Source organism: Paenibacillus sp. MAEPY2, from assembly GCF_000499205.1.
Classification (GTDB): Bacteria; Bacillota; Bacilli; order Paenibacillales; family Paenibacillaceae; genus Paenibacillus; species Paenibacillus vandeheii.
This window is the reverse complement of record NZ_AWUK01000068.1, coordinates 1-48,694: the sequence shown is the minus strand read 5'-3', so window position 1 is coordinate 48,694 and position 48,694 is coordinate 1. Positions and strand designations below refer to the sequence as shown.

The 48,694-nt window shown below is 46.0% G+C and carries 33 protein-coding genes, 3 pseudogenes and 1 riboswitch; of the genes and pseudogenes, 26 read left to right on the top strand and 10 right to left on the bottom strand.

Features of this window, described 5'->3' with window-relative positions; translation table 11 throughout:
• Nucleotides 1-1,403: serine hydrolase domain-containing protein (locus P364_RS0133570; protein ID WP_024634345.1), on the bottom strand; the 1,403-nt coding region annotated here is incomplete at its 3' end.
• A gap of 215 nt (nucleotides 1,404-1,618) precedes the next feature.
• Here P364_RS0133570 and P364_RS38400 point away from each other — a divergent pair.
• The 4 genes from P364_RS38400 (at nucleotide 1,619) to P364_RS0133550 (ending at nucleotide 5,427) form a co-directional block, all read left to right on the top strand.
• Nucleotides 1,619-1,987 carry a hypothetical protein gene (locus P364_RS38400; RefSeq protein ID WP_024634344.1) on the top strand — a complete coding sequence of 123 codons (369 nt, stop codon included), beginning with the start codon at nucleotides 1,619-1,621 and terminating at the stop codon, nucleotides 1,985-1,987.
• Between the two features lie 2 nt (nucleotides 1,988-1,989).
• A complete protein-coding gene (locus P364_RS0133560; protein WP_024634343.1) occupies nucleotides 1,990-3,708 on the top strand; it encodes an ABC transporter ATP-binding protein in 1,719 nt (572 codons plus the stop codon).
• A gap of 229 nt (nucleotides 3,709-3,937) precedes the next feature.
• Nucleotides 3,938-4,372 carry a MarR family winged helix-turn-helix transcriptional regulator gene (locus P364_RS0133555; RefSeq protein WP_236642121.1) on the top strand — a complete coding sequence of 145 codons (435 nt, stop codon included), beginning with the start codon at nucleotides 3,938-3,940 and terminating at the stop codon, nucleotides 4,370-4,372.
• Nucleotides 4,369-5,427, top strand: a complete 1,059-nt coding sequence (locus P364_RS0133550; RefSeq protein ID WP_024634341.1) for a threonine aldolase family protein — start codon at nucleotides 4,369-4,371, stop codon at nucleotides 5,425-5,427. The genes P364_RS0133555 and P364_RS0133550 overlap by 4 nt, the downstream gene beginning before the upstream one ends.
• A 114-nt stretch (nucleotides 5,428-5,541) precedes the next feature.
• Here the strand turns inward: P364_RS0133550 and P364_RS0133545 are convergent, their stop codons facing one another.
• Nucleotides 5,542-7,521, bottom strand: a complete 1,980-nt coding sequence (locus P364_RS0133545) for an alpha-amylase family protein (protein WP_024634340.1) — start codon at nucleotides 7,519-7,521, stop codon at nucleotides 5,542-5,544.
• Between the two features lie 137 nt (nucleotides 7,522-7,658).
• Here P364_RS0133545 and P364_RS0133540 point away from each other — a divergent pair, with 137 nt between their 5' ends.
• Complete coding sequence (locus P364_RS0133540) at nucleotides 7,659-8,537, top strand: helix-turn-helix domain-containing protein (RefSeq protein ID WP_024634339.1); 879 nt, start codon at nucleotides 7,659-7,661, stop codon at nucleotides 8,535-8,537.
• Between the two features lie 572 nt (nucleotides 8,538-9,109).
• On the opposite strand, the gene P364_RS0133535 is transcribed toward P364_RS0133540, so the two are convergent.
• Nucleotides 9,110-10,885: a glycoside hydrolase family 36 protein gene (locus tag P364_RS0133535; protein ID WP_024634338.1), complete on the bottom strand. Its 1,776-nt coding sequence runs from the start codon at nucleotides 10,883-10,885 to the stop codon at nucleotides 9,110-9,112.
• Nucleotides 10,886-11,202: 317 nt separating this feature from the next.
• Between P364_RS0133535 and P364_RS0133530 the strand changes: the two genes are divergently transcribed.
• From P364_RS0133530 to P364_RS0133510, 5 genes are read left to right on the top strand one after another with little or no spacing between them, the layout of a single operon-like run.
• Nucleotides 11,203-12,258, top strand: coding sequence for a LacI family DNA-binding transcriptional regulator (locus tag P364_RS0133530; RefSeq protein ID WP_024634337.1), 1,056 nt, complete (start codon nucleotides 11,203-11,205; stop codon nucleotides 12,256-12,258).
• A 39-nt stretch (nucleotides 12,259-12,297) separates the two neighbouring features.
• A complete protein-coding gene (locus P364_RS0133525) occupies nucleotides 12,298-13,548 on the top strand; it encodes an ABC transporter substrate-binding protein (protein WP_024634336.1) in 1,251 nt (416 codons plus the stop codon).
• A 12-nt stretch (nucleotides 13,549-13,560) separates the two neighbouring features.
• Nucleotides 13,561-14,619, top strand: coding sequence for a carbohydrate ABC transporter permease (locus P364_RS0133520; protein ID WP_029881506.1), 1,059 nt, complete (start codon nucleotides 13,561-13,563; stop codon nucleotides 14,617-14,619).
• Complete coding sequence (locus P364_RS0133515; RefSeq protein ID WP_024634334.1) at nucleotides 14,597-15,448, top strand: carbohydrate ABC transporter permease; 852 nt, start codon at nucleotides 14,597-14,599, stop codon at nucleotides 15,446-15,448. Before P364_RS0133520 ends, P364_RS0133515 begins: the two co-directional genes overlap by 23 nt.
• 26 nt (nucleotides 15,449-15,474) lie before the next feature.
• Entirely contained in the window at nucleotides 15,475-16,863 is a 1,389-nt protein-coding gene (locus P364_RS0133510; RefSeq protein ID WP_024634333.1) for an MGH1-like glycoside hydrolase domain-containing protein, read from the top strand.
• Nucleotides 16,864-17,010: 147 nt separating this feature from the next.
• Here the strand turns inward: P364_RS0133510 and P364_RS38840 are convergent.
• Nucleotides 17,011-17,163 (bottom strand): annotated as a pseudogene (locus P364_RS38840) (multicopper oxidase domain-containing protein); the annotation flags it as partial.
• Nucleotides 17,164-17,622: 459 nt separating this feature from the next.
• Nucleotides 17,623-18,054 (bottom strand): annotated as a pseudogene (locus tag P364_RS38835) (multicopper oxidase domain-containing protein); the annotation flags it as partial.
• Between the two features lie 361 nt (nucleotides 18,055-18,415).
• On the opposite strand from P364_RS38835, the gene P364_RS37155 reads away from it, so the two are divergent.
• From P364_RS37155 to P364_RS0133460, 8 genes are all read left to right on the top strand, one after another.
• On the top strand, nucleotides 18,416-18,538 hold the full coding sequence (locus P364_RS37155) for a sporulation protein YjcZ (protein ID WP_081718275.1): 123 nt from the start codon (nucleotides 18,416-18,418) through the stop codon (nucleotides 18,536-18,538).
• A gap of 203 nt (nucleotides 18,539-18,741) precedes the next feature.
• Nucleotides 18,742-20,454, top strand: coding sequence for a sensor histidine kinase (locus P364_RS0133490; protein WP_024634331.1), 1,713 nt, complete (start codon nucleotides 18,742-18,744; stop codon nucleotides 20,452-20,454).
• Nucleotides 20,451-21,857 carry a response regulator transcription factor gene (locus tag P364_RS0133485; protein WP_024634330.1) on the top strand — a complete coding sequence of 469 codons (1,407 nt, stop codon included), beginning with the start codon at nucleotides 20,451-20,453 and terminating at the stop codon, nucleotides 21,855-21,857. The genes P364_RS0133490 and P364_RS0133485 overlap by 4 nt, the downstream gene beginning before the upstream one ends.
• 50 nt (nucleotides 21,858-21,907) lie before the next feature.
• Complete coding sequence (locus P364_RS0133480) at nucleotides 21,908-23,581, top strand: extracellular solute-binding protein (RefSeq protein ID WP_063870675.1); 1,674 nt, start codon at nucleotides 21,908-21,910, stop codon at nucleotides 23,579-23,581.
• A 318-nt stretch (nucleotides 23,582-23,899) separates the two neighbouring features.
• Complete coding sequence (locus tag P364_RS0133475) at nucleotides 23,900-25,636, top strand: extracellular solute-binding protein (protein ID WP_024634328.1); 1,737 nt, start codon at nucleotides 23,900-23,902, stop codon at nucleotides 25,634-25,636.
• A gap of 61 nt (nucleotides 25,637-25,697) precedes the next feature.
• The gene (locus tag P364_RS0133470) at nucleotides 25,698-26,612 is read left to right on the top strand and encodes an ABC transporter permease (RefSeq protein ID WP_024634327.1); all 915 of its coding nucleotides are present in this window, start codon (nucleotides 25,698-25,700) and stop codon (nucleotides 26,610-26,612) included.
• 13 nt (nucleotides 26,613-26,625) lie between these two features.
• Nucleotides 26,626-27,519, top strand: a complete 894-nt coding sequence (locus P364_RS0133465) for a carbohydrate ABC transporter permease (protein ID WP_079344428.1) — start codon at nucleotides 26,626-26,628, stop codon at nucleotides 27,517-27,519.
• A 63-nt stretch (nucleotides 27,520-27,582) separates the two neighbouring features.
• Nucleotides 27,583-29,205 carry a glycoside hydrolase family 13 protein gene (locus P364_RS0133460; RefSeq protein WP_024634325.1) on the top strand — a complete coding sequence of 541 codons (1,623 nt, stop codon included), beginning with the start codon at nucleotides 27,583-27,585 and terminating at the stop codon, nucleotides 29,203-29,205.
• Between the two features lie 40 nt (nucleotides 29,206-29,245).
• On the opposite strand, the gene P364_RS0133455 is transcribed toward P364_RS0133460, so the two are convergent.
• Nucleotides 29,246-30,133, bottom strand: a complete 888-nt coding sequence (locus P364_RS0133455) for a LysR substrate-binding domain-containing protein (RefSeq protein WP_024634324.1) — start codon at nucleotides 30,131-30,133, stop codon at nucleotides 29,246-29,248.
• Nucleotides 30,134-30,315: 182 nt separating this feature from the next.
• Between P364_RS0133455 and P364_RS0133450 the strand changes: the two genes are divergently transcribed.
• Both P364_RS0133450 and P364_RS0133445 read left to right on the top strand, forming a co-directional pair.
• A complete protein-coding gene (locus P364_RS0133450; RefSeq protein WP_024634323.1) occupies nucleotides 30,316-31,371 on the top strand; it encodes a YeiH family protein in 1,056 nt (351 codons plus the stop codon).
• Nucleotides 31,372-31,895: 524 nt separating this feature from the next.
• Nucleotides 31,896-35,276 (top strand): discoidin domain-containing protein, encoded by a 3,381-nt coding sequence (locus P364_RS0133445; RefSeq protein WP_024634322.1) that lies wholly within the window; start codon nucleotides 31,896-31,898, stop codon nucleotides 35,274-35,276.
• Between the two features lie 123 nt (nucleotides 35,277-35,399).
• Here P364_RS0133445 and shc read toward each other — a convergent pair whose 3' ends face one another.
• Entirely contained in the window at nucleotides 35,400-37,295 is a 1,896-nt protein-coding gene (shc, locus tag P364_RS0133440) for a squalene--hopene cyclase (RefSeq protein ID WP_024634321.1), read from the bottom strand.
• Between the two features lie 356 nt (nucleotides 37,296-37,651).
• On the opposite strand from shc, the gene P364_RS0133430 reads away from it, so the two are divergent.
• Together P364_RS0133430 and P364_RS0133425 are read left to right on the top strand one after the other, a co-directional pair.
• Complete coding sequence (locus P364_RS0133430) at nucleotides 37,652-39,154, top strand: glycoside hydrolase family 30 protein (RefSeq protein ID WP_024634320.1); 1,503 nt, start codon at nucleotides 37,652-37,654, stop codon at nucleotides 39,152-39,154.
• 226 nt (nucleotides 39,155-39,380) lie between these two features.
• Nucleotides 39,381-43,433 carry an S-layer homology domain-containing protein gene (locus P364_RS0133425; protein ID WP_024634319.1) on the top strand — a complete coding sequence of 1,351 codons (4,053 nt, stop codon included), beginning with the start codon at nucleotides 39,381-39,383 and terminating at the stop codon, nucleotides 43,431-43,433.
• A 90-nt stretch (nucleotides 43,434-43,523) separates the two neighbouring features.
• Here the strand turns inward: P364_RS0133425 and P364_RS0133420 are convergent, their stop codons facing one another.
• Together P364_RS0133420 and P364_RS0133415 are read right to left on the bottom strand one after the other, a co-directional pair.
• Nucleotides 43,524-43,982, bottom strand: a complete 459-nt coding sequence (locus P364_RS0133420; protein ID WP_024634318.1) for an OsmC family protein — start codon at nucleotides 43,980-43,982, stop codon at nucleotides 43,524-43,526.
• A gap of 177 nt (nucleotides 43,983-44,159) precedes the next feature.
• Nucleotides 44,160-45,077 carry an AraC family transcriptional regulator gene (locus P364_RS0133415; RefSeq protein WP_024634317.1) on the bottom strand — a complete coding sequence of 306 codons (918 nt, stop codon included), beginning with the start codon at nucleotides 45,075-45,077 and terminating at the stop codon, nucleotides 44,160-44,162.
• A gap of 236 nt (nucleotides 45,078-45,313) precedes the next feature.
• Between P364_RS0133415 and P364_RS0133410 the strand changes: the two genes are divergently transcribed.
• The 4 genes from P364_RS0133410 to P364_RS0133390 all read left to right on the top strand — a co-directional run bounded on the left by P364_RS0133410 (nucleotide 45,314) and on the right by P364_RS0133390 (nucleotide 48,400).
• Complete coding sequence (locus P364_RS0133410) at nucleotides 45,314-46,300, top strand: aldo/keto reductase (RefSeq protein WP_024634316.1); 987 nt, start codon at nucleotides 45,314-45,316, stop codon at nucleotides 46,298-46,300.
• A 195-nt stretch (nucleotides 46,301-46,495) separates the two neighbouring features.
• Nucleotides 46,496-47,473: an aldo/keto reductase gene (locus P364_RS0133400; protein WP_024634314.1), complete on the top strand. Its 978-nt coding sequence runs from the start codon at nucleotides 46,496-46,498 to the stop codon at nucleotides 47,471-47,473.
• A 77-nt stretch (nucleotides 47,474-47,550) separates the two neighbouring features.
• Nucleotides 47,551-47,651, top strand: a riboswitch (guanidine-I (ykkC/yxkD leader).
• A gap of 96 nt (nucleotides 47,652-47,747) precedes the next feature.
• A complete protein-coding gene (locus P364_RS0133395; RefSeq protein ID WP_024634313.1) occupies nucleotides 47,748-48,089 on the top strand; it encodes a DMT family transporter in 342 nt (113 codons plus the stop codon).
• Nucleotides 48,086-48,400, top strand: a complete 315-nt coding sequence (locus P364_RS0133390) for a DMT family transporter (protein WP_024634312.1) — start codon at nucleotides 48,086-48,088, stop codon at nucleotides 48,398-48,400. Before P364_RS0133395 ends, P364_RS0133390 begins: the two co-directional genes overlap by 4 nt.
• Before the next feature lie 87 nt (nucleotides 48,401-48,487).
• Here the strand turns inward: P364_RS0133390 and P364_RS38395 are convergent.
• Nucleotides 48,488-48,694 (bottom strand): annotated as a pseudogene (locus P364_RS38395) (hypothetical protein); the annotation flags it as partial.

The following is a 48,694-nucleotide window of genomic DNA, read 5'->3' as shown; positions in this document are numbered from 1 at the left end:
AATTTCAACTTTTCTGTACCTTGCTCGTTAACAAAAGAACCATCTGCGGTATACGTATACTTTTGTTCTGTACTATTCGGCGACAATAGCAGGGACGTCGTTAATTGCCCTTCATCATTCACTTCCACTTTCAGTAACGAGCTGCCGACAGCCCCATAAATGCCTGCATACTGCGTTAGTTTCTTCGGCATGGATGCTTTTACAGGTACGCCAAACGATTTTTCCGCTTTCCGTTCTTTAATAATATCTTTTTCCTCAAGTGCGCTAAGCAACAGTTCGCTCGCAATCAATTGGTCGGTTGTACTTGACCCACCTGAGGAGGTAACAGCAGCTGCCATGTTGTATTCCGGAAGAACAATTAATGAAGAATGATACGCAATCGTATTCCCGCCTTTGGTAACTGCCTTGATGCCGTATTCGCTAAATGGGAACAAGTTCACACTATCCCACCCTAACCCGTACGAAATAGAGGAATCGCTGTCCTCTGGCCACATGCCACTTTTGTATTCTTCTTGCGTCATGGCTTTTGCCGACTCACTAGAAAGAATGCCTTTGACCTCTCCCGTAAAGATTTGTGAAAATGTGACCAGGTCTTCAGCGGTAGAGTAAATACCTCCAGAGCCAATCATGTTTGTATTCTCTACTGGAAGTTCTTCCTTGTGCAACTGAGAATAGGTTACTGCCATTTGGTCAGGGTCAACCAGATCCTGGGGCGTTTTGGTGTGGTTCATGCCCAAGGGCTCGGTGAAATTCTGATGGATGAAATGGCTAAAGCTCATACCGCTGACCTTCTCGACCAGAATTTCGGCTAACGTAAAGCCATCGTTGCTGTAGACCGAATAGGCTCCTGGATCAGCCTTCAGGTTTTGCTCTGCCAATTGATCCAATAACGTATCATGTGCATAGGTGTCATTGTCTCCATACAGTATTGCACTACTGCTTGAGGTTCCGAGAATCCCGGATGAATGGTTCAGCAGCATGCGTGGTGTGATTTGGGTGTAACGTTTGTCCTTCATTTTGAACACCGGGATATAGTGTACAACCGGCAGATCCATATTAATCTTGCCTTCGTCAACCAGTTTCATTACTGCGGCTGTAAGTATTACTTTACTGGTTGAACCGATTCCATACATCGTATTAGAAGAAAGGGGCATATGGTCCTCCGGGTCGTTTTTGCCTGCTTGTCCGGAGATCACGATCTTTCCCTCGTCCATGAGTGCGTACTGCACACTTGTTGTACCGTAAGTTTCGGTAAGGATCTTGGCCTTGTCCATTACTGCTTTTTTCGTTGTCTCATACGTAAGATTACTGCTGCTCAAGGTTGCCGGTGCGGCGAAAGCAGACATTGGGACCAACATCGTTAACACCAGGCTTACGGCGGCAAATGAAGTTCGTTTTTTCATTGTCAATCTAATCTTCTCCTGTCTTATCTGTGAATTGGGAATCTCTGTGGTGGTACGTAAGTTAGTGTACTCTAGGACGGTGAACTGAATATGAATTGACCCGGAATGAACTGGAAAAATACGGGTTGACAGAATGATTTTGCACGTATACAATCGTATACATGAGGAGATTGTATACATATGTATACAATCAAAAAAATGGAGGTGCTTCACAAATGAGAGAAAGACATATCAATGAGAATGAGAAAACGGAGCGTCATGGAGAGCGTTCCATACGCGGCCGCGGGGAAGATGAGCAACAGGGTGAACGTTCCAGACGTGGGAGAGGACATGGAGAGCATCACGGAAAACGGGGGAATGGGGCACAAACGTTTCGTCGTGGGAGAATTCTAGTCTTTTTGGAACAAATGCAGAATCGCAGAGCTACGTTGGCCAGACAGCTTGGTCAGGAGGAGTTCCGGAATATTCACCAAATGATTAGTGGTGAGCTGAAAGCCATAGATCAGGTTATTGATGAGTACATCCAACTATTTGAATTGCAAAATGAAGAAGATAGCCCTAATCAGGATCTGGAGAGTGAATAAGAATGGTTCGTCGTTTTTTCTCGTATTATCGTCCTTACAAAAAACTGTTTCTAATTGATTTTGGTTGTGCAGTCATCGCCGGTTTACTGGAGCTGGCATTTCCACTTGCTGTAAGCAAGTTCATTAATGATTTGCTGCCAGGTCAAGATTGGCCGCTCATTATTCTCGCTTGTGTTGTACTGTTATCGATCTACGCGCTGAATACCGTCCTGAATTATGTCGTGACCTACTGGGGACATATGCTTGGTATTAATATTGAGACCAATATGCGTTCGAAGATGTTTGCTCATTTGCAGAAGCTTTCCTTCCGGTTCTTCGATAATCGCAAGACGGGTCATCTGATCGGTCATCTGACCAATGACCTTAACGATATTGGCGAGGTGGCTCACCATGGACCGGAGGATGTATTCATCGCAGTGATGACATTAATCGGATCTTTCTGGCTCATGGCGAACATTAACTTGGAGCTTGCACTAATCACCTTTATCATTATCCCGATCATGGCTTGGGTAATTATCGTGTTTGGTGGACGCATGACGAAGACCTATCGTCGTCTCTTCGGTGATGTGGGGAATTTCAATTCCCGTATTGAAGACAACGTAGGCGGAATTCGTGTCGTTCAATCCTTTGCTAACGAAGAGCATGAGAAAAAACTTTTTTCCGTAGACAACGAGAACTTCCGCAAAACAAAGCTGCTTGCTTATAAAACGATGGCGAAGAGTATATCGGTCAGCTACATGATGATGCGTCTGGTTACCGTGTTCGTTATGATCAGCGGTGCCTGGTTCTTTATCGATGGCAGAATTGATATGGGTGATTTCATGGCGTTCCTGCTGTTATCCAACATCTTCTTCCGTCCGATCGAGAAAATAAATGCTGTAATCGAGAGTTACCCGAAGGGCATCGCCGGATTCAAGCGTTATCTGGAAATCATTGATACCGAGCCGGAAATCGCGGATGCGAAAAATGCCGTTGAACTAAAAAGCGTGCGTGGGGATATTCGCTTCGAAAATGTCTCGTTCGGTTATGAAGAGAATCGACGTATTCTGAATAATATCAGTCTGTCCATCAATCCAGGGGAAACCGTTGCTTTTGTTGGTCCTTCCGGTGCAGGTAAAACGACGATCTGCAGTCTGCTTCCACGATTCTATGAAGTAGAAGAAGGCCGGATCACCGTTGACGGGATGGATATTCGCGAGGTGCAGCTGGAATCATTGCGCAGACATATCGGTATTGTTCAACAGGATGTCTTTCTCTTCTCAGGCACAATTAAGGAAAATATCGCTTATGGCGATTTAACGGCAACGGACGAGCAGATCTGGGATGCAGCCCGTCGCGCTTCTTTGGAAGAGCTGCTTCTTAGTTTGCCAGAAGGAATCGATACGATCATTGGTGAACGTGGTGTAAAACTTTCCGGAGGTCAGAAACAGCGCTTGTCTATTGCTCGGATGTTCCTGAAAAATCCACCGATTCTCATCTTGGACGAAGCTACGTCCGCTCTGGATACGGAGACCGAAGCGCTGATCCAGAAGTCCTTGGCAGAACTGTCTGTGGGTAGAACAACGCTTGTTATTGCACACCGACTGACCACGATCAAGAATGCAGATCGGATAATCGTTGTGAACGCTGATGGCATTGCAGAGCAGGGTAACCATGAGGAACTGGTTGCTGCCGGAGGCATATACAGCCGACTTCATCAGGTGCAATACAGCCATTCATAATGTTGTAACGCCAAAACCGCGCATATTGCGCGGTTTTTTATTATGAGCATTTAGACAGTTAATCCGTGTGTTACAAATACGGCTTTTGCTAAGCTTCTCGTTCAAGTGCATTAACTTGCTCATTACGATTTATATTGTTGACAACGTCCACTAAACTGATTATTATAATGTTGACAATGTCCACTAAAAAGGAGGGTTTGACATCGACTCTCAGCAAATAAATGCAGATATGTTGACTGAAATGCGGCGTTTTAACCGTTTTTATACCAATATACTCGGTGTACTTGATAAGCATATCCTGGGAACGGGATACTCCTTTGCCGAAGCAAGGGTCATTATTGAGATTGGCATTCAAGGAGAGAGCATTGCGAACAATTTGGTGGATACGCTGACGATTGATCGCAGCTACATGAGCCGAATAGTGAGCAAACTGACCAAAGAAGGGCTGTTGATGAAAGTGGATTCAGCCGCTGACAGCCGGGTGAGTTTGATTCGTCTGACTGAGAAAGGCCAGGAGCTTTACAGTGAATTGAATGAGCGTTCGGATCAGCAGTTTGTAAAATTAATGCATGGTTTGGATGAGGAAGAGATCAGAGAAGTGTACGCTTCAATGATGAATATTCAGGATAAGTTGAACAAGAGAGCAGGAGAGACAAGACGATGATACGATTTGAATGTGATTATAACGAAGGCGCGCATGAGCGTATTTTGCAAAGACTCATTTCAACGAACATGGAACAAACGAGCGGTTACGGTACAGATCCCCATTGCGATCGGGCGAGAAGCCTTATTCGACAGGCTTGTGAAAATGAACAGGCGGATGTGCATTTTTTGGTTGGCGGTACACAAACGAATACAACGGTGATTGCCTCTACTTTACGTCCATACCAAGGTGTGATTGCAGCGACTTCGGGCCACATTGCGGTCCATGAGACGGGAGCGATCGAAGCCACAGGTCACAAAGTGATCACGGTGCCAAGCGATGACGGGAAAATTACCCCGGATCAGGTCAAAGCGGTCTATGATGCCCATGTCAATGATGGATCTCCGGAACATTGTGTCCAGCCCGGAATGGTTTACATATCTCAGCCTACTGAGAATGGTACGATGTACAGCAAGGCAGAGCTGCAAGCATTATTTGACGTAAGCAGCCAGTGTGGTCTCCCTTTCTTTATTGATGGGGCGCGCCTAGGGTATGCTCTTGCTTCCCGAAATTGTGATATGACTCTCGCTGATCTCGCCCGCCTATGTGACGTATTCTATATTGGCGGAACCAAGATCGGAGCATTGATGGGGGAAGCGGTAGTCATCCTGAATGACAAGCTGAAGCCAGATTTTCGTTATATGATCAAACAAAAAGGTGGCCTGCTCGCGAAAGGCAGATTGCTGGGTATTCAGTTTGAAACGCTGTTTGAAGATGGTCTTTATCTTGAAATATCCCAGCATGCTGTGGACATGGCCATGTTGATTCATGATTCGCTCGTGGAGCAAGGTATTTCTTTCCTATATGATTCACCAACCAATCAGCAATTTCCGATTCTGCCAGATGACCTGCTTCAGGACTTACGCCACCGTTACTCGTTCACATTCTGGGAAAAGGTGGACGATACACACAGCGTCGTTCGTTTTTGCACCAGTTGGGCAACTCAGCGGGAAAATGTGGATTCATTGATTCGTGGTATTTCCCAGGGCCTAAACAAATTAAAAGCTTGTGTGTAATCATTAATCACTAAAGGATAGTACATTGGCGGAGTAAACCGCCAATGAAGAAGTCGCCATGCTGATGGCGACTTCTTTTTTTGTTTGCTGATATATGATCGATAAATGTGCTTACTAAAATTGAATTACGACCATTTGATGACAGGACCATAGAGGTATGGTGTAGGTCACAAGGCCGTTCGCCTGACTGAATGGAAGACTAAGGCGCTGTGGTGCCAAGTACACGTCCTGTACTTCTTTTTCAGCCGCCGCAATGGTCACCTCTGTATTTATGAGTGGAGGAAGATCCTCGATCACTTCCACACCTAATCCTCTGCGCACAGGAGAAGCATACAGCAGATGATTCACCCAGCGTTTCGAGTTCGCTTGTGCCTGTAACGTGGTAACCCCTTGTGCAGGGAGATTGGTTATTAGGGATTTATTGTTGTCGAGTAAGCGATCCAGCGCATAACAGATGATTTCCTTGATAGGCAGGCTGCCCTTCGTTGCGTAATCTTCAAAAACATTCCACGCGATGTAGATCCCGTCTCGTCCTTCGGCCATGCCCGTTCCCGATTCCTGCAGATCAGAAGGGGTGTGCTGGTGAGAGCAGAACGTGAACAAGTCACGGTTGAAATATGAATTTTCTTTACTGCCAAGGACGATGCCGTCTGTCGTCGGTACTGTATTCTGTCCTTCGGTATAGATGACGAAAGAAGCTGTACGCAGTGAAGGGAGCTCGAAATGTGGACGGAAATAGGAGGGGCGGAATGGGGATACCTCCTGAAATTCAACACCCAAATCGAATTCAAAGCCCGTTCCATCCAGTGAAAGTCCGGAACGGCCGGTGGCGAGCATTTTGCCGCCCTCCGCAAGAAAGCCTTTCAGCTTGGTCTTAATGGACTCTGTGATGAGGATGTCATCCGGCAAAATAACGACTTTATATTTGGATAGATCAGCCTGCAAATCCACGACATCAAAGAGATAGTGGCCTTCCAGCAAAACTCTTACAGCTCCGGTATCATAGTGGTTGTGCTGATCATGTGGATTACCTCCCGCTTCCCATCGCGTTGCCTCCACCGAAAGCAAAGCGATATCGGCTATCGCTGTAGTATCTCGGCACCATTCCTCCTTAGCTTCAACCTCGCGGTAGGCTTCACCGATCAGTGAATACGTGGCGAGATCCATTTGACCAGCCGGATGCAGCTGATCCCCGATGGAGCAGCGTGCCCCGTTCGCAAGGCTCAGCGCAGTTTCATAACGCAGCGCGTTTGGATGTTTGTATCCGCCGAATTCACCCCAGGAGGTATGGAATTTCCCGGTCATGCCCAGAAAATCCATCCCTAGTGACTGTGCATAACGCGCGGAGAGTGGGAAGTGGTCGTACCCCCAGCCGCCCGTTGGCAGCGATTCCAACTCCAGATGGGTATTCACATGGGCGAGATCCCGCCGCCCGCGGTCGACGTGACTGCTGTTGTGGAACACGGGTAGTCCGGGCTTCAATGTATGTACTGTCTCATTCATTCGAAGGGTATAACGAGCATAAGTCTGTTCCCACAGTGTTCTCATGTCTTGAATGTTTCGTGGATCGGAGCCCTGCGTGCGAATTTCGGCAACACAATATTGACAATAACATTCCCGGACGCCAACGATATCAAGGAAGATGCCGTCCGCATCATAGTGCTTTACGACTTCCTCGACCTGTTGGGCGAGAATATCAAGATACGGGGTGTTCATGCAAAATTGATGATATCCTGGCGTCATGAAGTCTGCTGTCCAGCTGATTTGCTCTTGCTGATTGCGGATGAGCCATTGTGGATGTTTGCGGGCGAGTCGCTCATCCAGGCCGGCGGAGAGATAGACCGGTGTCTTCACGCCTATCTCATGAGCAGCCTCAATCTGGGCACCCATTAGGTCGAAATTCAGATGTGGATGCATTTGATTGGCGGTTGTCGGGTGATAGGCCCAGCCATGATGGCACTTGGAGAATACGGTGATGGAATCGACATGCCCCGTTTTGAGCATCTCCTGAAATTGCTGCTTCGAAAAATCACGGCCAATGCCTTCAATGGCCTCTGACGTATGAAAATCGAGATGAACCTGACGAAATTTCATGCTTGCATCCCCCTGGTCATTAAGTGATAGAATCATATTATATCTACTACTCTAAGGGATCACGTGCTTCGATAACAGCTGACAATTACGACTTTATATAGCACATTCTCTACATTTTGAATGAAGGGAGCTCTTTCATGCTTGTACTTGAACTTCAAGTTCCGCCGTTTCCGTTATTAGCAGCAATTGGGCACACCGAATGGCAGCCGGGTATGCAACATGCCCAGCGTTGCTTTGATGTGTTCGACCTGATTATTTGCGCCAATGGAGCCATATTTATGGAGGAAGATGGGATTCGTTACGAGGTAGCGGAAGGCATGATGCTGGTTCTTGAACCTGGCAAAGAACATCGTGGGTATAAACCAACGGAGGTGAAGACGGAGGTATACTGGATTCATTTTCAGCTTCCCTCTGTCCAAAAGCTGATTTTAAAAGAAAAGACGACATGGGAGCAGCCCCTGCTTCAGCAAACAGACCAGGACATTGAGGCTCCCCCTGGAGTCATTGAAATTCCCAAATTCTCGGGAGTGGATCTACATACCCTGGAGCCGATAATGAAAGAAATGCTTGAGCTGCATCGTGTGCTTACCCGTCAGCGTTCATTCGAGCTGCATGTTCTGTTAGGCCAATTCCTTCTGCAATTACAGAAGGGAATGAGACAAAACAGCCCGCAGGCTCGTTCCTATTTACTAAGTGAGAAGGTGGCGGCTTATCTTGGTCAGCACCTGGAGCAGCCGTTTGATTCCGGACAGATGGAGCGGGATTTGCTCTATCATTTTGATTATCTGGCCCGCTGCCTGAAGCAGTATACAGGTATGAGCCCACTTCAATACAGACATCACCTGCAGATGGAGAAGGCCAAGCGGTTATTGGCACATTCTGAGCTCCCCCTGAAACGCATCGGCGAATTGTGCGGACTGCAGGACAACAACTATTTTACGCGCTTGTTCAAGCGTCAAACTTCCCTCACGCCTGGAGAGTACCGCAGGAAACATCAGCTGTATTTTATGGAATAGAAGTTCGAACAGATCCCAATAGGCAGTTTGTCCACCCAAAACAAATAAAAAAACCGTCCGAAAGGACGGGGGAATTTTGTTCCAACTTATATATTTGTAAGCGTTCAATCGCTTTCTAAGCGTAGAGCAAAATATCAAAATAGTTCTTCTTGCGACAACAAGCTTTAAAGTCCTCGCTTCGTACAGGGCTAGGATTCGATAAGGCCTGCCGACTACATTATTCAGGAATCCAAGAGTCTTGGGATCAATACCTGAGATGAACATGAAGTGTATCGAGGATATTTAAAATTTTTATAAGTGTATAAAGTAATTCGTAAAGGTGACTTTTGTCATCTTCCCGCCAAAACAGCGTGTACTTTGTGTGGGGCTTCTCGTCGAAAAACAAGAACATGATCCGATTGCTGAAATGGACAAGGGCATGGAACGTTCTCAAAACAAACTGGGCGACCTCTCACCGGTTGAAATCCGGGGAAAAGTCGCCGCTTAATAAAATTTCTTATGATTATTGTCTACTTGACGGACTATGATATGACCATGGAAGGCCCCTGTGAATAACCTGCTTATATCCCTCCTCAATTATCTATACGTTGTAAAATGACTACACCAGCTCTCGCGATGGGGAGCTCGTACAAACCGTCCTGAAGGTCGATTTGGCGAAGTAGAACAACTTGACCACAGCAATTTTTTACAGTTAAGTCATAACGACCCTGATGGTGGCAACGGACAACTACTTGTTCATTATAAGTTCCGTTGACTACAATGAATCGGTCATAGGTAGCGTCCATTGGGACAACAATATCAGCGTAAACGGCGACAATTTTCGTACCTGCTCTTTGGGCACTGACAAGTGGGTAAAGTAACTCGGGTTGTACCGGAGCTATCTTACCTTTCAGCAGAATGTCACTGTTCTCCTTGAAGAAGGAGAGCCAGAAGCGGAGCATTCCAGCATACACTTCTCCAATCTCATCGAGACGAACAGAGATTTGAGGCACTGAGAAAAGAACATTGATCAGCTGCATGGCTGCGCTTTCGACCGGTTCTTCAGGGTTGAACATGATCATGTCGGAATGGACGGCTGTATTTCCCGACAATAGTCGCAGGTCGAGCGTGCGGACCCGATTTTGGATAGAGTCGTTCGGGCAATCGTTGGCCCGGAATATGTTACCGTATTTTCGCATTAGCGGACCGATGTACGTTTGGCGGAATTCGATAAGAATATCCGGCTTGATGGCTCTCAGTCGCTCCATAACATCGGAGAGCAGGCGGTCCACCGCTTCAGGCACTGATTTATAATCCCGTCCTTCCGCTGTTCCTTCCTTCTGATCCGGACTCAGTCTGAAGCTATCCACAAAATCCAGCTTCAGACCGTCGATATCCCACCTGGATACGGCCTGTTCATAGGTGCTGATCAGGTATTCCCGGACATCCGGGTACCGGGGGTCCATCACTCCCGCATTCAGCTTCTCATCTACCCGCAATAGTTTATTCTCGAACTTGCTCCATACCTTGCTGCACTTACCTACAAATGGCACGGAGTACCATAGCATATATTTCATACCCAGCCGATGTACGGTATCCACATGAGTTTTCATGTTCGGTATTTTGCCCGCATAGACTTCCCAGTCCCCGGTAAAGGCATAACCCCGGTTGTTGTCGTCCGTCTGCCAGCCATCATCAACGATAATGGTTTCACAACCAAGTTCCATAGCAAGTCTGCATTGTTCCTCCAATTCGGAAGCGGTCAGCTTCTGATGATAGGAATACCACGTGGAGTACATGGGGGCGAGGGCTATATCAGGAACTGCGGCGGGTTCATACCCGGGAAGGCTCTCCCACCACTCGGTTACCTCTTCCAACGCATTATAGAAGGGAATATCCCTGCGGTCGATTCGGAGCGTAGCTTCGTAATGATCCAGTTTCGGCATAGCTTCTTCAAACAGAGTAACAGAGCATAGGAAGGTGGAATCCTCTTCATGGATACCGGCTTTTATCGACACGCTGTTCAATGCATCGCTAAAAGCGAAGGTCATTCGATTCCGCCCCTCTAGATTGTATAGGGAGGCTACAGGTGCGAGAGAAGTGCTTTTGGACTGGAAACCGTCACCCCAATCCACTTGAAAGGCTTTATTGCGGTCTGTTCCCGGATGCCATAAAGAGTGGATGTCTACGGCGGGAATAGACCACTCGATTCGGCACACTGGCGGCTGTTCTTTGTTCACAGCTGTTAACCGGATATGGACCAGAAAAAGGTTCTCCGTTATGGTTTCAATGTTGGTAAAGCTGTTAAATAGGGTGCTGTTACTGTTAATAATTACAGTGGGACAATCGTAGTTGATTAAAGTTTTCATAATACCTCCTGCTCGTATAAAAAGATAAGGGACTAACAATACCTTGTTTAGAGTATATCGTTTACAAAATATTTAGTAAACAAATAATATGAATAAACAAAAATTGAAATGTAAATACCATTTTAGGGTGAAAAAAATACATGTAAGCGATGACAATAAGTTATTGTCAAACGATTTGAACTCTGTTATATTGAATTCACGCATTAGTTTGCTAATGTTTAGTAAACAAAATACAATGTGATTGGCAATTGCTTGGCAAAACTATAAAATGATTGTGAGGGGTGTTTCCCAAATATGAAGTGAAAAGGTGATTAGTAGTGTCAACTATTCGTGATATTGCAAGTCTGGCCGGTGTTTCTCCATCTACAGTTTCCCGTGTACTGAACGGCGATCCTTCCTTATCGGTATTGGAGGAAACAAGACGAAAAATTCTTTCAGCTGCAGAACAGCTGCAATATAAAGTAACCCAACGTCGTCATACCAATCAAGCGGCGCAGTTGAAGGATTATAAAATTGGACTGGTGACCTTCTGTTCGGAGCAATTTGAGTCGGAGGATCCGTATTACCTGACGATAAGGCTGCAAATCGAGAAAGAATTCAATCTGCTGGGGCTTCACATTACTCGGACTATTCGCTGGGTGAACCATGATTCGTATGAAAGCCTGTCAGGGCTTGATGGCCTTATCGTGATCGGCAAGTTCGAATTCGATCCATACAATTTGTACTTCAGCCGGATACATAACATTGTTTTTGTCGACTATTCGCCGGATGAGGACCGCTTTGATTCCGTCGTCGTCGATTTTGACAAGGTAACCCGGATGGCTTTGGATCATCTTACCGGACTTGGTTATGAAAGGATCGGCCTGATCAGCTCACGCGATTTTATTAATCGTTTCGGTTCCAACTCTGGTATAGATTCAGTGGATCAGCGGCAAAGCAGTTTTGAAGCTTATATGAAGCAGAAAAATCTGTACCTGCCCGAGCATGTGCATATCGGTAATAATTTCTCCATGTCCACCGGGTATCAGCTCATGAAGGAAGCTATTGAGAAGCAGGATTTACCGGAAGCTTTCCTGATTGGTTCTGACCCCATGGCCATAGCTGCCGGAAGGGCGTTGAAGGAGGCCGGCTTAAAGGTGCCGAGTGATATCGCAATTGTCGGCATCGATGATATTGAAATGGCTTCTTATGCCAATCCGCCGTTAACCACGGTGAAAATCTACACTGAACAAATGGGCCAGAGCGCGGTAAAAATGCTGCTTGAACGAATCGGTGGCAGAGAAGTGCCGTTAAAGATCGTGATTCCGTCGAAGCTGATTATTAGAAGCAGCTGTGGTGCGGAAATCAGGTCCGTAGGGGACACAGAAGGTTGACTTGACGTCATTTAAATATTCAATTCAATAGGGGGAAAAATGGTGAAAAAATGGTCTTTGATTATTTTATCTCTACTTGTTGTAATTGCGTTGTCGGCGTGTTCCGGAAATGGAGGGAACTCGTCGGAAAGTCAGAGCGGGACGAAAGACAAGGGGAAAATAACGTTTGCATTCTGGGGAGCTCAGTCAGAAGCTGATGCGATCAAGCAGGCCATTGATAACTTCGAGACCAATTACCCCGACATTCAGGTTGAGAGCCAATGGATACAGAAGGATTATCTTACCAAGCTACAGACGATGATTGCAGGAGGAACGACTCCTGATGTCATGCTGATCTCAGGAGGGGATCTGCCTGGTTTTGCAAACGCTTTCCAAGAGTTGAAAATAGATAAGTCACTCTTCAGTTCTCCTTCCCTTGTCGATTCCATGAGTGTAGATGGCATAGCATATGCAGCACCATTTATTATCAAGCCTAAAGTCATGGCGATTAACGTCGATCTTTTCGAGAAAAATAACATTCCGCTTCCAAGCAAGACTGAACCGATGACGGTTGAACAATTCAATGACATCGCTAAGAATCTCACTTCTGGAGAAGGGGCAACAAAGATTTTTGGTTCAGAACCACTGTGGCTCGGTAACTGGATTTATGCGTTTGGCGGTCAATTTTACAGTGATGATCTGAGCAAGTCGGCACTTGATTCGCCGGAAGCCATAGCAGCTGCGGAGTATATTGTCTCTAGCAAACAAGCGGGAATCGTGCCGAACGATAGTGAGAAGCAGGGACAAAGCATGATGAACTGGTATCTGGGAGGAAGGATCGGCATGTTCACCGACTTTGGTCCTTGGTATTTACCGCAAATGGCTGATGTACAGAAATTCAAATGGGACATTGTTCCTTTCCCAGGGAACGGCGGTTCCAAAGAAGTTAACGGGCTGGCTCTAAGCAAAGACAGCAAGAATTCTGAAGCCGCCGAAACTTTCATTAATCACCTTACACAAAACGAAGAGGTGCAAAAAATCATCGGAGGGAACAAGAATGCTTATGGGGTGCCGGTTATTTCCAGTGCAACAAGTGCGTTTGAAGCTGTTTCCCCAGACAAGAACCTGAAAGCCTTCGTCCTTGCCGCCGAGAAGCAGCATACACAGGAAGCCCAGAAGGGTACGAATGAAATCAACAACGTGATGAAAGCTATCGATGATACGACACCAATCGGAATTGGAAACAAGGATGTAAAGGAAGTATTCCCGCAGGTAGCAGAGAAGATAAATCAGATTTTACAACAAAACTAACGGGAGCAAACTATGAATGGAATAATAGAAGGGATCTACAATTTCTATGAAGGAATAGGGGCACCAGCAGCTTTGCTGCCTCTTCTCCCTTTTCTGACCGTTATCGTGCTAGTATTCGCTATCATCTTTACCATTACCAGCGCTCTTGTGAAAAAGAAGATTATCCATACCAAAGCAGCGAGTTTTTATTTGTTCGTCTCGGTCTGGATCATTGGTTTTCTGTTATTTACCGTAGGTCCGATGATTTTTTCTTTCTATATCAGTTTCAACAAATGGGAGGTCGTCAGCGACCCGAAATGGATCGGTTTGGACAACTACCGCATGCTGTTCAAGGATACCATGTTTTATAAATCGCTGTCCGTGACCTTCTATTACACGCTTGTAAGTGTACCCCTGCAGGTCATTCTCTCTCTTGCGATTGCCTTGCTAATGAATTTAAAGCTACGCGGAATTTATTTTTTCCGTACAATATATTATTTGCCAACGCTCGTGCAGGGTGTTGCACAAATGGTGCTGTTTATCTGGATCTTTAACCCGAATGTCGGTCTGGTCAATTCGTTATTGCGTAGGATAGGTATCGAAGGCCCCGGCTGGTTCTCCAGTCCAGAATGGTCAATGCCTGCAGTCATTATCATGAGCCTGTGGACGGTCGGAGGCAATATGATTATCTATCTGGCCGGTCTTTCGGATATTCCACAAAGCTTGTATGAGGCAGCCGAGATTGATGGAGCAACGGCAGCAAGAAAAGCCTGGCATGTGACGCTGCCGCAGATTTCACCAATTTTATTCTTCAATACAGTTACAAGTATGATCGGGGCATTCCAGACCTTTACCCAAGGCTTCATGGTAAACGGTGGACCGGATAATTCATTGTTGTTCTACGCCTACTATCTATATCAAAATGCCTTTATGTGGTTCAAAATGGGCTACGGTTCGGCACTGGCCTGGGTACTCTTTGTAATTATCCTTCTGTTCACTGCGCTCGTATTCCGCAGCAGTGCATTATGGGTGTATTACGAAACAGAGCAAACCGGAAGGAGGAAGCGTCGTGTCCGTAAAAAAAGAGCGTAACTCTGCGCACAAAAAGGTGCATTGGCTGGCCTATATATTGCTGCTGATCGGGAGCGTTATGTTCCTGTATCCCTTTCTCTGGATGGTTTCTGCATCTCTAAGGAGTCTGGAGGAGGTCGCAGTATCCGGGATGAGCATCTGGCCTGATAACTGGCGCTGGGATAATTATGCGAAGGCGCTTGCGGCGTTCCCGTTCGGTCGTTATCTGGTCAATACCGTAATTACAACGGTGTTACCTATCATTGGTACGGTTCTTTCTTCATCCATTGTGGGCTATGCCTTTGCCCGTTTGAAGGTGAGGGGAAGTGGGATATTGTTCGTTCTGGTCCTGTCAACCATGCTGTTGCCGGGCGAGGTTACGATGATTCCGCAATTCATTCTGTTTAAGAATCTGGGCATGCTGGATACGCTGTACCCCCTGATCGTTCCAGCCTTCTTTGGATCGGCGTTCTATATCTTTTTACTGCGTCAGTTCTATTCCCGACTACCCGTCGCATTGGAGGAAGCAGCGATTATCGACGGCTGCGGTTACTTTAAAATTTGGTGGAAGATTTTCCTGCCGCTGTCCAAACCGGCTCTGATGGCGGTTGGCGTCATGGTCTTCATGGGCTCCTGGAACAATTTCATGGGACCGCTTATTTATATCAACAGTGATAAATGGAAGACGCTCACGCTCGGTCTGGCAGGGTTCCAGGGGACTTATGCCACAGATACTAATTTGCTAATGGCAGCGGCTATTGTAATCACTTTGCCGTGTATCCTATTATTCTTCACCTCGCAAAAAGCATTTATGGAAGGTCTGACCTTCTCAGGTTCGAAGGAAAGTTAACCGAAAAGGACAGGAGTGACTTTGACATGTCTTATGAGAGAGAAATAGAATCCCAAGCTGGTGCAGTAACTTTTCAATCATCCGATCAGGATTTGAATGAAGGTTTTGTTTGGGCCAAACGCCAGGCACTGGAGTATGCCCACTTTGGCGAAGATCCCGTCGGGCTATGGTACGAAGCTGCTCTTCCAGCCAGAGAGGCATTCTGCATCCGTGATGTCATGCACCACAGTACCGGAGCTGCTGTACTCGGGCTTCGTCTCCATACCAAGAATATGATCATGCATTTTGCCGAAAATATTGCCGAGTCGCGTGACTGGTGTACTTACTGGGAGATCAATAAGGACAATGTTCCTGCCCCAGTCGATTATGAAAGCGATGAGGATTTTTGGTATAATCTCCCCGCCAATTTTGACATTATTGATGCCAGCTTGCGTCAGTACCTGTGGACAGGCGATATTTATTATTTGAATGATAGTAAGCTATTGGAATTTTTTGAGTTAACCTTAAATGAATATACCAGTGCTTGGGACAAAGATGGGGACGGAATATTGGAATATTACCCCGAATACGGACGCAGGGGGCTGGCTACATTCAACGAAGCTGGACATCAGCCTTTGATGGGTGGTGATATGATCGCTGCACAAATTGCCGGTTACCGTGCATTTGTCCATCTTGCCAGTCTCAGAGGCCAAACGGAGACAGCGGAAGTGTACGCCGCCAAGGCGCAAGACCTGGAACAGCGTTATCAGCAGGAATGGTGGAACGAGGAGAACGGGCGCTTCTTCGGCGCCAAGCTTCAGGACCATTCTTTCGTAACAGGCTATAATGCTGAAGGGACCTTTCTCCCGCTCTATTACGGGGCAGTCAGTGACCCGGAGAAACTGCATAAGGCGCTTGAGGATGTCAAGATTAATCGTGTTGCCAACGTTGAAGGAAAGACTTATCTGCCTGATATTTTTTATCGGTACGGCCAAAATGAAGAAGCCTTTAATGAATTGAAAGAGCTGGTAAATCCATCTTTGGAGCGACGGGATTACCCGGAGGTATCTTATTGCGTGATAGGCTCCATGGCTGCTGGATTGATGGGAGTTACGGCAAACGGAGCATCGGTAATCAGCACCTTGCCAAGACTTGCACATTCACTAAAATGGGCGGAAATGGGGAATATCCCTATCCTTGATCGGAACATTACGATTAAACATACTGAGAACACAGAGAGTACATTGACGCTGCAATCTGGAAAACCCTTTGTCTGGAAGGCTACTTTTCCTGTAAATGCCGAAACGTTATACCACAATGGCATAGCCGCCCTGACCCAACTGGAAACAACCGAAGGGGGAGAACAGATCTGCTTTATTTCTGTAGAGGTGTCAGAAGGAGAGACACATCATGTGTCTACTGTGCCGGAAGATTAACATTCATGAGATATAATCTATTTGTTCCAAGTGATTGTGAGTCATAAATCCTTCAAAAGAGACATGTACCTTATGTTTAGCAGGACATGTCTCTTTTTTATTAATTTTTTTGGGGATATGTCAACTTTTTGTTGCAGCGCTGGAGCGCTAAAAAATATCAAAAGGTCGCATCATTTCGTAATCTTCATGCTCAAGCATGTGACAATGCCATACATAACGCCCGGTAAAGGGTCCGAAACGAGCAATAATCGTGGTAACGTAACCAAAAGGAGTTGCTACAGTATCTTTTAATCCCGTTTCATATGGATTAGGAGGAGATTTACTTCAATTCTTTCAGAAATGCGATCTATCCACATTTTTCCATACAATAGGTTTAAGGAGCGACCATATTGATCCTTCACTCTGACAAGTGTTAAATATCTTGTTCTCTTTGCCATACTTTGCGGGAGTCGTTCGAATGCTTCTAGATAAAAAGGAATTGAGCTGGTATCTGTACTTTTTAAGGGAACACCTACTCTGAATTGCATGATATCTATTGTTTCAGGGGACGCACTTTTCGTGACATTTTTGAGAATAATAGTTTGACCATAGTATTGAGAAAAATCAATGATCACATCTACTCGCTCGGCACTTAAAAGTACAAATTCGTTTATTCTTACTGTTGTCTCAAGAAAGCCACTATCGGTCCCAATTTGATAAAATGGTTGATTTGGATTCCATTCTTAATGTAAGGATTCGGCTATTGGATGCGTTCAAAATTCGAAATCGGTTTGGATACGTATAAACCTCTCGTTCAAACAAAGGCCCCGTTTGCTCGAAATTTCTCGTAAACCAAGCTTCAGGGTAGCCATCACTATGAGCCGGCGTTCTTCCTCCGTGTAAATGCACAACGCTTCTACCTTCTGGAAGAGTTATTTCCGAACCATGAACCGTAGTATCAATGGGAAGAAAGTACTTATTGGGCAGGTCGTTCATCCATTTAACAAACACGGTTTCATTCTTCAACACTTCAAACTTAGGACCTGGAAATGTTCCGTCATAACCCCATAAACGGGTTGGCCCGAGGTCTCTATGCAGCTTCTGAGAAAACTCTTTCATAGTCACTTCGTAATATGAACTATGACTACTTCGTTTCTTGGGAGACTACGTATTTGGAATAGGCAGTTCATCCACGAATTTTTGCAGTTTTATCTTTTCAGGCATAAGAATTGGGAGCCTCCCTATGGTTAGAATCAGTATGTAATTTTATGATCTTGAACTTGTTCATTATGTTAGCTATTTAGAGGAATAAAGGAGAAGCAAACATTTTCTTACCTTCGTGCTATGACCCAGCAATTAAAACAGTAACGATTGAGGATGCATGCTATTGGTGTGTCAGCATCAGGAATAAAAAGGAATGTTGAAGGCAGATCTAGTCAGCAACTGGTTCATGTACGTTTGCAGGTGAGAGTATTGCGGATGGAGCCCTTTTTTTGATGATGACGTAAATAGCCTTGTCAATACACAAAGAGTTGAATACCTTATGACATAACACAAAAGAGGAGGAGATTACATGAGCGAAGTAGGATATGGAAATGTTGGAGGTCAGGGTGGATACGGTGGCTTCACATCCATCGGCGCAATCCTTGTTCTGTTCATCTTGTTGGTCATCATCTCTAAAGCTTTCCTGGTTTAATTCTTTCGCTCTATGGAGGACTCTACCGGCGTTATGCTGGTAGAGTCTTTTTGTCATGATGATATAACCTTCGAAGGCTTAATCAGAAATTCAGTTAACACACAATACGACTTGAAAGCGTTTGACTTATTGAATTATCAATCTATAATTATGGAGTTATGCATTCAACATAGAATGGATGAAGTGAAGGAGAATAGGTTGGAATGACACTCAAAAAAAGAATCTTTTTGCTGTTTTTTCTCAGTGCGTTTATCCCCTTCATTAGTATATTTGCAATTTCCTACTACACCATTGATTCCATTTTTGCGAACAAGATCGATGATGGCATTCGGAGCAATTTACAGCAGGTGACTTCCTCACTGGAGAATTCGATCACCAACCTGAATCATGTTACTCAGCAATTGTCCTACAGTGGTACATTAGGCAAGAAGCTGGATGAGGTGTTGAAACCGTCCTCCAATATATTTGAATTGATTGAAACGCGGGATGAATTAAAGAGCGAATTAAATGTCGTGACGTTTACCAATCCGAATATCGGTTTGACGTTGTATTATTTTCAGGAGGACGGCACGACACAGTTCGGCAACTTCCCCATAAAGGATCGCTTTTCACCGGAATCTTTGCCTGTGCTATCCAAAGCATATGGGATTACCTACTATGGTCCTCATGTCAGTATGAACCGGTTTGATGATCAGCTCGTTCTATCCGCTATGCGGAAGGTAAAATTGCCCCAGAGGGACGATGTTTATATTTACGTTGAATCCGGATTTCACCTTGCGCAGGATATATTGGGTTACAATCAGTACAAAGGGGATTTATCCCATCTGATTCTCGATGGAGAGGGAAACATTGTGTATAGTGAGATTCCGGAAGCGATGAAAGTCGGGGAGAATTTCTCCAGCTTATCCAAAGATGCGGCATCGGACGGAATAGCTCGCGGTCACCATTGGTTCAGGCAGGATTCCACTCAGAACTGGAGTGTTGTGTCGGTGATCTCGCAGGCCAAGTATCAACAGGAAAAAAACCAGTGGTTGCTTCAAATATTCCTGGTCGCTTTATTTTTCCTGGGCTTTACCGTATTTCTGGCTTGGCTGCTGTGGAAGATGGTCTATAAACCCCTCGGTCTGTTCCATTCGGAAATCAACGGAATGTCTCAAAATCCACAAACGGCAGGTAGTCAGACCCGAACGCAAATTCCCGAATTCGATTTTCTGCTGGGCGAATTCTCCAATATGCAGCATCAAATCGGTGACCTTTTCAAAGAGGTACAGCAGAAGGAGAAAATTCGTGCAGATCTTGAAGTGGAAAAGCTGCTGTATCAGATTAATCCTCATTTTTTGATGAATACACTGGATACGGTACACTGGCTGGCCGTCATGAATGGACAAGGGGAGATTGACAAGCTGGTGCAGTCGCTGAATAAGCTGTTGTACTATAATTTGGGCAAATTAGGTCAGGTTTCCACGATGGAAGAGGAAATTGACGCGCTTAGACAGTACTTGATCTTGCAGCAAATCCGATATGACTTTGAATTTGATGTGCGTATTTCCGCTGATGAGCAAGTGCTTCAAATACCAGTACCTCGTTTTATTCTACAGCCGTTGGTTGAAAATTCACTTTACCATGGACTGAGTGACGAAGGTTTTATTCAGATTGAAGTGACACGCAAAGAAACGTTGAACATTATGATTCAGGATAATGGAGCAGGTATGACGGAGGAAGCGATTGAAAGGCTTCTGAATAATCGTGTACCTGAACATAAAAAAGTAGGCATGGGCATCGGGCTCAATTATGTTCACCGCATGTTAAAAGCACAGTACGGGGATCAAGCTCAACTGGTGATCGAGAGTGAGTTGGGAACTGGGACAAGTATATTGCTTATACTTCCTATCAAAGGAGAAGATATCTCGGCATGATTAAGGTATTGATTGTGGATGACGATAAATTGGTACGAAAAGGAATAAGCTCCGCGATGCCATGGAACGAGTTCGGCATGGAGGTTGTTGGAGAAGCAAGTAATGGGGTCAAGGCGCTGGAGTTTCTGGAATCCAACTCGGTAGATCTGATGTTAACGGATCTTGCGATGCCGGTAATGTCAGGCATCGAGCTAATGCGAGCCGCACGGCAGCACTACCCGGAACTTCATATTGTCGTACTTACCCTACATCAGGATTTTGATTATATCCAGGAAGCACTTAGGCTGGGAGCGATCGACTATATAGCCAAGGTTCAGCTTGAGAAGGAGCAATTTGAACATGTCCTGAATCGGATACATACCCGAATTGGTGAGTTGGCTAATACAAGACGAAAGCTGCCGCTACTCGGTGAAACCAACATTCATTACCGTAAAGTGTATGCACTTGTTTCACTGGACCGGAAGTCCGGACAGAGCTGGCCGATTGAACTTGAATCCAATGTAGACGAGATTCGATTTGAAGTGGAACGGAACAGCTGGATGTGGGCGACACCCCTGGATGGTGAGGATCAACTATTCGACAGATTGAAGGGATACTTGGACCAAATTCCGCAAGCAGCCCTGCTGGTATTGTCTGATGTGCAAGAACGGACATGGTCGCAAATTCAAAACTGGATTATGAACTATACAGAAACGTCCTTATTTTATGCGTATGACCCTCAAGATCCGGTGGTTGCCGTTTCGCTAGATGAAGAAGACTCCTTTCCAATAGAACCACAGGATGAGGACATGGATCGGATTAAACGAAGTTGGTTTCTGTCTCCATGGACTCATAACGACCATTATTACAACCAGCTTGTTGAAGAATTTAAATCATTAAGGCTGCAAAAAGGTCAGCTGATGGGATTACTGTACTCTCTGGTCATGGAGTGGAACCATCTTTTTGCCCAGACTACGCTGGGCAGAATCTCCATGATCCATTCTTTTCAATCCTGGTACGAAGTGGAACAGTGGATCAAGCAGACCTCTGAAAGTATTCGAAAGGCGGATGAACAGACTTCGTATTCTCAGGAAATGATAGATGGGGTGAAAAAAGCCGTGATGATCATGCAGAATGATTTGGATCAGGCTTTTACAGCTTCAGGGCTGTCCCAGCAGCTCAACATTAGCCGAAGCTATTTCAGCCAATGCTTCAAGGACATCATGGGAAAAACCTTTAACGATTATTCCCGATATATACGAATGGAGAAATCAAAAGAGTATTTATTGAACACAAACAACACGATTTTCTGGATTGCAGAGCGGGTGGGTTATACGGATGAAAAATATTTCAGCCGAATTTTTCGTGAACTGACAGGCATGCTGCCTAGTGAATTTCGACAGCTGGGCAGAGGGGACAAATAGCCTAGGCTCCTCATACCCAACTGAGAATCCGGATGAAAGAAGGGAAAGAGATGATCAAGAAGATGGCTGCGTGTCTTGTTGTCGTCAGCTTGATTGCAAGTATAGTATTTTTCAGCATTTCGTACTTTCGGGAATCTCTGGAATCGTCTATAGGACAAGCGCCAACCATATCTGCCACTGCCACTACCCAGCCATTCAGCAAATATGAACATCCGGTCTCCATCCGGTTGGGATATGTGGTCGATCCGACAGGAACGGATCTCTCTGAAGGAGAGACATTAGAGAAGAATAAGTGGAAAACGGTGATTAAGCAAAACCTTAACATTGATGTTAAAGTCATGTGGCAGGTATCCAAGGAGAATTTCGGTCAGAAAATTGATCTGGCTATCGCCAGCAATGATTTGCCAGATGCAATGATCGTTAATCAGGTTCAGTTGAATGAGATGGTCAAAGCAGGAGAAATTGAAGATCTGACCGAGGCATATGCAAGCAGCGCTTCACCCGAGATGAAGAAAATTATCGACAGCACCAACGGATTGGCTCGGGAACAAGTGACCTTTGAAGGGAAAATGATGGCTGTACCGTCTGTCACGGCGGAAGATTTCAGCATGCTCTGGATCAGGCAGGACTGGCTGGATCGTCTTGGATTGAAACCACCAAAAACGGTGGATGAACTGGAAGCGATCGCAAAGGCTTTTGTGGAGCAGGACCCGGATGGAAACGGGAAACGGGATACGATCGGGCTTGCTTCAAGCACGGGTCTATTTCAGGATTTTAACAACAGCGCATTTGCTTTTGATCTAACGCCGATCTTCTCGGCTTATGGGTCTTTCCCCGGATATTGGCTCGAAAAAGATGGAAAACCTGTGTACGGCTCGCTGCTGCCAGAGACAAGAAACGCCTTGGTCAGGCTTCGTGATATGTATGCCAAAGGTCTCCTTGATCCAGATCTGGGCATCCGCAAAGAACCAGAGGAAACCGTCATTAGCGGACAGGCGGGCATGTTCTTTCAAGGTTTCTTTGCAGGATACTGGCCGCTTCCAAGCGCTTGGCTGAATGATCCAAAGGCAAACTGGCAGGCCTACGCGCTCCCGCTGGATGCAAACGGAGCCTATCATGTGAAGGTCGATAATCCCTCAAGCTCTTTCCTTGTGGTTCGAAAGGGATACGCTTATCCGGAGGCGATCATTAAAATAAACAATCTGTATCTTCGTGATGAGTTCAAGTATGGTACGAGTTTTATGCTAAGTCGCAATTTCTTTGCTCCGGCAGATGAAGCCCGATATGAATCCAAAGCTGTGCAGGATATTCTGGCAGGCACCAAAACACCAGCCGATTTCAAGGACAAGTCCGAATATAAACTGCTGGAAAATACAGTTTCGACGATAAAACAAACCAAGCTAAAGCCTTATGACCAACTTGGCATTTCGTATTGGGACCAGCACAACGAGAACTTTATGCGAGGTTACTCTCTTCTCGTCGGCGGAAGAAACTTCTTTGATCCGAACATCCATAAAGTACGAAGTCTTACTTACAAGCGTACACCAGCAGTGGAAAGGTTGTGGGGCAAACTGTCCAAGCTGGAACATGATACATTTTTGAAAATTATTTTAGGTGCTGCTCCGATGGATTCATTCGATCAATTTGTAGAGGAGTGGGAGGAACAGGGCGGCGACCAAGTGACTGCTGAAGTGCTGGCTTCCCACAGTGCACACTTGAAGTAGCTAAGCATTAGACGATTCGATAACTTCTACAGGACTGATTCTGAATTCCCATCCATAGCCGGCATTCTCCTGTTCAAGGAGCTTGCTGGTTTTTTTATTTCACGTGCCTGATGAAGAGAGGATAGACAAATGTAAGTCGATAGGTAAGATAAATGCTCACAACCTCAATGCTGCTCGTTGAACCCAGCAAAAATTGTACACATTTCTCTATCCAAACAAGCGTTTAATCCCTATCTCGATTAGGCTTCTCCAAGTTTTATAATGAAAGCGCAAACAACATGATAGAGAAAAAAACAGAACGAAGGGGAGTTGAATTTGATGAGAAATAAGTGGTCAATAAAAAGCAAACAGTTGACGAAACGACTGGCTGTGCTGTCCATGTCCGCCTTAATGGTTTCCATCCTTGCAGCATGTGGGGGGGCCTCCAATCCGCCGACTGCTGAGGATGCGGGCCAATATGAGGTGACACCTGGAGACCCGTTCAGTGCCTATAAAGACGAAGTAACGGTAACGATGGGACGTGTTACGACGGCAAACCCGAAATTGCCCGCAGGAGATACATACGAGAATAATGCGTATACCCGTCTGGTCAAAGAATCGTTCAACGCACAAATTAAGGACCAATTTGAGGCCAACGGTGAAGATTACAGCCGTCAAGTTTCTCTTGCAATCGCTTCCGGGGAACTGCCTGATATGATGCGTGTGGATTCCAAGGATGAGCTCAAAGAACTGGTTGATAATGACTTGATTGAAGATATGACGGAAGTGTACAAACAATATGCTACGGATAATATCAAGCAGATTTACGACTCCTATGATGGCCGTGCACTGGACAATGCCACGATTGATGGACGTCTGATGGGTCTTCCGGCGACTTCGCTGGATTCCGCGCCAACCATGGTCTGGGTTCGGCAGGATTGGCTGGATGTGCTGGGAATCAAACTCGATGCTGACGGAGACGGTGCCATCAAGCTGGAAGATGTAGAGAAAACAGCAGAAGAGTTCCTGAAAAAAGATCCTGGGCAAACCGGAAAACCGGTGGGTATTCCCTTTGTAAACACCCTGAATACGACAGACTATAACGGATCTGCCTATACTATGCTGGGCGTCGCTTCTACCAAAGGCGCGTTTCCTCAATATTGGATGAATGGCGAGGACGGCAGCATCGTTTATGGCTCGACTACAGCGGAAACCAAACAGATGCTGGGCGTTATGGCCGACTGGTTCAAGAGAGGCATCATTGACCCGCAATTTGGAACCCGTACTTTTGACGATATCACTGCACTTTACACCAACGGCCAGAGCGGGATTGCTTTTGGACCGTGGCACATCCCAGACTGGGGACTGAGCAGTGTCAAACAGATGGATAAACACGCGAAATTCACGGCTTACACGCTGGAAGATGAAGATGGCAAGGTAAATGTGGCACACGCCAATCCATCCGGTCAATTTATCGTTGTGAGAAAAGGGTATGAGCACCCTGAGCTGGCGATTAAAATTATTAACCTGTTCTACGATAAATTGGCTAATGACAAAGACGTGGCAACCTCCATGCCAGAGGCAGCCAAATATTTGGAGAGCGGCGTAGACGGTTCCACCAGACCGTTTAACATTGAAGTCAACTCGGCTACATCGCTGCTGGATGATTACTCCGATGTCGTTCGCGGAATTAAAGGCGAGATTGGTCTGGATCAGGTCCGGACAACGGAATCGAAGAACAATATTGGCAGTATCCAAACGTACTTGAAAGACCAGGATACAGACGATATAACGGCTTGGTCGAAATATCACTCCCGTATGAACGGAGTGGGGCTGATCGACAAGCTGACGCAGGAAGGCAAATTCAACTGGATGACGCCAGCGTTCTCCGGAACTACACCAAGCATGAAACAGACGTGGGCTAACCTGACCAAAATGGAACAGGAATCTTTCATCAAAATCATTACGGGTGCGGAACCGCTGGATTACTTCGAAACGTTCGTCAGCAACTGGAAGAAACAAGGCGGCGATCAGGTGATTCAGGAGATTGAAGCTGAAACCAAAACTCAAAAATAATAAGGCTAACACTGCTGACAGGCTGCGATAAGCAGCCTTTCTTCAGGAAAGGGGTTCATCCATGAAACAGGAAAATGTTAAAGCAAGAAACCGATTGGGCACAGGTGCCATGTATCATATGATGATGCTGCCGGGCATTTTATTTTTGCTGGTATTCAGCTACATTCCCATGGTTGGTGTCATTACGGCGTTTCAGGACTATGTACCAGCCAAAGGTATGTTTGGCTCCGAATTTGTTGGGCTCAAGCATTTTATTTATATGTTCAAACTGCCGGACATCGGCCAAGTGATTAGCAATACGTTGGTGATTGCCATCGCCAAGATTCTGCTCGGCACACTGATGGCCATCATTTTTTCCATTTTATTAAACGAGATCCGCTTTAAATTTGTTAAAAAATCCGTGCAGACGATTGTATATCTGCCTCACTTTTTGTCTTGGGTCGTTCTGGCCTCCGTGGTTGTTAACATGTTCAGCCTGGATGGAAGTGTAAATCAGATTTTGGCCTTTTTCGGCTTGGAAAATATTAATTTTCTAGGGAGCAACACCTGGTTCCAGCCGTTGATTATTGGAACAGACGTATGGAAGGAATTCGGTTACAGTTCCATCGTTTATTTGGCTGCCATTACCTCGATTGATCCCGGTTTGTACGAAGCGTCAGGGATTGATGGAGCAAGCTGGTGGAGAAAAGTATGGCATATTACGTTGCCGGGTATGCTGCCTATTATCCTGCTCATGGGGGTCATGAGTCTGACCAATATTTTGAGTGCAGGCTTCGACCAAATTTACAATCTTTACAATCCGGTTGTCTATGAGTCGGGCGATATTCTGGATACCTATGTATACCGGATTGGTCTCGTTGGCAGACAGTATAGTTTTGGTACAGCTGTTGGACTGTTCAAGTCAGTGATTGGTATTGTTCTACTATTGTCAGCCAACCAATTGGCCAAAAAATACACCGACAGAAAAATATTCTAAGGAGGCGAAACTTGTGTCTTATTCCGCAAGCCTGAAAGACCGAATGGGCCGGTTTGTTATCTACGCCATCGTTATACTGCTGGCTTTGATCTGCCTCCTTCCATTATGGAATATCGTTGCGATTTCATTTAGCAGCAGCGAGGCTGTCTCGGCCAACAGCGTAGGTCTGTTACCCGTCAATTTTACAACAGCAGCTTATTCGAAAATTATTGATGATGCGCAGTTCTGGCGCTCCTTTGGCATTTCCGTTCTACGTGTGGTTCTATCCCTTGTGCTCAACATGATTCTTATTGTTTTGATGGCTTATCCGCTATCTAAGTCGAAAAGGGAATTTAAGGGCAGAAATATTTATATGAATGTCATGATTTTTGCCATGCTGTTCAGTGGTGGGATGATTCCCAGCTATCTGCTGATCAAAAACCTGGATATGCTCAATACAATTTGGTCGCTTGTCCTGCCAGGTGCTGTACCAATATTCAGTGTCATCCTTGTGATGAACTTTTTCGCAGCCGTGCCGAAAGCGCTCGAAGAAGCAGCTTTCATTGACGGGGCGAACGCATTGCAGGTTCTGTTCAAAGTGTATGTTCCCGTGTCTATTCCGGCACTGGCGACGGTGTCCCTGTTCAGTATCGTAGGCACGTGGAATGACTTCTTCAGTGGACTGATCTATATGACCAAAGTCAGCAACTATCCGCTGATGACCTATATTCAGTCGCTTAATGTAAATATTGCCGAACTTCTTCAAGCCGGCACGAACTCCGCTCAGCTCAGCAATCTGACTGAGATTTCGAACAAAAATCTCAATGCAGCCAAAATCGTAGTGGCTGTCATTCCGCTGCTGCTGATTTATCCGCTGCTGCAAAAATACTTTGTGACCGGAATTGTTGTGGGATCGGTAAAAGAATAATAGTGAATGGAGCGGAATTCGGATGAGCAGATCTGGATCTGTTCAAGAAAAAGGTGGTGCGTTATGGGAACTAAAAAATGGTGGAAAGAAATTGTCGTATATCAGATTTATCCCCGCAGCTTTCAGGACAGTAATGGTGATGGAATCGGGGATTTGAAAGGCATTTTATCCCGGCTCGATTATTTGAAGGATCTGGGCATCGGTGCGATCTGGCTGTCACCGGTGTGCAAGTCTCCGCAAGATGACAACGGCTATGACATTTCGGATTACCAGGATATTGATCCGATGTTTGGTTCACTTGAGGATATGGAATTGCTGATTCAGGAAGCAGGCAAGCGTGACATCCGAATTATTATGGATCTGGTGCTTAACCACTCATCAGATGAACACCCCTGGTTCAAGGAAGCCCGTAAAAGCAAGGATAATCCGTACCACGATTATTATGTGTGGAGAGATGGTGTGGAAGGAACACCACCCAATGATTTAGGTTCAACGTTCGGTGGATCGGCCTGGGAATGGGTCCCTGAGCTGGGGCAGTACTATCTGCATCTATTTTCTGTTAAGCAACCGGATCTGAACTGGGAGAACCCCAAGGTACGGCAGGAGATATACGATATGATTCAATGGTGGATGGATAAAGGTGTAGGCGGTTTCCGTCTGGATGTCATTGATCTGATAGGCAAGGAGCCTGACCTCAAAATTACAGGCAATGGGCCAAATCTGCGGAAATATATGCGTGAACTCAGTAAAGAAACCTTCCAAAAGGGTGATCTGCTAACTGTCGGAGAAACATGGGGAGCAACGCCCGAGAGCGCCAAACTTTATAGCAACCCGGACGGCAGTGAACTATCCATGGTCTTCCAATTTGAACATATTAGCCTGGATGAGCAGGCGGGGAAAGGCAAGTGGGACCTCCAGCCGCTGGATCTGCTTCAATTAAAGAAAGTGTTGTCCAAATGGCAAACCGAGTTGAAGGGCGAAGCCTGGAACAGCCTATTCTGGAACAACCATGATCTTCCACGAATCGTGTCCCGTTGGGGAGATGACGGGGAATATCGTGTGGAGTCTGCCAAAATGCTGGCCACTCTTCTTCATGGCATGCAGGGTACGCCATATGTGTACCAGGGTGAAGAGTTAGGCATGACGAATGTACGTTACGACATTGAAGAATACCGTGATATTGAGCTGCTGAATCTGTATAAGGAACGGATTGGGAATGGATATTCGAAGGAAGACGTAATGGAATCCATTTATGCCAAAGGCCGTGATAACGCACGTACGCCAATGCAGTGGGATGCTTCCGAAAATGCAGGTTTTACGGAAGGCAAGCCATGGATTTTGGTAAATCCGAATTATACTGAGATTAATGCGGAAGAATCTATAAATGATCCGAATTCCATTTACCAGTACTATAAAACACTGATTCAGCTGCGAAAAGAGCATGAAGTAATCATCTATGGGGATTATGAACTGCTGTATCCGGAAGACACCAACCTCTTCGCTTACACACGAACACTTGGTGGCACAAAATTGCTAGTAATGTGCAACTTCTACGGCAAAGTTGTTCCATTCCAGATTCCCGGGGAATTTGCAGGGGATAAAAGATTATTAATTAGTAACTATTCGGAAGGAGCTTCAGAGAACGCACTTCGTCCGTATGAAGCGAGGATGTATTTGCTCGGGTAGTGTAAAAGATAAGGGTTGAAGGCCAAAAAAGCCTTCAACCCTATTTTTTGACGAAAAGAAGCTTCTGCAAGAAGACATCCAGTGCCATGGATTGGGAATGCTCCTTGTTGCGAATGATGGAGAAGCTGCGTTCCAGATGCGGCTGTCTGATTCGCAGCTCTTCGACTTCTCCGGTTGCCAGCTCCTTATGAACGATCCATCTGGATACCATCGCCATTCCGAGCCCGGAAGCAACAGCTTCCTTCACACCTTGACTGCTGGTGAAGACATAGGAACGCTTGGGACGGATCGCTGTCTGTTCCATAAAATGATCGCTGAAAGCACGTGTTCCCGAACCCAACTCACGAAGGACCCAGACCTGATCCTGAAGCATGTTTTGCTCTACCACGACGGAACCGGAGAGGGGATGGCCGGAAGGAGCTACAACAATCATTTCATCCTTCATATAAGGGATAACGTCAAGATCTGACGAGGCTTGCGCTTCACCCTCCACAAATCCAATATCCAGCTGATTTCCCCTAACCGCAGACAGAATCTCCTGGGTATTGCCAATAGTAACCTGAAGGTTGACCTGCGGATATTGAGCTGCGAATTCTGCCAGCTTCTTAGGCAAAATATATTCACCTATGGTGAAGCTGGCACCGATCTGAATACTTCCGGTCACCTCATCCCGCAGCATCTGGATCTCCTGCCTCGCTTCATCGTAGCGAGCCTGAATGACCTTGGCATGTCTGTAGAGGATCGCCCCCGCTTCAGTCAGAGATACCTGCTTTGGCGAACGATGTAGCAGCTTGGCTCCCAACTCATTCTCCAGATTTTTGATATGCAGGCTCACCCCCGGCTGGGACAGGTTCAACAGTTCTGCGGCCTTCGAGAAATGGCTTTGCTCCGCAACGGTAACGAAGACCTTTAATGCATCAGTAATCATTATAATTCCTCATTTGAATAGTGAATTTTCATGGCAATAAGCCTGTTGGACTCATTTTAACATAAGAAAGGCAATCAATCATAAGTTTTTGTAATGATTAGGATCGCAGATTCATATTTCACTTCTTATCATTCTGCTTCTATAGTGAGGATATACTTTATCCAATAAGGAAGTGCAGAGCTATGATCCTACAGACACAGTTGAGATTCGTCAAAAATATAAAAGTGGTTAGAAACCGGGGATTTTTGCAGGGGATTGGACTGACCTTACTACTCTCGTTCATTGCCAAGCTGCTGGGTTATCTGCCGTTTCTGAATATCATGGGTCAATTGGTTATTGCCATTCTGCTTGGCATCCTGTACCGGGCCATACGAGGCGTACCGCAGACCGCTCAATCCGGGATCTCCTTCTCGGGAAAACGATTGCTGCGATTCGGCATCATTCTGCTGGGGCTGAAGCTGAACCTGCTGGATATTGTCCATGCAGGCTACAAAGTGGTTGCGCTAGCGGCAATCAATGTTGCGATTACGATCTTTGTCGTCTACGGACTGAGCAAGTGGTTAAAGATCGATAAACGAATAGGGCTGCTGACCGCATGTGGAACAGCCATCTGCGGTGCCGCAGCCGTGGTCGCGATTGCGCCACAGATCAAGGCTAAAGATGAAGAAACCGCTGTAGGTGCAGCGACTGTGGCTATATTGGGCACCATTTTCACTCTGGCCTATACATTCCTGTATCCGGTATTGGGTTTAAGTGCGAATGGATATGGCGTATTCACAGGAGCTACACTGCATGAAGTGGCCCATGTCATCGCGGGGGCTGCACCAGGAGGGCAAGTAGCACTGGATATGGCAGTTATCGTGAAACTAACCCGGGTCGCCATGCTGGTGCCGATTGCTCTGATCATCGGTTTGTGGAGTGGACGACAGGCGCCTGGGGGAGAGCAAAAATCAGCTAAAGGAATCCGGTGGCGTGAATTGCCCGTACCCTGGTTCATTTTCGGTTTTCTGGCGATGAGTGGATTAAATACGCTGGGTATTATTCCGCAAGAGATGATCTCGGGGCTTCTGGTTCTTTCCTATATGCTGCTTGCGATGGCCATGGCTGGATTGGGGTTAGGTGTGGATATTGCTACCTTCCGCCGTCTGGGCAAAAAGCCTTTCTTGGCAGGGCTGCTTGGCTCTATTGTTTTGTCCGTAATCGGCTTCGTGCTGGTTTGTGGTTTTGGTCTGAACTAGGTCGTTTGTGCAAACTCAGGCAGGCCACCACGTACACTCTTTTCAGCAAGCCGAATGACTTAACCAAACACAACAAAAAGCACGCATTGATTCTTAGGGGATCAATGTGTGCTTTTTGTTGTTCGACAGATGGTGATCATCAGATCCAGAAGAACACGACCAATGATTTGACGAACATCATGCGAATATCATGCTGAAAATATAAATATTTTCCTTTTATGGTTGAAAAGTCCGAAATGCACACAGGAAAGTCTGGATAACGATGTACTTTATGTTCGCAAGTATTCAGGTTGTACGTAAACATCCGAAAAGGAACATTAGAAGTCCGAATACCGTATCTAGGGGTCCGATAAGGAGAATGGGAAGCGGTTTATACTGAAGTTAATCCAGCGATGGAAGATCCAAGTAAGATAGCAGGATGAGTATTTTAATAAGGGGGTGATGATCGGCGCAGAGAAATAGGCTGGAATTCAACCGTTCGTTTATTGAATAACAATTTTGCTAATAACCTGAGGAGGAATTCAATGCGCAACAAGTATATTGCATGGTCACTCGTATTGACACTACTAGTCTCGAATTTATTTCTGACTGTCGGATCCCCAGCTTCTGTATCAGCAGCCGGAGGACCAGACTTGGCACAGGGCAAAAATGTTACTGCGAGCGGATACAACCAAACATACAGCCCGACCAATGTGATTGACAACAACCAAGCAACCTATTGGGAAAGTACCAACAGCGCTTTCCCCCAATGGATTCAAGTGGATCTAGGAAGCAACACCAACATTGACCAAATCGTATTGAAGATTCCGACAGCATGGGAAAAGAGAACCCAAACCATAACCGTGCAAGGCAGCACGAACGGTTCAACCTTTACGGACATCAAGGGTTCCGCGGATTATGTATTTGATCCATCCGTTGGGGAGAACTCGGTTACCGTCGATTTTCCTGCTGTCGAGACAAGGTACGTTCGCTTAAGCGTAACGGGTAATTCCGAGTGGCCGGCAGCTCAACTGTCTACATTTGAAATCTACGGCCCGAGCAGTGAGGGACCAACTGTACCTGGCCCCGATCCTGTGGAGCCTCCACTCCCTACAGAGGGAAGCAACATTGCCAGTGGTAAGTCGATTACTGCATCGTCCAGCACCTTAAACTTCGTAGCTGCGAATGCAAACGATAACAATATCAATACGTACTGGGAAGGCGGGAGCAATCCAAGCGCATTGACGCTGGATCTCGGTTCGAATCATAAGATTTCATCCATCGTGCTGAAGCTGAACCCGGATTCCGTCTGGAGCACGCGTACACAGACCATTCAAGTGCTCGGACATAATCAGGACACAACAACGTTCAGCAGTCTGGTATCCTCACAATCGTATACATTCAACCCAGCTTCCGGCAACACAGTGACCATTCCCGTATCAGCAACGGTTAAACGTCTGCAACTGAACATTACGGCGAACTCAGGCGCTCCGGCTGGGCAAATTGCTGAATTTCAAGTGTTTGGCACACCTGCACCCAATCCTGATCTGACGATTACAGGCATGTCCTGGTCTCCGTCTTCTCCAGTGGAGAACAACTCAATAACGCTTAATGCCATCGTCAAAAACATTGGCTCTGCCGCTTCTCCAGCTTCTAGCGTCAACTTCTATTTAAACAATGAACTGGCTGGTTCATCACCGGTAACTGCTCTGCAAGCAGGGGCTTCAACAACGGTCTCGCTTAATGCAGGTAATAAAGGAGCTGCATCATATACGCTCAGCGCCAAGGTGGATGAGAATAACCAGATCATCGAAGAGAATGAAGGAAACAACAATTACACGCACTCCTCAGCTTTGGTGGTTGCGCCAATCACAAGTTCTGATCTTGTAGGCACGGTCTCTTGGAGTCCCAGCAACCCTACAGCAAACAGTGCAGTAACGTTTACGGTTAATCTGAAAAATCAAGGCAACATGGCCTCCGCAGGCGGTGTGCACGGAGTTACGGTTGTTCTCAAGAATGCTGCCGGAGCAACGCTTCAGACGTATAACGGTTCCTATAACGGCACATTGGCACCGGGAGCTTCAGGCAATGTCAATGTTGGAACGTGGACTGCTGCCACCGGTAATTACAATGTGACAACTACCGTAGCAGTGGATACTAATGAAGCACCGGTAAAACAAACGAATAACGTGGTTACAACAAGTTTGAACGTATATTCTGCCCGTGGTGCAAGCATGCCTTATACCCGTTATGATACGGAAGATGCTACGCGTGGCGGCAGTGCCGCACTGAAGTCCGCACCGACTTTTGATCAGGCATTGACGGCTTCGGAAGCATCTGGGCAGAAATATATCGCTCTTCCTTCCAACGGTTCTTATGCACAATGGACAGTTAGACAAGGGGAGGGAGGCGCAGGTGTAACCATGCGATTCACGATGCCGGATTCCGCAGATGGCATGGGTCTTAATGGTGCACTTGACGTCTATGTTAATGGTTCCAAGGCCAAAACGGTTCCCTTGACCTCTTATTACAACTGGCAGTACTTCTCCAGCGATCATCCGGGAGATACGCCAAGTGCGGGACGTCCGTTGTTCCGTTTTGATGAAGTGCACTGGAAAATGGATACGCCTCTAAAAGCTGGAGACACCATTCGTATTCAGAAAAACAATGGAGATAGCTTGGAGTACGGTGTGGATTTTCTCGAAATCGAACCCGTTCAGGCTGTGATTCCGCGCCCGGCTAACTCCGTCTCTGTAAGTGATTTTGGTGCGATTGCTAACGATGGAAAAGACGATCTTGCTGCATTCGAAGCGGCAGTCCAATCCGCGGTTTCCACAGGCAAGACGTTGTACATCCCGGAGGGCACCTTCCATCTCAGCAATATGTGGAAGATTGGCACACCGACGAATATGATTAATAACCTCACCATTGTGGGTGCAGGGATCTGGCATACCAACATCCAGTTTACCAACCCCAATGCTGCCTCTGGCGGGATTTCGTTCCGTGTGCAGGGCAAGCTGGATTTCAGCAATATTTATATGAATTCCATGCTGCGTTCACGCTATAACGAAAATGCAGTCTACAAAGGTTTTATGGACAATTTCGGCAAAGATTCAAAGTTCAGCAATGTATGGGTCGAACACTTTGAATGCGGGTTCTGGGTAGGGGATTACGCCCATACACCTGCAATCATTGCCGATGGCCTGGTGATCGAGAACAGCCGTATTCGGAATAACCTTGCGGACGGCGTCAACTTTGCCCAAGGCACGAGCAATTCAACTGTTCGCAACAGCAGTGTTCGCAACAATGGTGATGATGGTCTGGCCGTATGGACCAGCAACGTGAACGGTGCGCCTGCAGGCGTGAATAACACCTTCTCGTTCAACACGATTGAGAATAACTGGCGCGCAGCAGGCATTGCATTTTTCGGTGGAAGCGGACATAAGGCAACCAACAACCTGATTGTTGACACGGTTGGCGGTTCGGCGATTCGGATGAACACGGTTTTCCCTGGATACCATTTCCAAAACAACACAGGTATTGTGTTCTCTGATACAACGATCATTAACAGCGGCACAAGCAAAGATCTGTACAATGGGGAACGTGGAGCCATTGATCTTGAAGCTTCCAATGATTCCATCAAGAACGTTACGTTTACCAATATTGATATTCTCAATACGCAGCGCAGTGCCGTTCAATTCGGATACGGCGGCGGTTTCCAGAACATTGTGTTTAACAACATCAATATTAATGGTACTGGTCTGGACGGAATTGAGACATCCAGGTTCACAACTCCGCACAAAGGTGCAGCAATTTACACCTATACAGGAAATGGCTCTGCCACATTCAATAATCTGACAACCAGCAACATTGCCAATCCTAATGTAAATCAGATTCAAAGTGGGTTTAATTTAATTATTCAATAAATTTTTTCAACACAAACAGGGAGCTCTAAGAGTTCCCTGTTTGTTTAGGTTAAGTGGAGGAGGAGAGGGTGAACATGGACCTGGTTCTGAAATACGGCAAGACAGTATCTGCCGAAGGAAGATTTAAGATATCCAATATTTTTTTCTATAATGACTTAGCGTAAGTAGAGGCCAAATATATGTATAGCTGTGATAGTGGGAATAGAAGTTGCCGGGGAGACCGGCGCCAGTTGGATAAGAGGTTCTCCAATCGTTTTCGCGTATGGATGCAATAAGCCTTAAGATGCCTTGATTCACCTCGGGTGTGGGTTTGGGTTGAACAGCGATAAGGGCGTCAAGCGCCCAAGCAGTTTGGGAGGGAGTGCTTTCCCCTAAGGGTACATAGCGTAGAAGTCGGTCACTATGGCAGGATTCTCCCCATCCACCGTCGGAATTCTGCATGCTTAAGAGCCATTGGGTTCCTTTTTGCACTGTATCATGGCTTGCAGGTAGCCCAACAGCCGTTAGACCGGTTATTGCAGCCCAGGTACCGTAGATATAACATACACCCCATCTTCCGTACCATGAGCCATCCTTCTCCTGGTTTCGAATGAGCCATTTCGTTCCACGGTTGATCCATTCATGCCTGGTATCAAGCCCGGCAAAGTTTCCGAGATACTCCAGAGTACGTCCTGTTAGATCAGCCTCCGATGGGTCTGTAGCCGCCGATTTGGCACCGTCGATGGCGAGCCATGTGAGCACTTCCTTGTTTGTATTTTTTTCGAATGCCGGCCAGCCGCCGTCTTTATTTTGCATGGACAGAACCCAATTCAGCCCGCGATTCCAGGATTCCTGAAAATTTGGAAGCGTGGTGGACAAGCTTCGGATTGCCCGTAAAGCTGCTGTTGTATCATCCACATCTGGATTGAGCGTATTCGACTCCGAAAATCCCCATCCTCCAGGGACTGTATTCGGATTATGAATGCTCCAGTCGGCTGTTTTATCTTGCTGACGGGAGAGCAAATAGGAGGCCGCACGTTGAATAGCCTTATGGTCATCGGTAATGGAAGCCTCCTGTAATGCGTAAGTAATCAGAGCCGTATCCCATACAGTGGATGGGGAGTTTTGAATCGTCGTTTTACCTTCAGAAGAACGGCACTGCATGGCAGTGAGTCCAGTTACGGCTTTTGTAATCAGGGGATGCTGCTTATCGTATTTTAGGGCCAAAAAGGCAAAAACAATCAGAATGGTACTGCTGGCATAACTGTATAAAGTGCCATCAGCCTCAATCCGCTCTATCATAAACTGTTCTGCCTTGGTTCTTGCAGTGTCGTGAATGTGACGAGGATTGCCTAAGAGTCTGCTTCTCCCGGTTTGAATATCGTCCTGCATTTCCTGATATTCTCGGGAAGTTGACTCATCTGTAACAATTCGCAAGTCGGTCAGATCAGACAGATCGGGAGCATCTGGTATGGTGAGGGAGAAGCGCAGGTCTGCCATAATGAGCATTGGGGTGAGGTGGACTCTAGAATAACCGGAAAATTCGAAATAGTTGATGGGGAAATAGGTAGGGAACATTAATATCTCCAGTGGGATCATCGAGATGGATAAAGGCCATTTCATTTGTCCGGTAGCGGCGAGTATTGCTTTGGTCAAAATGCTCGTCACTTTCCCGATACCTCCTTTGGACTGAATATAACGTTTGGCCCTTTGGATTGGCTCGTCCGTACTCCGGCTGTATCCGGAGTATAGCAGGGCGTAGTAGGCTTCAACCGATGCAGATAAATTTCCTTCCTCTTCATCGGGGTATAGTCTCCAGCATCCATTCGGTTGCTGTTCGTTAAGGATACGATCATGTAACTGCCGGATCAGCGCTTCATTCTGAACATCCAATATCCGAAAGAGAATGATGACATAAGCATCAATTACCGTACCGTTCTCAAAACAAAAATGCCAGGAACCGTCTTGTTGCTGCTGTTGAAGCAAGGAAGTCGTCATCCGCCTAATTTCCTCATCAACTTCGCTCAGTACATGGCCCATTCAAGGATACCTCCAAAGTACGTCATTTTTATATTATATGATGACAAACAGGGGGAAATGAGGAGGGGACGAAAATGAGCGTAAAACCAGTCGACTCATGTTTTTTACAATTTAAAATAAAAAAATGAATTTTATTGTTGAAATTTCTTCCAATAAAGTGTATAAATATCTTTGTTAACGCTTACAAGAAATTGATCTATTTCTTTCTCCGATACTCTTCAAAAAGGAGGTGTGAGTACTACGAACATGCAACAATTGAAAAATGGACGACTTGCTTTTGAAAATGAAATCGATTTCATTTTGGAGAATTCAATATTTGGGAGCTCAAAATTAAATCATTCAAAGGAGATATGTGTATGAAGATATGGAAAAAGAGCGTGTTAGTGTTACTGTCCACTTTTCTGGTAGCTACGGGTTCGTATGTGCCTAAGACTGCGCATGCAGCGGGTGAACAGGTGGAGGTATGGATTTCAACTTCAGACCCCAATTCCGAACCGGCTGTAGGGCTAAGAACGGATGCCAGGCTCACCAAGATTGCATCCAAAAACTTCAGCAGCAGCTCAGGTAATGCGGATGTTACCATAACCGTAAACGAAAACAAAACGTATCAGCAAATGGATGGATTTGGCGTATCATTAACGGATGCTTCCGCATGGCTCATGAACTACAAGCTGGATAACAGCAAGCGCGCGGAAGTGATGGAGAAGTTGTTTGGCAACACAGGAATCGGGCTCAGTTTATTGAGACAGCCGATCGGCAGCTCCGATTTTGCCTGGGCAGCCTACACCTATGCGGATACGCCCAATGATACTTCACTCAACCAATTCACAATTGACCGGGACAAGGCTTACATCCTGCCCATGGTCAAAGCGGCAATTGCTAAGAATCCCAGTATTAAAGTGATGGGTTCCCCATGGAGTGCGCCTGCCTGGATGAAATATTCCAACAATCTGAACGGTGGCAAACTGAAAGCGGAGCACTACGGCACATATGCGAATTATTTTAAAAAATACATCGAAGCCTACCAGGCTGAAGGCGTACCCATCTATGCTGTAACGTTGCAAAACGAGCCAATGTACGAGCCATCCCACTATCCTTCCATGGGTATGGATGTACAGGATCAGACTGGCTTTATCGGTGATTACCTTGGACCAACACTCCGCAATGCCGGAATCAACACCAAGATTATTGCATTCGACCATAACTTTCTGGATTGGAACTTCCCGAACCAGGTCATTACAAATCTGAAGAACGCAGGCAAGGGCAGCTACGTATCAGGCAGCGCATTCCACCACTATGATAGCGGTGACGGTTCGACAATGACCTCCATTCATAACAATCATCCAGACAAGGACGTTTGGTTCACAGAGGGTGGTTTTGGTAACTGGAATGATCCGCAGAATGGAACCTCATCAGGCTTCGATAATATGATGAATGAGTTCATTAATATTACAAGAAACTGGTCCAAATCGATTATTCTCTGGAATGCTGCCCTGGATCAAAAAGATGGTCCAGCTTTGCTTTCACCGAACAATACGAATAAAGGCATGATTACGATCCGCAACTCGGACAACCGTAATGATGCTCCCGAAAATAATGTCACATATCACAAACAATATTATTTGCTGGGTCACTTTAGTAAATTTGTAGTACCAAATGCATACCGCATTGACAGCAACACAGGATCTGAAGTTAAAAATGTAGCTTTCCGCAATCCGGACGGTTCCAAAGTGGTTGTCGCCTACAACTCTTCCAGTTCTTCGAAAAATGTGAAGATCCAATGGGGCAGCCAAAGCTTCGTTGTCACTATTCCAGGCAAGTCTGCTATGACGTATAAATGGTATGGAAATGTTTCTTAAGGGATAGCAGGAATTCAGATTCCCACATCCAGCAGCTAGGGGCCGCGAGCAGTCGCGGCTCTTTTCATTTGCTTTTATTAATGTCATCCATCCTATACATTCGTTGTGAATTTTACATATTCAAGGGTTTTACAATTTTGATATTATGATTTTTTAGTTTAACTGTCCTCTTACATTGGGTTGATATACTTGCCTGAGCTTTTATATGGGAGAGGGGTTAGACAACTTGAAAGACATCAATCAACGCTGGGTAGCGATGATCCTTGTGGCAGTAATGGTTATCCAATCATTCTGGACATTTGCAGGAGTTGGATACGCAGCATCAGAAAACCTTAACACCAGTAATTTGGCGAAAAACGTGGTCATCAGCCAATTTTATGGAGGCAAGAAAGACGACGTGCTCGACGTGTACGGCAACGACTTTGTAGAACTATATAATCCGACAGCAGAGCCAGTGTCGCTGAACGGCTGGTCCATACAATTTGCTGATAACCAAAATAATAATTGGAAAGTAGCTCAGCTGGGTACAACTACTGACCAGATTCCGGCATATGGCTATTATCTGATTGCGCTTGGCAGCAACGGCAATGTCGGAGAGCAGCTTCCGCAGCCGGATGCCACCGAACCTTCCTTTAAGCTAGACAACAAAAGTGGAAAGCTGGTCTTGTTGAATACAACACAACCCTTAACAGCTAACAATCCAACAGCTGATTCTTTATTGGAGCATGTAGTTGATTTTGTTGGATATAGTGCTGATGCTTACTGGGGAAGCCCGGCACCGGAAGCGGGCAAACAAAACACGATGCAACGATTGGTGTTCAATCCGCTGAATCCGGAGAAGAGTACTACAGAAGCTGCGTTCCCGAATCGCGGAAACAACTGGGACACACGGAATAACGGAAATGACTTTGAGAAGGTCAAAGGTGCAAAGGCTCGCAATTCAAGCACAACTTCCGCCTATGTCATTCTAGAAACTAATCAAACGATAGAGATGCAATCAGCTTCGAGCGTAGATCCTGTACATAACAAGGTTACGTTAAATGCATTTGGAGGCTTGGTTAAGCAGGGGCCCTGGACATCCGATGATTTCAGTGTGCTTGGCCTCCCGGCAGGATTCTCTGCTGAAGCCAGTGCGAGTGGAGATCAGATCGAAGTCACCATCACTGGAGACGGTAACGGGAATGTGGTTTCAGATAGCCTTCTGACATTTGAGATTCATCCTGGGGCGTGGGATCAAGTCCACAAACCAGCCTCATCCTTAACGGTGTACCAAGGAAGCAATACCGTAACAATGGCTCAATTCACGCCTTCCAATAAGATTGTAGCAGCACTGGACGCCTCATCGTCCAACATTCGTATGGAAAGTGCAAAGGGCCTGAACACCACGATCCAACTCAATCTTAGCGCCGGCGTTCCCGTGGATGGGGTTCTGGACCCGGAAGCTTACAGTTTGACAGGGCTCCCCGAAGGTGACTGGAGCATCCAGGCTGAGGGCCGAAGTAGTGACAATACCATCACTATTACCATTTCGGGTACATCCGCTTCCGCTGTCATAGACACGGCTGTGGTTCGTGTGACGTTAATGGCTGACGCTGTGCAAGATAGGGACTGGCTGGCTTCGGAAGCGATTAACGTATCTCTGCTTCGGTACAGTCAACCGGTTCTTGCGAATGAGACTCGAAAAATGAAAGTTGAAGAAAGTATCATAGCGGACAATACAGGCTTTAATGACCCTGCCACCAAAGAATATAAATATGGAAGTGATGCCATGGGAGCGAACGAATACACCTTCCTGCGCGGTACACATTCCTTATTCAAGGATGATCTTGCTGCGGGTCTTATTCCTTCTCCAGATTCAGTAATTTCAGGCTGGAATCAGAAGGACATCCTTACTTACACGCAAGGCGACGCCCATATTCAGAATGTGGGGACCTTTAACGACAGTACCAATCAAATGGTGTTCAGTCTGAACGATGTGGATTCTTCCGGAATCGGCAGCTTTTATGACGATCTGATTCGTTTTGTTACAAGTATTTATGTAGTCAAATACGAAAAAGACAGCGCCGCGATTGCCAATCTGCAGGATGCCGATTTCCGGGAAGTATCTCGCGTTTTCCTGAAGACCTATAAGGATACTTTGGTTGATATTAATAGCAAAATCAGCCCGAAAGACACCAAGCTGACCAAAAGCAATGTAACGCCATATACGAAAGAGGTTATGGACAAAGTCTCCAAAGTGTCTTACGAGGAAGCATTGCAAAAATTGCTGGGCAAGCGGACGCTTGATGGAAAATTAAACATCGCTGGCAATTCGGACAAGTTTGAGGCCGCGACGGAGGCGGAGAAAGCTTCCCTGCAAGCCGCTTGGGAAGCATACAAAGTGCAAGTCAGAAGCAATTTCCCGAATCTGACTGACGATGAATTCAATGCCTATTTTAAGATAAAGGATATTGTGCGCCGTATTCATCAGGGTATTGGAAGCATTGGGGTTGAACGCTACAATGTGCTAATCGAAGGAGCAAGTGAGGTCAACACGGACGATATTCTGCTCGACGTGAAAGAGCAGACACGGGACGCCAATCTTTCGAAAGATGCATATCTTAAAACGGCAGTCGATCCCGATTCTTATCTGGGTGTGCTCGAAGCAATGAATCGCTCGTACCTGAATAGGGAAGTCTCACCTTTTAAAGGTGATTACACGGATAAGCCGTTCAAGAACAAAGAAGAGCTGGAGCAGTATTTGGTCGATGCGGCCAAAGCCTACGCGTATGCAAGCTCGCGCCTGGACAAGGTATCCGATGAGTTGAACTACAAGTTTGAGGAACGTTTTGTAACGAATATCGTACCGATCTGGGATGATTTGCAGAATTTTATTGTTAATGCGGCTGAGGATTACTCGCATCAGGTCGCAGCGGATTTTGCACTAGTGAAGGAGGATATGCGAACCGGGAAGCTGATTGACGTTTCTACATTGGAAGAATTATCCGTTGATCAAGGTTCCTTGAGCCCAGCATTTGATCCTGCAATTACGGCGTACAGTATGAATGTTGAACAAGCCGTAGACTCCATCCGTATTACGGCGAAGGCTACCGATAGCCAGGCGACTTTGACTGCTAAAGGTGAACCTTATGTGAACGGAATAAGCCAATCGTTTGGGCTGTCTATTGGGAAAAATGTAATTCCAATTACGGTAAAAGCACGTAATGGATCAAGCAAGACCTACAGTGTAACTGTCGTCAGAGCCGGAGAATCCACCACGGTTCCATCGACACCTTCAACGCCTTCAACGCCAACTGGAGGAACAAATGATAATCAAGCAGGTACTTCTGGCAATAGTGGAACTGTTACTGTGAATGGTGGATCGTTGAGCCTGAGCGGGGTTAAAATCAATGTGCCAGCCGGAGCGATGGATAGCAGCGTCGTAATTTCCGTTAATAAAGTAAACCAAACCTCGAATCTGTTCTTGGATTCCACATTGAAACTGCTTGGGGATGTTTATGAGATTACGGCGAGCAAGAGCGGGGACTTCACCAAGCCGGTGACCGTTACCTTGCCATTCGACAAGAACAAGGTGAACTTTGAGAAATCGGTTGTGGGATTGTATTGGTTCAACGAGCAAACTCAAAAGTGGATTGCACTTGAACATCTGCAAGTGGATCAAACGAATGGAACGGTATCTGGAACCATTAATCATTTTACCAAGTTTGCTGTTCTGGTATCCGATAAGACGGTAACGCCAACTCCGGAAGGAACCAAAAACTTCACGGATCTCGAAGGACATTGGGCTTCCGGCAGTATTATGGATCTGGTTGAACTCGGTGTGATCCAAGGTTATCCGGACAACAGCTTCAGACCGGATAAAAAAATGACCAGAGCCGAATTTGTTACTCTTGTCATTAAGGCTTTAAATTTACAAGGCTCTTCTGTTAAAGAATTTGCGGATACCTCCACCCATTGGGCCCAAGACGCGATTTCCACTGCGGCAGGTCTGGGTATTGTTAATGGATATAGTGATAATACCTTTGGTCCAGATGAATTGGTGACCCGCGAGCAAATTGCGACGATGGTCGTTCGTGCAGCGCAAATTGCGGATACTGAGAGCAATATCCGCTTCTCTGATGTCGCTGAAATATCCGGTTGGGCACGTTCAGCACTTGCCGCAGCCATTGCCAATGGTCTCGTTAACGGTTATCCAGACGGAACATTGAAACCGCAAGGAAATACGACTCGTGCCGAAGCCGCTACACTTATCCTAAGAGCTATTCAATTGACAAAATAAATTCAAGATTTCAGAAAGGCTGCCCTCCAGCAAGTTTAACTTGTTGGGGAGCAGCCTTTTTGTATCTTGGAGTCTGGTTAATTCGTTTTGTTATAACGATATACCATTGTCTATAATTACGCGATTGAGCTTGGTATTCACCGAATTGGAGATCGTATCACCTACAGGACATTTGCTTTCCAGAAATTGTACAAACGGTTCAACCTTTTCGTCAGATGAACTGGTTTTAATATAGAACGTGTATCGAATATCGGAATAACCGGGGCGTACATCAGATCGGTTGAAAAAACCGTCAAGGTCCAGATCACCTTCAACCTCCACTCTGAAATCATCAAGTACGACATCGAATTTGGAGGCATAAACCCGGGCCACAATGGATTGACATGCGCCAAGGGAGGCAAGTAAAGCTTCTACAGGATTCATTCCCGTGTCAGTACCACCGAGGCTTGTTGGCTCATCGATGATCAGTTCAAATTGTCTCACTTTGGTGATTACTTTTACCCCGTCTTGTAGATGTGCGGTAGCTTTGAAAGTCTGAACATTAGCCATCCGATACCTCTCCTTTATAAAGCATGGTATGTAACTTGGTTTAGTATGGATTATAGTTCCATGTCTCACAAGCTGTCAATACAAGGGGGATAGAATTCGGTATTCTCTGTCAATTGAAAAATGGATAGCCTTGTGGCTATCCATTTCTCTGGCATCTCAACTTTTCAGCCAATGTGCTTATTCACTCATGGCATGATCGTATTTTCCCTTCAAACGTTTGATGTCTGCTCGCGGCGGTGCTCCGAACATGCGGGAGTATTCCCGACTGAATTGCGACGCACTCTCATAACCAACCCGAAATGCTACATCAGCAGCATCAGCCGATTCAGCCATAAGCAGCCGACGGGCCTCCTGGAGCCTAAGTTGCTTCTGAAACTGAAGAGGACTCATGGCGGTGATCTCTTTAAAATTCCGGTGAAACGAGGACACGCTCATGTTGGCTGTCTCCGCAAGATCTTCAACCCGAAACGCTTGCTCCCAATGCTGAACAATATGCTCAATGGCCTCCCGAATCCGGTAGCTGCTGCTGCCTTCCACCGCAATCTGGGCAAGTTCGGCTCCATAGGGTCCCTGCAGAAGCCGGTACAGAATTTCTCGCGTATAGAGTGGGGCAAGGAACGGGATTTCTCCCGGTGTATCCAACAGCCGAACCAACCGCAGTACAGCATCTTGAATGGAGGGTTCCATCTGTCCAACAAACAGGGCGCGTCTGGCGTTTTCTTTGGACGTGACCTTAATATCACAATCGTTCAACACTTCAAGAATCTGATGCTGTGTAAACTCAAGCTTGAGACTCAGGTAAGGCATAGCAGAGGAAGCTTTTATAATCTGACCAATCACCGGCAGGTTCATGGAAGCAATCAGATAATTGGAGGGTCCGTATTCGAATCTTTCCTGTGCAAGCAAGATTTCTTTCAAGCCTTGAACGATTACACAAAATGAAGGCTTATAAACCCGGTAAGCAGGTTCGCTAATGCTGGAATGCTGATAGACATACAGGGAAGGGATTGCCGTTTCCTTGGAGCTATTATGAATGGAATGACGCTTGATCAGTTCGGTGAGCTCCTGTTGCTGCTGACCTCCGTTATCGGACATACAAATCCTCCTTGAGAGTTGTTCTTGCTTCATTATAAGACTTAACGACCTTAGACAAAAGTGGGTGTGATAGGATCAGGCAATCAATTAAGACAAATGATATACCGTTTCGTTCTGTTAGTTCGGCATAATAATATTAGGCTTGCAGGCTGAATAATCCAGTTTGATCTTAATCGGGAAAAACAATTCAAGTAATTTGGTTTTATGAAATCAAACGAAGAAAGGAAGTTTGTATGATGCAAAAACGAACATTGGGAAATAGCGGCTTGGAAGTTTCGGCAATTGGGCTTGGTTGTATGGGAATGAGCTACGGGTATGGTCCAGCTTCGGACAAAACGGAGATGATCGCGGTCATACGGGAAGCTGTTGAACGCGGTGTAACTTTCTTTGATACCGCCGAAGTCTATGGTCCATATATCAATGAAGAACTCGTCGGCGAAGCACTTTCTCCTGTACGTGATCAGGTTGTCCTAGCGACGAAGTTCGGATTTGACATTCAGGGTGGCAAACAGAGCGGGATGAATAGCCGTCCTGAGCAGATCAGGAAAGTTGCCGAAGAGTCTCTTAAGCGACTAAAGATCGAAGCGATTGATTTGTTTTATCAGCACCGTGTTGATCCGGATGTGCCGATTGAAGAAGTTGCCGGGGCCGTGCAGGATCTGATTCGAGAAGGCAAAGTGAAGCATTGGGGGCTGTCGGAAGCCGGCGTAAACACGATTCGACGGGCGCATGCCGTTCAGCCGGTAGCCGCTGTCCAGAGTGAATATTCCTTATGGTGGAGACGTCCAGAAGAAGAACTGATTCCAGCGCTTGAGGAGCTCGGTATTGGTTTTGTTCCTTTTAGCCCTTTGGGTAAAGGATATCTCACGGGAAGTTTTAACGCGAAAACAACGTTTGATCAGGGTGACTTGCGTAATATTCTGCCACGCTTCACACCAGAGGCGTTGGAGGCCAATCAGGTGCTGGTCGATCTGTTGAAAGAGAAGGCGGAGAAGATTCAAGCTTCCCCTGCACAAATCGCACTTGCTTGGCTACTGGCCCAGAAACCGTGGATTGTACCGATCCCGGGAACGCGCAAGTTGAGTCGTCTCAAAGAAAATATGGGTGCGGCGGACATTGAGCTTACACCCGAAGATGTACAGAGCATTAATGATGCAGCTTCAAAAATCACCCTGATGGGTTCGAGATATACAGAGGAGCTGGAGAGAAGAACAGGTCTCTGATGCATTATAGTATGCCAGAAAGCTGGGTGGAAAGATTGAGTAAACGGTTATCGAACCAAGTGAAGCAAATCGTAATCGAGAGATTGGAGTCCCAGATCAAATGGGAAGAAAATCCGATTTTCAAAGAAATGTACCTCAGTTATTGGATAAAATTAACGTTAGATTCATCCAAATCCAATTAAAGGAGTGTTGATTATGGAATATGTAAAACTGGGTCGTACTGGACTGGACGTTTCAAGATTATGTCTTGGTTGCATGAGCTATGGAGTCCCTGAACGCGGAATCGCTCCATGGTCGTTGAACGAGGAAGAAAGTCGTCCTTTTATCCAAAAAGCGCTGGACTTGGGTATTAACTTCTTTGATACAGCCAACGTCTATTCGGATGGTACAAGCGAAGAAATCGTGGGTCGTGCATTGAGGGATTTTGCTCGTCGTGATGAGGTTGTTATTGCAACAAAGGTATACTTCCGCATGAAGCCGGGGCCGAACGGCGCAGGTTTATCAAGAAAAGCTATTATGAATGAGATTGATAATAGTTTAAAGCGACTAGGGACCGATTATGTGGATCTTTATCAGATCCATCGTTGGGACAGTAGTACTCCAATTGAAGAAACCATGGAGGCACTTCATCATGTGGTTAAGGCGGGTAAAGTCCGATACATTGGAGCTTCTTCGATGTACGCCTGGCAGTTTATGAAGGCTCAGTATACTGCCGAACGCAATGGCTGGACCCCATTTGTCTCCATGCAAAATTTACTTAATTTGTTGTATAGAGAAGAGGAAAGAGAGATGTTACCTCTTTGCGCAGAAGAAGGTATCGGCGTCATTCCCTGGAGTCCACTTGCCAAAGGAAGACTTACACGGGATTGGAATGAACAAACAGCCCGTTCATCGTTTGACGAAGCAGGAGACCGACTTGCTGCGGGAATGGTTGATGCCGATCGTAAAATAGTGGAGACTGTCGCTGATATTGCAAACAAACGGGGTGTTTCCAGAGCAACCGTTGCGCTGGCATGGGTATTGCAAAAAGAAGGTGTCACCGCACCAATTGTGGGTGCAACGAAGGAACATCATTTGGAGGACGCTGTAGCAGCGTTGTCCGTGAAGCTGGATGCGAAGGAAATTGCAAGCCTGGAGGAATACTACGTCCCACACAAAATATTCGGCATGTAAGTTCCCTCTAGCCCTAGTAACGATAAAGGGTTGCCAATCGAAAAGAAATGTGTATAATTGGAGTCACATCAGAATATTTAAATGTTTTCTAGGGTTCCGCGGCAATTGTGTCGGTCTGGTCCGAGAGAAAACTCACAGCCTGTTGGTTGTGTCACGGAGGGACAAAAGCCTGGGAGATGAACTGCTTCATGCAGTTTATTTCCCGGGCTTTTTTATTTTGGCTTCATGTAACTAATAATACACGTAGCAATATTTGAAAAGGAGTGTGACAGAGATGAACAAAACCTGGTTGTCCGTCGTTATTGCAGCTTTATTTGAAGTCGGTTGGGTCATTGGATTGAAACATGCCAGTGGTTTTCTGGAATGGGGGGCTACACTGATCGCCATTATTGTCAGCTTCACCTTGATGATTGCGGCTTCCCGCTCACTTGATGTAGGAACGGTGTATGCGGTGTTTGTTGGCCTGGGTACGGCAGGGACTGTGCTGGCAGAGATTGTTTTGTTTGGTGCAGCGGTTCAAACCGGGAAAATGGTGCTCATCGGGGTTCTTTTACTGGGTGTAATCGGTCTTAAAATGCTTAGCAAAGGAAAAACAAAGGAGGTCCATGAATCATGAACTGGGTATTTCTAGTTTTAGCAGGTGTCTTTGAAATGATTGGGGTTCTGATGATTAATAAACTGCACAAAGATCGTAACCTGATCTCTATCGTGCTCTTGGTTGCAGGATTTGGATTAAGCTTCCTGTTCCTGTCCCTGGCGATGAAGACACTTCCAATGGGGACGGCATACGCCGTATGGACCGGAATCGGCGCTTCCGGGGGAGCCATTCTTGGCATGATATTTTATGGAGAACCCCGAAATGCGTTAAGGATTCTGTTTATTGCCATGGTACTCGGATCAGCAGTAGGGTTGAAATTGGTGAGTTAATGGATTGAATGAACGAAAAAAAGAAAAGCGTTGAGTTCAGATTTCACTCATGAACTTAACGCTTTTCTGAGATTTAAAAGTTTTAGTTTAAGGTTGTACGATTTTATCAAGATAGTAATTCTGTATCCATCCCCATGCCTGATATTTATAACTGTAGACATATAGATAAGTCATCCCATCTACAAGAACGCTTTCAGTCCCACCGTAGACCATATCGCCATAAACATGTGAGCCAATATTCACACCAGTAGGTGACGGAGTTTTCCGGAAATTAGAATAATCATTTACTTTATA

What these genes read in the sequence shown, in the direction of transcription:
- P364_RS0133450 (WP_024634323.1), top strand. Translation starts at nt 30,316, where the DNA reads ATGATCCTACAGACACAGTTGAGATTCGTCAAAAATATAAAAGTGGTT.
- P364_RS0133550 (WP_024634341.1), top strand. Translation starts at nt 4,369, where the DNA reads ATGATACGATTTGAATGTGATTATAACGAAGGCGCGCATGAGCGTATT.
- P364_RS38400 (WP_024634344.1), top strand. Translation starts at nt 1,619, where the DNA reads ATGAGAGAAAGACATATCAATGAGAATGAGAAAACGGAGCGTCATGGA.
- P364_RS0133470 (WP_024634327.1), top strand. Translation starts at nt 25,698, where the DNA reads ATGAAACAGGAAAATGTTAAAGCAAGAAACCGATTGGGCACAGGTGCC.
- P364_RS0133475 (WP_024634328.1), top strand. Translation starts at nt 23,900, where the DNA reads ATGAGAAATAAGTGGTCAATAAAAAGCAAACAGTTGACGAAACGACTG.
- P364_RS0133460 (WP_024634325.1), top strand. Translation starts at nt 27,583, where the DNA reads ATGGGAACTAAAAAATGGTGGAAAGAAATTGTCGTATATCAGATTTAT.
- P364_RS0133510 (WP_024634333.1), top strand. Translation starts at nt 15,475, where the DNA reads ATGTCTTATGAGAGAGAAATAGAATCCCAAGCTGGTGCAGTAACTTTT.
- P364_RS0133445 (WP_024634322.1), top strand. Translation starts at nt 31,896, where the DNA reads ATGCGCAACAAGTATATTGCATGGTCACTCGTATTGACACTACTAGTC.
- P364_RS0133400 (WP_024634314.1), top strand. Translation starts at nt 46,496, where the DNA reads ATGGAATATGTAAAACTGGGTCGTACTGGACTGGACGTTTCAAGATTA.
- P364_RS0133430 (WP_024634320.1), top strand. Translation starts at nt 37,652, where the DNA reads ATGAAGATATGGAAAAAGAGCGTGTTAGTGTTACTGTCCACTTTTCTG.
- P364_RS0133555 (WP_236642121.1), top strand. Translation starts at nt 3,938, where the DNA reads ATGTTGACTGAAATGCGGCGTTTTAACCGTTTTTATACCAATATACTC.
- P364_RS0133415 (WP_024634317.1), bottom strand. Translation starts at nt 45,077, where the DNA reads ATGTCCGATAACGGAGGTCAGCAGCAACAGGAGCTCACCGAACTGATC.
- P364_RS0133545 (WP_024634340.1), bottom strand. Translation starts at nt 7,521, where the DNA reads ATGAAATTTCGTCAGGTTCATCTCGATTTTCATACGTCAGAGGCCATT.
- P364_RS0133390 (WP_024634312.1), top strand. Translation starts at nt 48,086, where the DNA reads ATGAACTGGGTATTTCTAGTTTTAGCAGGTGTCTTTGAAATGATTGGG.
- P364_RS0133560 (WP_024634343.1), top strand. Translation starts at nt 1,990, where the DNA reads ATGGTTCGTCGTTTTTTCTCGTATTATCGTCCTTACAAAAAACTGTTT.
- P364_RS0133480 (WP_063870675.1), top strand. Translation starts at nt 21,908, where the DNA reads ATGATCAAGAAGATGGCTGCGTGTCTTGTTGTCGTCAGCTTGATTGCA.
- P364_RS0133525 (WP_024634336.1), top strand. Translation starts at nt 12,298, where the DNA reads ATGGTGAAAAAATGGTCTTTGATTATTTTATCTCTACTTGTTGTAATT.
- P364_RS0133490 (WP_024634331.1), top strand. Translation starts at nt 18,742, where the DNA reads ATGACACTCAAAAAAAGAATCTTTTTGCTGTTTTTTCTCAGTGCGTTT.
- P364_RS0133455 (WP_024634324.1), bottom strand. Translation starts at nt 30,133, where the DNA reads ATGATTACTGATGCATTAAAGGTCTTCGTTACCGTTGCGGAGCAAAGC.
- P364_RS0133410 (WP_024634316.1), top strand. Translation starts at nt 45,314, where the DNA reads ATGCAAAAACGAACATTGGGAAATAGCGGCTTGGAAGTTTCGGCAATT.
- P364_RS0133420 (WP_024634318.1), bottom strand. Translation starts at nt 43,982, where the DNA reads ATGGCTAATGTTCAGACTTTCAAAGCTACCGCACATCTACAAGACGGG.
- P364_RS0133485 (WP_024634330.1), top strand. Translation starts at nt 20,451, where the DNA reads ATGATTAAGGTATTGATTGTGGATGACGATAAATTGGTACGAAAAGGA.
- P364_RS0133540 (WP_024634339.1), top strand. Translation starts at nt 7,659, where the DNA reads ATGCTTGTACTTGAACTTCAAGTTCCGCCGTTTCCGTTATTAGCAGCA.
- shc (WP_024634321.1), bottom strand. Translation starts at nt 37,295, where the DNA reads ATGGGCCATGTACTGAGCGAAGTTGATGAGGAAATTAGGCGGATGACG.
- P364_RS0133520 (WP_029881506.1), top strand. Translation starts at nt 13,561, where the DNA reads ATGAATGGAATAATAGAAGGGATCTACAATTTCTATGAAGGAATAGGG.
- P364_RS0133395 (WP_024634313.1), top strand. Translation starts at nt 47,748, where the DNA reads ATGAACAAAACCTGGTTGTCCGTCGTTATTGCAGCTTTATTTGAAGTC.
- P364_RS0133535 (WP_024634338.1), bottom strand. Translation starts at nt 10,885, where the DNA reads ATGAAAACTTTAATCAACTACGATTGTCCCACTGTAATTATTAACAGT.
- P364_RS37155 (WP_081718275.1), top strand. Translation starts at nt 18,416, where the DNA reads ATGAGCGAAGTAGGATATGGAAATGTTGGAGGTCAGGGTGGATACGGT.